The following is a 52,658-nucleotide window of genomic DNA, read 5'->3' as shown; positions in this document are numbered from 1 at the left end:
CAGCGTTCGTCCTGAGCCAGGATCAAACTCTCCATAATAGTTAAGTTTAAATCTTGTATTGCTCAAAAAACTAATAATTGACGTTTTACTTCATGTTTTGTTTAGTTTTCAAAGTTCACTTTGTCGCTTCAGAAGCGACTTAAACATCATAACATTTTCTTTCAAATGTTGTCAACGTTTTTTTATATTTATTTATTTGTCATCGACATCGTTTTAATGTGACAACGTTTAATAATATAACACCAAAAAACTATAAACACAATACCTAAATTTAAATTCTTTTAATTCAGAATCCATATTTTATTAAACATATAAAATACATTTTAAATTAGCTTTTTAAGATTAGCCTGATAACAATGTTTAATAGACAATCACAATTAAAAAAGCTGACTAAACAAATGTTTAGTCAGCCATGTTCTATATTATTTATGTCTCATAAGTGGGAATAATAGTACGTCACGAATTGAAGGTGAATTAGTTAATAGCATCACTAGTCTGTCGATACCAATACCTAATCCTCCAGTTGGTGGCATACCATGTTCTAATGCTTCGATATAATCGTCATCCATCATATGCGCTTCATCATTTCCAAGCTCACGTTCTTTCAATTGTGCTTCAAAGCGTTGTTTTTGATCAATTGGATCATTTAACTCTGTAAAAGCATTCGCATGCTCACGAGCCACGATAAATAATTCAAAACGATCCGTAAAACGAGGATCATCTGCATTCTTTTTCGCTAATGGTGAAATTTCAACCGGATGACCATAAATAAATGTAGGTTGAATTAATGTTTCTTCTACTTTTTGTTCAAAGAATTCATTAATGATATGTCCAACAGACATATTGTTATTAATCTCTACTTTATGCTCTTTAGCAAATTCTCTTGCTTGTTCTACTGACATTTCAGGCCAGAAATCTACTCCGCATGCTTCTTTAATTGCATCAACCATATGAAGTCTTGTCCATTTTGGCTCTAGGTTTACTGTATACTCACCATAAGGAATTGTTGTTGTACCTAAAACTTCTTTAGCGATATGAGCGATTAAGTTCTCAGTCAGTTCCATGATGTCTTGATAATCTGCATAAGCTTCATATAATTCAATCATCGTAAACTCTGGGTTATGACGTGTTGAAATACCTTCGTTACGGAATACTCGACCGATTTCATAAACTTTTTCTAGTCCACCTACGATTAATCGTTTTAAGTGTAACTCAATAGCGATACGCATATATAATTCCATATCAAGAGCGTTATGGTGTGTGATAAACGGTCTAGCTGAAGCTCCACCTGCGATTGCATGCAACATAGGCGTTTCAACTTCTAAATAACCTTGGCTATCAAGATAACGTCTCATTGATTGAATGATTTTACTACGAGAAATAAACGTTTGACGACTTTCCATGTTCATTAAATCTAAGTAACGTTGGCGATAACGTTGTTCCACATCTTGTAAACCATGGAATTTATCTGGAAGTGGTAATAATGCTTTCGATAGGAAAGTATATTCCTTTACCTTAATAGATAATTCTCCAACATTTGTTTTAAACACTTCACCTTTAACACCTACAATGTCACCTAAGTCAGTAATGTCAAAGATTTCGTAGCTCTCTTCACCCACAGCATCTTTACGAACATAGATTTGAACTTGTCCATTTAAATCTTGTACGTGAGCAAATCCAGCTTTCCCTTTACCACGTTTCGTCATTACACGGCCTGCGAATGAAACAATAATTGCTTTTTCTTCTAATTCTTCTTTAGAAAATTGATCAAACTGTGCTAAAAGTTCACTTGAAGAGTGTGAACGGATAAATTTTTTACCGAAAGGATCGATTCCTTTTTCTTCAAGAGTTTTCAATTTTTCCCTACGAATCAGGGCTTGGTCATTTAATTCTTCGTGACTCATCTTCTCATCTCCACGTTTTTATTCAATAAGTATATAAATACAATATGATTTTAATAGAAAAACTGCCAGGTATCTATCTGGCAGTTTTGTTTACTATATCATATTATATTTTGTCAAGGGAAACCTGTCAAACTTACAAAGCTCCAATAGCATCCATTTTTGCTTCTACTTCATTAACATACGCCGTTAATAGATTAACCATCTCTTCACGAGTATTCACTTCGTTGATTTGGTTACGAACTGTTGTAGTACCTTTCATGCCTTTTAAATACCATGCAGCATGTTTTCTCATTTCCAATAAAGCAACATGTTCATTTTTCAATTCAATTAATCGGTCCATATGCAATAGACATACATCAATCTTTTCACGTGGTGTTGGCTCTGGCATTAAAATACCTGATTCTAGATAATTAACCGTACGATAGATCATCCAAGGATTCCCTAGTGCCGCTCGACCAATCATAACGCCATCACAGCCAGTTTCATCTAACATACGCTTAGCATCTTGAGGTGTTTCTACGTCACCATTTCCTATTACTGGAATTGAAACCTGATTTTTAACTTCTTTAATCCAGCTCCAGTCAGATTTACCCTCATACATTTGATAGCGTGTACGACCATGAATTGTAACAGCCTTTCCGCCAGCTGCTTCAACAGCTTTTGCATTTTCCACTACATATATATGATCGTCATCCCAACCAAGTCGCATTTTAACAGTTACAGGTTTACTTACATTTTGAGATACTGCATAAACCATTTCATGAATTTTATTAGGATCTAATAACCATTTGGCACCCGCATCAACTTTTGTTATTTTTGGCACAGGGCAACCCATATTAATATCGATAATATCTGCATTAGTATTTTCATCTACGTACTTAGCAGCTTCTACTAATGAAGATTTTTCTCCACCAAATATTTGTAAACTTAATGGTTTTTCACGTTCATCCATATAAAGCATTTCTAATGTTCTTTTGTTATTGTTAAGAATCGCTTTATCACTTACCATTTCAGCACAAACTAATCCTGCTCCAAATTCTTTTACCGTTAATCGAAAAGCCGAGTTACACACCCCGGCCATAGGTGCTAGTACGACGGGATTTTTCATCTCGATGTCACCAATTTTCAGCACATCCCATCCCCCTTCCATTTCGCTTCAAAACCTAAAATCTATATTGAGAGTTCCTCTACACTTACTTTTAATTGTTTTGCACAGTCATGCAAAAACTGTTCTGACGGCATACGGTTTCCACGTTCTACTTCTCCTAGAACAGAAACGGATACGCCTAGATTTTTCGCAAAACCTTCTTGGGTATAGCCTTTTAACTTTCTAAAAGCCCTAATTCTTCTCCCCCATTTTTCTGCTTCCATAATCGTACCCCTTTGTCTTCTAACAATTTATTTTCAACCTTAAGCGATGGGTTAATTTCTTTTAAAGGTATTAATACAAAGCTTCTTTCAAACATTCTAGGGTGAGGTATTCTTAGGTGCTCAACTTCTATATTTTCTTGATTATAGAGTAAAATGTCAAGGTCTATTGTTCTTGGACCCCAACGTAATTCTCTTTTTCTACCAAGGTTATTTTCTATACTCTGCGTTACTTCAAGCAGTTGTAGTGGCGTTAAATCGGTAGAAATTTTAATGACTAAATTTAAAAATGGATCTTGATCTAAATAACCGACTGGGTCTGTTTCATAAATTGATGAAATCTGTTCAACACTTATATCTTCATGTTGTCTAATTTCTTGTATTGCTTTTGTAAGAAAACCTTCTCGGTCTCCTATATTTGTACCTAAACTTATGTATGATTGATTATTCATAACGACCCCTTGTTATTTCAACTGCTACGTAATCATAGTGACCTGGTATCGGCGGATCTGGTTTAATTACTTTCACTGTACACTGTTGAATTAAATCATAAGTATGTAATATTTGTGAAGCAACCTCTTCAGCTACTGCCTCAACTAAATCATACGATTTACCTTGAACGACTTCTTCACATGTCTTGTATAAATCTGCGTAACTTACTGAATACGCCAAATCATCGGTTTTTCCTGCTTTTTTTGTATCTAATTCGACAATTAAATCCACATTAAATCGTTGACCAAGTGTTTTCTCTTCTTTGTAAACACCGTGGTACCCATAAAATTTCATCCCTGTTACATAAATCTTATCCATTATTGATCTCCTATCTGTAACATTGCATCCATCATTTTAGCCATACGAGAAATCGGTAAGACATCATGTACTCGAACGATTTCACAACCCTTGGTTATACCAAGACAAACAGTCGCTCCCGTCCCTTCCATCCGCTCATCAACTTCAGTTCCAAGGACTTGTCCGATAAATCTTTTTCTCGAAGTACCAAGCAGGACTGGATAATCTAATGATTTAATTTGCTCTAATTGATTCATCACTTCTAAATTTTGTTTAGCTGTCTTTGCAAATCCGATACCCGGATCAAGAATAATCATCTCATCTTTTACACCAGCACTCTTTGCAATTTGAATACTTTCAACTAAATCGCATATCAAATCACTCATTAAACTATAATAATCTTCGTTTGTTCGGTTATGCATTAAACAAATGGGCACTTGGTAAGATGCCGCAACTTCTGCGATACGAGGATCTTTTTTTGCTCCCCAAACATCATTAATGATTGTTGCGCCAGCTTCAACTGCTTGTTTTGCTACCTCAGATTTGTATGTATCAATTGAAATTGGAACGTCTATTTCATTAGACAGAGCTTTTATAATTGGAATAACCCTTTTAATTTCTTCTTCCTCATCAACCTTTGCCGCTCCAGGTCTTGTAGATTCTCCACCTACATCTATAATTTTCGCTCCATCAGCAATTAGTTTCTTCGCATGTTTAATCGCCAGTTCTACCTCGTTATACTTGCCACCGTCGGAAAATGAGTCTGGAGTGGCATTTAAAATCCCCATAATAATTGTTTCATTTTGAATTGGTAATGAATAATTCCCGCAAAGCAAAGGTGTTTTTGCTCTTCTCATGATTATTCACTCCTTTCTATTTCATACCTGCTAAATAAATGTGTTGTGTAGCTACGATAATCTTTTTGAAGTTTATAAATAAGACTGTCTTCATGTAATGTATAGATATGTTGATCAATTGTCGTAATCGGAATCATTTCTTGAATAGAGTTCGTGATAAAAATCTCATCACTATCAATTAACTCTTCTTCTGAATAAAAACCTTCTTCATACGTAATGCCATTTATATTTGACCAATGAAGTACAAATTGTCTTGTAATCCCATTTAATATTCCAGTATCGATGTGAGGAGTATACATTTTACCCTTCTTAATAAAAAATATATTTGAAACGATCCCCTCAGAAATGTAACCTTCCTTCGTAAGAAAAATCCCTTCCAAACTAGGAGAGTTTCCAATTTCTTTTTTTCCAATAATATTATTTAGATAATGATGCGACTTTAATCTTTCTCTACCTTCAGGAGAATTTCTTGGCGTGCGTAGAATGACCCCTTCCTTTTCGGTAATATTTGAAAGGGGCATTGGTTTTACAAATATAATTGTATTTGGTTTTTGATACATACCTGTATATAGACCAATCTCTCCATCGCCTGCAGAAACATTTAAACGAATATACGCATCCTTTAAATTGTTCATCTCAACTAATTGTATTAAAATATCTTGTATTTCCTCGTTTGGCATGTTCCACTCAATATTTAATTCATTTAAAGAATGTCTTAATCGATTTAGATGATCAAATAATAGGAATGGGTGTCCATCATAGATTCTAAATGTCTCAAATACACCTATCCCATATAAAAAGCCATGATCAAATGGAGAGATTTTCACTTCAAAATCATTCAAGTATTCTCCATTGAAATAAATCTTCATATTTTACTCCTAGATGGTTTATATAACTCTAAAAAGTTTTTAAGCATCTCTTTTCCAAACTGAGACATAATTGATTCAGGATGAAATTGAACGCCTTCAATCGGCAATGTTTTATGTTTTAAGGCCATTATTTCTCCATCACTTGTCCAAGCTGTAACTTGTAATTGATCTGGGAAGCTATTTTCGTCAACAATTAAAGAGTGATATCTCGTCACATCAATAGGTGATGGTAAATCGCTAAATAACCCCAAACCTTCGTGTGTAATAGAAGACGTCTTTCCATGCATAAGTGTTTTTGCACGGATTACTTCACCACCGAAAACTTGAGCAATCGCCTGATGTCCTAAACACACACCTAAAATAGGCATTTTACCTGCGAAGTATTCTATGGCTTTTAAACTAATACCGGCTTCATTTGGTGTACATGGTCCGGGTGAAATCATCAAATAAGTAGGGGCCATTGCTTCTATTTCTTCTAAAGTGATTTCATCATTTCTTTTTACAACTAGTTCTTCACCTAGTTCACCTAAATATTGTACAAGGTTGTAAGTAAAAGAATCGTAGTTATCAATCATTAAAATCATGCTTGTATACCACCTAACTTAGCTTTTTGTTCACTTACCTGCTTAGCTGTCCATAATGCTTGAGCTTTCTTTAAGCTTTCCAAGTACTCGTGCTTAGGATTCGAATCAATTACGATACCTGCACCTGCTTGTACATACGCTTGTTGATCCTTCGTAATCATTGTACGGATTGTGATATTTAACTCCATATCACCTGTAAAACTGATCCATCCAACTGAACCTGTATAAATTCCTCGTTTAGTTGGCTCTAGCTCCTCAATTATCTCCATTGTACGAATTTTAGGCGCACCAGTAATTGTTCCCCCGGGAAATACTGCTTTTAGCAAATCGAATGAATCTTTGTCCTCTTTTAATTCTCCTCGCACATTTGACACCAAATGCATAACGTGTGAGTACTTCTCAATAACCAATAACTCATCAACTTCGACTGAACCATATTTACATACTCGTCCTAAATCATTTCGTTCTAAATCAACCAACATTATATGTTCAGCCTGTTCTTTTTCATTTGAACGTAGTTCTTCCATTAATTGAGCTTCTTCCTCAGGTGTGTTACCACGGGACCTTGTACCAGCAATTGGTCTTGTCCAAACTTCTTGATCTCTCTTTGCTACAAGTAGCTCTGGCGAACAACTTACAATTTGAAATTCATCAAATTCTAAAAATGACATATATGGAGAAGGATTGATTTCTCTTAATTGCTCGTAAATATGAATCGGGTCTGTTACCAATGTTTCTGATTGAAGAACCGATAAATTCACTTGAAATACATCACCAGCACCAATGTAATCCTTTACCTTTCCTACAGCCTCAGTAAAGGTTTCCTCAGACATATAAACTGTTTTTTGAAGTTGTTCAGGACTTTTCGTATCTATGTTTACTTTTTCCACTTCTTTTACAAAGAATGCTTCCAATGATTCTAGCTTTTCTAACGCAATTTCTTTATTTTCAATTTCATCAATTGCAATTAAATACAATAACTGGTCTTGATGGTCGAAAATGATAACCTCATGAAATACGAGTAAATATACATCAGGTATGTTATAAACATCTTCTGCAAGGTTTGGAATGTCTTCTATATAACGGTTGCAGTCATATGTGAAATACCCAACCGCTCCACCTTGAAATGGAGGTAAATCATCACGCTTGTTTACTGTGTATTTTGTTAAATACTTTTTCGCAAGATCAATCGGATTACCGTTCTCTTCTGTTTTTCCTAAATGATCTTCTATTGTTAATGTATTATATTTACCATAAATTTTTGCAACGGGATTTGATGCCATAATTGAATATCTTCCATCACGTCCACTTTCAAGTAGTACAGCATTCTTTTTGTCTTTAGCCATCTCTACAAAGTGATAGAAGAAAGATTTGTTAAAATTTAATACTTTTGAAAATATTTCATACTTCATATGAAATCCCCCTCTGTTTGCTTCCTTTTTTCATTTTACACAAAAATAAGGAACTATACATCAAAGCATTTCATTAGATAACAAAAAATCCCTCCGCCTTGAAGCAAAGGGATTGTTTAAATTTAAATTTTATTCGAATTGATATAAAGCTGTACTTAAGTAACGCTCACCATTACTTGGAATAATAGCTAGTACTTTCTTACCTTTTCCTAGCTTTTTAGCAACTTGTTGAGCTGCATAAATAGCTGCTCCAGAAGAAATACCAACTAAGATTCCTTCTTCTTTAGCTACTTTTCTTGCAGTTTCCATTGCTACATCATTTTTAATTTGAATAACTTCATCATAAATGTCAGTATTTAATATGTCAGGAATAAATCCAGCACCTATTCCCTGAATTTTATGTGGTCCTGGTTTACCACCTGATAAAACAGGTGAATCTTCTGGCTCAACCGCTACAATTTTAATACCTGGATAAGCTTCTTTTAATACTGATCCTGCTCCAGAAATTGTACCACCTGTACCAACACCTGAAACAAAAGCATCTAATTGCTCGCCCATTTGATCAACTATCTCAGGACCCGTTGTTAAACGATGTACTTCAGGATTAGATAAATTCTTGAATTGCTGTGGAATAAAGTATCCATTTTCTTTTGCAAGCTCATCTGCTTTACGAATTGCTCCACCCATACCTTCTGGACCTGGTGTTAATACTAATTCTGCTCCATAAGCACGTAGAAGATTGCGTCTTTCAATACTCATCGTTTCTGGCATTACTAATATTGTTTTATAACCTTTTGCTGCAGCAACCATCGCTAGTCCAATTCCCGTGTTTCCACTTGTTGGTTCGATAATTGTGTCGCCTTGTTTTAATAAGCCTTTTTTCTCTGAATCCTCAATCATTGCTAAAGCAATACGATCCTTTACACTACTACCTGGATTCATAAATTCCAGTTTTAAGTAAATTTCCGCACTGTCTTCATCTACTAATCTGTTTAGCTTCACTATTGGAGTTTGACCGATTAATTCATAAACCGAATTTGCAACCTTCATTTCCCTTCACTCCTAATCCCAAGTATATTGACCTGTTTAATATACATTATTATAAAAAGAAAAGAATCTGTCAAACAATTTATACTATTCATAAACTTGTATGTCTACATAACAAATTATGAATAGTATATCTGACAAATTCCTAAATTTTTTGCTTACATTTGGCTAATTAACTCTTTTAGTTGCTCTTCTGAAAAATGGTAAGCTTCATTACAGAAATGACATTTAACTTCTGCCTCACCATCTTCTTCTAAAATTAGCTGTAATTCCTGTTTACCTATACTAACTAATGCTCCTTCGATTCTTTCTCTAGAACATTGGCATTGGAATTTCACATCCATTGTTTCTAAGATTCGTACTTCTTCTTTCCCTAATACTTCATATAGAAGTTCTTCCGGAGTAAGTCCTTCTTCAATTAACTTAGAAACTGGTTTAATTGTTTTTAGGCGATTTTCAATTTTTGTAATACACTCGTCGTTTGCACCAGGCAGGATTTGAATAATAAATCCTCCACTAGCCAAAATCGTATGATCAGGGTTTACTAGTACACCTACACCTACAGATGAAGGAGTTTGCTCTGATACAGCAAAATAGTATGTGAAATCTTCTCCTAGCTCGCCAGATACAATTGGCACTTGACCAGTAAATGGTTCTTTCATACCGATATCTTTTACTACTGAAACTGTACCTATTGTACCAACTGCTTTTGCTACATCAATTTTTCCAAATTGATTCAGTTCAGTTTGCACATGCGGATTCGCAACATAGCCACGTACCTCGCCTTTTGCATTACTATCGACTAAAATATGTCCAAGTGGACCATTACCTTCAATCTTAAGTGTTAATTTTTCCTCACCTTTAAGCATAGCACCCATCATTGCTCCAGCTGTTAACGTACGACCTAAAGCAGCAGATGCATTTGACCATGTATCATGTCGTTCTTGCGCTTCCCTTACGATGTTTGTTGATCTAATACTATATGCACGTACCTCACCATTAAAAGCTAATGCTTTTACTAAATAATCCTTCATGATGAACTCCTTTTTATGAATTTCGTTTATAAATTAAATGTAGTCCTTTTAGCGTTAAATATGGATCCATCACATCAATAATATCCGACTCTTTAGATATTAGAGAAGCAAGACCACCAGTTGCTATTACTGTAGGTTCTACCTTTGCTTGTTCTTTCATTCGTTTCACAATACCTTCCACTTGCCCAACATAACCATAGAGAATTCCAACCTGCATCGCCTCAACTGTTGTTCGGCCAACAATATTAGAAGGTCTAGTTAGCTCAATTCGTGGTAACTTAGAAGCTTTTGTATAAAGTGCTTCTGTAGAAATATTAATTCCTGGAGCAATCGCTCCACCTATATAATTTTTGTTTTCATCAATATAACAATATGTAGTAGCTGTTCCAAAATCTACAATAATTAGAGGACTACCGTATTGCGCAATTCCAGCTACAGCATTTACAATACGATCCGCACCGACTTCTTTCGGATTATCATATTTAATGTTTAAGCCTGTCTTAATTCCAGGACCAACTATTAATGGTTTTTGTTTAAAATATTTCGTCGCCATTCTTTCTAACGAAAACATGATAGGTGGTACAACTGATGAGATAATCACCGCGTGGAACTCATCAAATTGTATACCAGCATATTGTAATAATGAACCAATCACCATGCCATATTCATCTTCTGTTTTATATCGATTTGTTTCAATTCTCCAATGATGTATTAATTCATCTTCTTGATAAACACCAAGAACAGTATTTGTATTTCCAACATCTATTACAAATAACATAATATCCACCGACTCTCCATTTCAGAAATAAAACCGATCATTTTTTATATTTTTCGTTTCAAACTTCATTTTTATCACTATAAAAAATATGATAACACAAGTTATTATTAGATTAAAAATAGTTGCTTTGAGAACAAAAAAGAAAGAGTGTCTAGATAGACACTCTCTATTTTTATTCTGTAATTTTTGGTTCAGTTGGTTCATCGTCCTTTTTAGGAGCAATGTTCACTTTAACCTCATCAGTAGAAGCAGTTGATGTAGGAAGTGTGCCTTGTTCCCAAAGACTCTTAATTCCTTTTGCATCTAACGTTTCTACTTCTAATAAAGTGTTAGCAAGTAAGTCTAATTTATCACGGTGCTTTGTGATAATATCAGTAGCTTTTGCGTAACAATCTTTAATAATTGTTTGAATTTCCACGTCAATTTCATAAGCAATCTTATCACTATAATTTTGCTCATTATTAAAGTCTCTTCCAAGGAATACATTACCACCTTGAGATTGACCAAACTGAAGCGGACCCAATTTATCACTCATACCAAATTCAGTAACCATACGACGAGCGATACCTGTTGCACGTTGGAAGTCATTATGAGCTCCAGTACTTACTTCACCAAATACTACTTCTTCAGCTACACGCCCACCGAGTAGACCTGTAATTTTATCTAGTAATTCTGGTTTCGTCATAAAGTATCGATCTTCTTTTGGTAACATAACTGCATAACCACCAGCTTGACCACGAGGTACGATTGTTACTTTGTGTACCATTTCAGCTTCATCAAGCACTTGGCCGATTACTGTATGACCAGCTTCGTGGAACGCAACAATTTTACGTTCTTTTTCAGATATAACTTTATTTTTCTTTGCAGGACCAGCAATTACTCGGTCAGTTGCTTCGTCAATATCAAGCATATCAATTTTCTTTTTATCACGACGAGCCGCCACTAAAGCTGCTTCGTTTAATAAGTTTTCTAAGTCAGCACCAGAAAATCCAGGAGTTCTTTGCGCGATCGCTTTTAAATCTACTTCAGGATCTAATGGTTTGTTTCTTGAATGAACCTTTAATACTGCCTCACGTCCCACAACATCTGGACGATCAACTGTAATTTGTCTATCAAAACGACCTGGACGTAATAACGCTGGGTCTAATACATCAGCACGGTTTGTTGCAGCAATGATAATAATTCCTTCGTTTGCACCGAAACCATCCATTTCTACAAGCAATTGGTTAAGTGTTTGTTCACGCTCATCGTGACCTCCACCTAATCCGGCACCACGTTGACGACCTACTGCATCAATCTCATCAATGAAAATGATACATGGCGCATTTTTCTTCGCGTTTTCAAATAAATCACGAACTCGAGAAGCACCTACCCCGACAAACATTTCAACGAAATCAGAACCACTGATTGAGAAGAATGGCACGCCAGCTTCTCCAGCTACAGCTCTCGCTAATAATGTTTTACCAGTACCTGGAGGTCCTACTAAAAGTACCCCTTTAGGTATTCTTGCACCAAGTTCCGAGAATTTACGTGGATCTTTTAAGAATTCAACAACTTCGACAAGCTCTTGTTTCTCTTCATCTGCACCTGCAACATCTTTAAAACGCACTTTTTTCTTTTCATCGTTATAAAGACGTGCTTTGCTCTTCCCAAAGTTCATTACTCGGCTTCCGCCACCTTGAGCTTGATTCATCAAGAAGAAGAACAGAATGAAAATAATAACAAACGGAATTAGCGAAGTAAGTATTTGAACCCATGCACTTGTTGTTTCAGCTTGCTTAACGTCTACAACTGTATCTTTTTCTGCGATTGCAGCATTTATGATTTTAGTTGTTTCATCGCTAATAGGTACTTGTGTTTGGAATTGTTCTCCTTTTTTCGCACCTTCAAATTGCCCTCTAACTATGTATACTCCATTTTTAGGTTGGTACTCGAATTTAGTAACTTCACCTTGCTGTAACGCATTATAAAATTTATCGTAACTTACTTTCTTTACTTGAGATTCGGACCCATTGAAATATGTAACAACGCCGATCACAACTAAGAAGATTAATATGTAAAAGACTGTATTACGGAAAATTCGATTCATTCCAAACCTCCTCTCTTTCGATTTGATTACTTTATATAGTAGCATAGTTATACTATGTAAACAAACGAATAAAACTTGACTTATTTCGTATAAACTTCAGGCTTTAAAACGCCAACATACGGCAGATTTCGGTAACGTTCGATATAATCTAAACCATATCCAACTACGAATGCATCAGGTACTTCAAAACCTACAAGATCTGCTTCAATGTTTGCTTTACGACCGCTTGGCTTATCTAATAAAGTTACAATCTTTACTGTATTCGCTTTACGGTGTTTAAATAATTCAACTAAATAGTTTAATGTAAGACCACTATCAATAATATCTTCTAGAATAACGACATCTCTTCCTTCGACAGAAGTGTTTAAATCTTTGACGATTTTTACCTCACCAGAAGAAACTGTACTATGTCCATAGCTTGAAACGTCCATAAAATCGATTTCAATATATGTATCGATATGTTTAATTAAATCAGACATGAAAGGAAGAGCACCTTTTAGAACACCCACTACAAGTGGAAAGCGATCTTTGTATTCTTCTGTTAGGGCTTTACCTAATTCTTTCACTTTTTCTTGAATTGCCTCTTCACTAACTAATACTTGTTGAATGTCTTGTTTCATTTTTTCCTCCTAGAAACTCTTTGAAACGACCTGTATAGCAATAAGTGGTTCGTCAACCGAAAAATTTCTTTCAAAAGCAGATTTTTTAATTAATGGAATCCAAAGTATCTGATCCTGACTATCGGTAATAATCGGCCATTCATTGCGTAATGATTGTTTCATTTTTTCATCAATAAATATATCTTTTATCTTTTTTGACCCATTCATACCCTTTAATGACATTCGGTCACCATTCTTTCTATTTCGAACGATGAGAGGAAAAGATACATCCTTAACTGAGCATATAAACATATCATTTTTTGAGTCATGATATTCGCTTATGTATTCAACTTTCAACGTAAAACCGTTTGGTGTTTCATAGATACCTGGCTCTTCGATTGAAATAGTATAATATTTCACATTCACATGCGTAAACGCAAATGAACATTCATCATAAGAGCGTGTTACGATTAAATCTTCAGGTAAATGCTGTTCCCAAGCAGTTTTTCCGTTCTTCAACAAAGTCAGAATCGAATTTATATGACCTTGTGTCAAGCCATTAGGGATATGTAGGTAAACATATTCTAATATTAGTTGAATACATCTTCTTTGTAAAGATATAGGCATTTTTAATAACAGTTGTATATCTATAGTAACTGCTTGTTTTTGTTTATTTTTTATAACTGTATTCAAAGCTTCTACAGATAATTCCATTAAATACTGCTCATCTTCAAGAAGTTGTCTGCTAAAATTTTGAAATCGTTTATGAGCTACTGGATTCTCCTCAAAAACAAATGGAAGTACTTGATGCCTAAAGCGGTTTCTCGTATAAACATTTTTAGCGTTGCTTGGGTCTTGACGAGGAGTTATTTGATGATCTTGACAATAATCAATTAATTCGTGCTTTCTTAGCTCCAAAAATGGACGTATAATCTCACCGGTACTAAATGGACGCCTTTCCCTTATACCAGCATAACCTATTGTCGAGCTACCTCTAACTAGTCTCATTAATATCGTTTCAATCTGATCTTCTCCATGATGGCCAAGCGCTAAATAATTTGCATGATATTTCGTCATTATTTTATCAAAAAATTGATAACGACATTCTCTAGCAGCTTGCTGAGAACTTAAACCAGATTCTTCTATAAATTGATTAACATGTATACTTTCACCTTCAAATACAACATTGTTTAGGAGACACCATTTTTTTACATACTCTAAATCGTCTAATGACTCTTGTCCCCTAAACATATGATCGACATGTGCGACGACGAGTGAGAAATCATACTCATCCCTTACGGACAAAAATGAATGAGCTAAAGCCATTGAATCTGGTCCGCCGGAAACACCAATCACAATACAACTATTTGATGGAATTCTATTTTGTTTGATAAAATCCTTCAATTGATTAATAACCATTCTTCCTACTCCTAATGAAAAGCAAAATTATATATATATGTTATCATTACTACACTTGGAGTACTATGATTAAAGCTGATAATAAAAATACAAGGCATAAGCTAAGCCTAATAATAAAACAATTGTTGATGTTTCAAACCAATGACTTCTTTTTTTCTTTTGCATCACTTTAACTTGAGTTCTTGTTGCTGTTTGACTAGATCTAGTTACATTCGGATTTTTTGCATTAGAAGATTTAGATACTTTATTCATTTGGTGATTTCTTTTCGTAATCTTCTGTTCATGCATAAGTAAGTCCTGCTTCATTTGATTAGCACTTGAATACTTACCTTCTAATCCCTTTAATAAAAAATCTTTATAAGGTTTTAGTGAAGAAGTCTGATGAATAACCTGCTCAATTTGTTTAATACCTTGTCCATTTTTCAAGAATTGCTTTTTAGAATGTAAATGAATAAAAATCATTGACACAGAAAATAAATCATAGGAGATTTCTGCTTTCCTTGAGCCTAATCCCCAGTATCCACGATCGAAAAACTCAGTAAATTCTTTTACTGCTCGTCCCATCTGGGTTACGCCACCAAAATCAATCCATTGAACTTTATATGGTTCTTTTGTTACTAGTAAATTGTCGGTCTTTAAATCTCCAAAAATATATCCCTTATCATGTAGATTTGATAATAATGATAAAAGTTGAATGATAAATATGCTACTCCATTCCATTCCATTACGTTCAATGAATTGAGGCAAGCTAACCCCGTTAACATATTCCATCACATAAAAATAGTAGCTTTCTTTTGTATATGGATCAATATAGTCATCCACATCTATAAAAGAAGGCCCGAGGAATGAACCTTGGACCTTTGTAATTTTTTTCAGAACATTTACTTCATTCGTTATGTTTGTAGAGTCCTTACTCAACTTCAGTGCAATTTCTCCGTTTTTAGATAAAGCCAGATAGACGGTTCCATTCGCTCCGTTTCCTAATAGACTCTTAATTTTATATTGATTTTTATTCCACTTACCAGTAATAACAGTACCTGCCGCTAAATTAATCTGCCCATTCGATTGATTGTTCATCATCACCATCGTATTTACCCCTACTATAGCTTTGGTCATTAAAATAATTTAGAGCTTCTCGTAAAGCTGGACCAGTCGGTGTAAGACCACCCATTGTTAACTTAGGAAAAATAGTATTTAACTTTTCAAGCTTAGGTGTCCAGTCGAGTATTTTATCAACATCATTATGTTTCCCTGGAAATATAAATAATGAAAATGCATTATCACCAGTACGTGAATTTAAGCTGATTTGTAGATCAAATAAAGATTCTTTTACAGTTTCTAACTTATCTTTCATACTAGCACTTGTATCTACTAAAATAATAACTTCTAAACTAACAGTTTCTCCAATATCTTCAACTACCTCATATACCTCTTCACGCTTTGAAGGTGGAAGTGATTCAATTGAATTACTTGAACCTAATATTTGTTTTAATTCCTTATTAACAAAACCTTGGATTGTCTGTGTCATCGCTTTTCTAGTAACCATTTGAACTGTTTGAGAGAGTTGTTTTGAATAAACAATTTGACTTATCCCTCCACCAGCAACTGCAATATCTTCTATTTCTTTTAAACCATCCCCGCTTTTAGATTTTTCATCTAAAATACCAATAACATTTACTGTAATGCCATATTCTTTTGCTAAGCTTGCTACCGCTAATGGATCTTCTCCGTGATTTGAATAGCCATCCGTAATTAATAAGATTTGTTTTAATTTTCCCTTATACATACTTAATCCCCTCCGCATAAAAGTTGTTACCATTTTGTCCAAATATGGGAGGGGATAAACCTTATTTAATTTTATTTACTATGCCATCGCACTATATGATGCAATAGACGACCATTTTGGCATATTTCGTTTAACGACTGCAACTACTACAGTCATATCATCATTGATATCTCCAGTATTAGATCGAATAACCTCCTCTAGTAATAGTTCAGCCACTGCTTGAGGATCATCTGTTTCTAATTCACTTACTTTACGTTTCATCCACATTTCATAATTTTCTACATGTCTAGGACCTTCAAAAATTCCATCGCTCATCATGATTAACAAGTCACCAGCTTTTAATTGCTCGCTCACAACTTCCACATCAAAGTCATCAATAATACCAATTGGAAGATTACTTCCTTCTATTTTGATAACTTGTTTACCTCGCTTAACAAAGCTCGGTGATGAACCGATTTTTAAGAACTTTGCAGATGCATCATGTAAATCAACCATCGCTAAATCTAATGTAGCAAATACCTCCTCCGTTGTACGTAAGGATAATATTGAGTTAATTGATTTAATCGCAACAGTTTCTTCAATGCCTGAGTTTAATATTTTTTGTAATAGCTTTAATGTTTCATTGCTTTCAATATGAGCACGTTCACCATTACCCATTCCATCACTGATTGCAATTGCATGTTTCCCTGCTCCTACATCCATGATTTTAAAAGCATCTCCGGAAATGAATCCACCACCTTTTGCAGCAGTAGCTACCCCTGTTTCGATGACATATGCTTTGTCAGATCCAAATGTAACTAAGTAATGTCCACTATTCGGAATTGCTGCCGATTCTTCTTTTAACACGACAATCGTCTCTTTTAAAATATCTGATAAAATAGGTCCAATTAATTTTTGACATTCACCATACTCATTCTCAAAAGGTATGAGAATATCAATATCTATATTCCCTTGCTCTAAATTGTAAATTTCAACTTGGCTTACATCGATTCCAAAGTTTAGTAAAGCTTGAAGGATTTGATCTTCCTGCAATTGATGATTTTCTTTTTCACGTTGGATTTCTTGTGCAAAATCAACCATTACTTTTGAAACGCCCTTTAATTGTTCCGCTACAAGTCTTCTACTTTCCTGCACTTGCTTCTTTAGTCGTTGATTAGCTCGGAAATAAAACACTTCTTGCTTCATCAAATCAGCCATTTTTGAAGAACGCTGACAGTACTTTTCCCACTCTCTCATAAATTGACCATTTTTAATGAGCTTGTCCTTTTCAACAAGATCCATCATATTTGCCATGTATTGATATGTTCGATCGCCATTATTTGACCAACAATGGTCTTTCTTTAAACAACTATTACAGCATTTGTTTGATATACTGCATACAAACAACTCTTCATCCGTTAATTCATCTTCAATTTTAGAAAATTGACTTGGTTGAGAAAAACTTGCTGATAACGCTTCGAATACATTCGAAAACTGATTGATTCGGTTAGCAGTTAAATCACGAATCTTACGAAGATATTGCTGTTGATCTGTAGAATGTTCTTCTGTACCGGGTACTAACTTCGCTAATTGTTTTAACAAAATTGTAGGCGTTAAAATAAATAACAAGATCGCTATCACTGATTCTATAATTGAGAAAATGATATCAGATTGCTTTTCAGCATAGAAACTAATTAAGCAAGTACCAATTAGTAGGCCCGCTGATGCACCTAAGCGCTTTCCTTCTTTTAACAATCCTCCTAATAAGCCCGAAAAAGCTAACAAGCTCATTTGATATAAACTTGAAACACTTGCAAGGCTTAAAATCAACCCAGTTACAACACCAACAGTACATCCAACCGTTCCGCCTGCAACAAACGCAAAAACCAAAACGATATATCTCGTAACGATATGCTGAATTGAAAGGTCTTGAATATACCAGTCAGTTGTCCCCGTCACAACTGAAGCCAATAAAATTACTAGACAGACAATTTCCTCAACACCTAATAGTTGTTTTCTTTTTGGAATGGCAAGTAACGGTACACTTTGGAAAAATATCATTGTTAAAATAAAGCTAAGGCCAGCTTCAACCGATGCCATTAAGACATCATACATTAATACTTCTTGCTGGAAAGCATATGAAATAAGTAGGTGACTTAAAAATACTGATAAAAATACTTGAAATGGAACAAGTCCGACATAATGACGTTTAATTCTTGAAAAGAAAATATTGAGGATAAAGAATAATATGACTGTGGAAAACGCATAGCTAGCTGTTTCAAGCGAAACAGTTGCTGCTCCTGCCATTAATGCGATAAAGGCTACACCTGTGCGTTCGCGTTTCATCATATAAACAGAGGCAAAGAACGGTAAAACGAAAGGGAGAATATTTGATAAAATCAACGCACGTCCTAATAGAAAACCAGTTATAAAGATTAATAGCCCCCAATCAAAAAGTGCTCTTTCTAATTTAGGCTTTATCGACTTAGAGGACTGCCGAAAAATAGATTGAAATCCGTTCATAGGGATCAAGCTTGGTGAAGTATTAGAAGATCCTCTTTGTAATTTAGACATATTCCCACCCCATCCGATTTAGTTTATGTCCATATTTTAACTTGTCCCATTGCAAGAATATGTCAAAATGACAAAGGATAATAAAAGTTTCCTTCGACGCAAAAAGCTTTAACCTACAACTGTTTTACAAATTATGAGAAAACCTAGCATCAGAATTACTCTAATCAAGTAAAAGAAGCGCATTTCATAAATAATATGTCTATAAAAAAATAGAATAGGAAATTAAAAATAGGGATATACGGATACGAATATTTGGTGGAGTAAATGAAATAAATAGATTTCATTGGCGAGCATCGATAAACTCTTCGATCAGTAATTAAGATATCATTTCTTAGTACAGGTGTATTACCCAAAACTATGAATAAAAAAAACGTCTAGCCCCTATAAGAGTCTAGACGTTTTTTCTAGAAGATATGACCCGTACGGGATTCGAACCCGTGTTACCGCCGTGAAAGGGCGGTGTCTTAACCACTTGACCAACGGGCCGTAAAAATAAAATGGTAGCGGCGGAGGGAGTCGAACCCACGACCTCACGGGTATGAACCGTACGCTCTAGCCAGCTGAGCTACACCGCCATATTATTTAAACGACAAGTTTTATAATAGCATGGGTAAATATACCCGTCAACATATTTTTTTCATAGATTACATGTTTTTTAACAACTGTTTTCTTACATACAAAAAACGCACTCAATTACTGAGTGCGTGTTCTATATAATCATTTATGTCCTGACAAGGTAGCAAATTAACCTCGACGAGCTCCACGACCACCGCGCTTAGATTCTGTATTGCGTTTTAAAGAAGCTAGGCGATCTTCACTGTCTTTTAAAAATTTACTCATTTTTTGATCAAATGTTTCTTTAACTGGACGTTGATCTGAACGATTTTGGTTTTTACCACGGTTTCCACCGCCACCGCCACCATATGCCGGTCTGCTTGTGCGAGGTCTTTGCTCACGCTCTCCCTCTTTTACTGGTGGACGTTCTTTTGCTTTTTTAATTGAAAGTCCAATTTTACCGTCCTTTTCAACATTGATAACTTTTACTTCGACTTCATCGCCAACTTTTAAATGTTCATTAATATCTTTAACATAGTTGTCAGCTACTTCACTAATGTGAACAAGTCCAGTTACTCCTTCTGGTAACTCTACGAAAGCACCAAAATTTGTAATTCCTGTAACTTTCCCACTTACTTTGCTGCCTACCTCAATTGACATAAAAAAAATGCTCCTCCTTAAGTTGTTTAACTGGATTTACTATATTATATAAAATAATAAAAACAAGTGTCAATGAAACGATAATTACTTAATATTGGGAAAGATGATTTCTCCCTCTTTTGAAAAAAATAAATTTTTTCGTGCCATTTCAATAATAAACTCATCATCCCTCAATTGATTAATTAAATGATTGGACTCCTCAATTTCACTTTTTGTATCTTTTAACTCTACTGATGCTTGTTGTAACTGATTCATTTTTGAAGAATAAAGTAGCTGTTGTGATTCAAAATGTGATTGTAATAATAAGCATATAGGTACAGCAAACATAAAGAAACATGAAACACGCATTAAAAATTTCTTTATACTCCTTTTTTTAGGAATATCGAATTGCTCCTCAACTAAAACAATTTTCTGTTTAACATAATCTTGTCTAGTTACATCCAACTTCCTAGCATGCTCCACTTATTTCTTCCTCCTATCTAAAAGGTTCTTTGCTTTTTTAATAGTAGTAAGGAAGATATTCTTTGATTTTTCTAAAATCCCTTTAAATCGTCTTAAATAGTTTTTGACTCGTTTTGGCACAAAAAACCAACATACTCTGACGAAAAACATTAAAATTGATAGGACAACGTTGTAAAGTAAATGGATTAGTCGAATAAGGACACCATAAATAAATAAAAGAATGACAATCAAAAGCTGAATTAGCCACTTAATTGGGACCACAATCAATGCATTAATAATCTTTACGAGAATACGGTAGATACTAATCACAAGCTGTATCGTAAACTCAAGAATTTTTTTATAAATAGATTTTAGTAGGCTTTGATATGCAGCAAATCCACATAATATCGCTAACAGTAAATAAAAACGCAATGCTCCCTCATTCACTAAATATAGTACATAAAAAACTAGTAATGACTGAAAGATCCAAAACAAGATATCCGTACCAAATACAATATATTTATTACTTCTACCTCGATATAAAAAACGATGGTATGTATCTAGCGCCATACCAAGGTAAGCACCCATACCGACCATCGCCACCATAGAGTAAAACTGAACGTTTAAGCTCATTTAAATAGCTTGCTAAAGATCCCTTTAGCTTTCCCCGAATTATATTCATCGATATAACATAATTCATTTATTTTCCCTTTTATTGCCACATGCCCTTTTTCTACATCGAGGTTTTTCATTTGTAGATTATGGCCTTTAATATGCAAAAAACCCAATGTTGTTTCTAGTAAAAATTCTTCGCTATCGAAGCTTTCTACTTGTTTTACACCAGTAATTTCTAAATATCTTCTACTCTTTAGCGATAAATCCTGTTCAATTAATTGACTTGTATTTTTCGCATTCAACTCATACGGATTATTATTCATAACGTCCCTCCATATAATTCAATACAGCTTTATTTGTACAAGTATATGAAGGGACAACTATTTTAGAACAAGCTATCAGTTAGTTTTTCTTCACTAATAATTGAATACATCGCATCTGCTTCTTCTTTGCGTACTATTTCTTTTAATAAGTTAATTTTTGCCGTAACAATTTTTTGGCCAAAGCGAATCTTCAACTCATCGCCAACTTTTACTTCAGTAGAAGCTTTTGCAACAGTACCATTTATCGTAATTCTTCCTTGATCGGCTACTTCTTTTGCAAGTGTACGTCGCTTAATAATTCTCGACACTTTTAAAAATTTATCAAGTCTCATCTTTCTCTCTCCTTACATTTTAATTTACTCTAGCTCTTTTGCTTCATTCCAGAATTCATCCATTTCCTCAAGAGATACATCTGAAAATGTTTTATTTATTTCATTCAGTTTTGATTCGATAAACTGAAAACGTTTTGTGAATTTCATATTGGTTTTTAGTATTGCTTGCTCGGGATTTACTTCAATAAATCTAGCCAAATTTACGATGCTAAATAGTAAGTCACCTAATTCAGACTCAATTTTAGATTGCTCATTTAGCTCAATTGCTGCAAGTACTTCGGCTAACTCTTCTTTGATCTTATCTACAACTGGCGGTAGCTCTTTCCAATCAAATCCTACTTTTGCAGCTTTGCTTTGTAGCTTCTCTGCCTTTAGTAGACCAGATAATTCTTTTGGAATACCTGATAGAATCGTTGTAACAGCTTCACCTTTTTCAGCTTGCTTTAATTCCTGCCAATTTTTTAATACTTCTTCTTCATCTTCTACATTCACATCTGAAAATACATGTGGATGACGGTAAATTAACTTACTCACCAAGCCTTTAATGACATCTTGGATGGAGAAATAACCTTCATCCTCTCCAATTTGAGCATGTAACATCACTTGAAGTAATACATCTCCAAGCTCTTCGATGATATGATCATCATCTTCCTCATCAATTGCTTCAAGTAATTCGTATGACTCTTCTAATAAATATTTCTTTAAAGATTCATGTGTTTGCTTTTGATCCCACGGACATCCTTCAGGGCCCCTTAATGTTGCAATAACAGAACGAAGTGTTTCAAATTGATGATATAAATCTGCTTCGCGCTTTACAGGCGGTACATATACGCTCGTTAAGTTATTGATTGATGTATCTCGATCTAATTCGAATAAAGGAACTGTTCTTATTTGCTCAGCTTCACTACCAGCTGCGGTTACAATCGTTACTTCATAATCATCAGGAAGTTGCTCCATTAGTTTTAATTTTGCATGCGAAGCGGTCATTTGATCATAAACCTGACAAATAATTAAATGCTGTCTAAACGTTATGTATTCTTGCTCTAAATCAGTGGCATCAACGAATTGAAAGCCTTCTATTGGATCAATTTTCAAGCTAGTAAACATCGCATCTAAAAAGCTTTGTCCACCTTTAATATCTATTTCTACTTTCCCTTGATTAGCTAATTCAATTAACAATTGAACTGTTTTCTCTGCTACAAGAGGGTGTCCAGGAACTGCATAAGTAATTGACTTCTCCTTAGATTCTGATACTAACGTGTTCACAATTTCCTGATATACTTCCTCAAACTGATCGTGCTTTTCATATATAGCATCATAAGACTGGTATGTTAGTCCCTCTGCCTCTAATTCTTGAATAACAGGATGGTCTTTTGTTCGTAAAAATAGATTGTCAGTCTTTTGTAGTATTTTATAAATCCCTAATGGAAGCTGATTTAAATCACCTGCTCCTAGACCTAAAACTGTAATCTTGTTCATTTTGCTCCTCCTGTTCTTTTAAGAGAGCCATTTTTGTAATTTTTTACTTTTAATTAACGAGCTCAGCTCTTCAACTGTAAATAGTTTTATTTTGATTAAGACAACTGTAAAAACAATGGCTCCAACGCCTGCTGAAGATAATGCTTCAACTAACATACGTAAACGAAGCGGATTGATAAATAATGAATATTTCTCATATACATATTCATATCCAAGTACACTGTAATACATAATCACCAGGGAAATGAATAGCTTCACAATAAACATTAAGCCAAAGAATTTTACTTTTGAGAGTTTATAAATATAAGCTAAATTTAAGATTGTCACAATTATTAAAGCAATAACTGTTGAGTATGCCGCTCCTTTAGAACCAATTTGCTCCATTAAAATAACATTTCCAATGAATTTCACGCATCCACCTGTGATTACATTTAATGCAGGAATTAAACTTTTCCCTAGACCTTGGGCTATGGACGAAGTTGTAATTGAAATACCTGCAAAAAAGATTGAAATACATAAAATCGAAAGGACATCTGTACCTAAATCATTTCGATAAAGCATAATATTTGTAGGATGAATGATGGAAATTAGCCCAATTGTTGCAGCAGCCCCAACTACAATACTCACTCGAATCGCAGCTGATATTCGGTTATTGATAGAATGATGTTCTTTTCTAACTAACTCCCTTGATAAATACGGTATTAAAGCTAACGAGAATGAAGATGCAATGACGGCACCTAGTTGAATTAACGGAAATCCTCGATCATAAATACCTTTAACTAACTTAGCTCCTTCCACATGGTAACCGTATTGCACTAAAAGTGGATAAAAGGAGATCGAATCGATAAATTGTATAAATACGAGAACTAGGCTACTTAAACTAAGCAGTATACCTTGATATAAGATTGTTTTTAGTTCAAAACGATATTTTTTTACTAAACTGAAAGATGGGATCGTTAAACCAGAACCCTTAAATGATACCCAATAAAAGAAGTACAATATTGCAGCGATACTTCCCAATATTGAACCTGAAACTGCTCCTGCTCCTACAACATAAAGATTATCAGTAGTTTGCATTAAATAAATTGATAATACTAAAATCGTTACGACACGAATTAATTGTTCAATCACTTGACTGACAGAAGTAGGTCCCATATCCCCTAAACCCTGATAATAGCCTCGGAAGGCAGATGTAATTGGGACAAATAAGAAACCAACACTGACAACACGAATCAGCATAGCAAGATGATCATCACGCATAAACTGCGCTATACTATTACTTCCTATGTAAAGAGTCAAAAAACACAAGGTACCAATTAATAAAAGCATCATAAAAGTCGCATACACTAGCTCTTTGGCACCCTTTTCATCTTTTTTAGCTATTCGTTCAGCTACATAAGATGATAAAACTAAAGGAAAACCATATGTGGAAAAAGCTAAAGCAATTGCATAAACAGGATACACCTGTTGGTAAATATAGTAACCTAAATCACCAGCAATGTTTTGATATGGAATTTTATAAAATGCACTTAATACCTTTGATAATAAAGATGCAATTGTAATAAATAAAGCTCCTTGTAAGGCTGCTTTTTGCTTAGCTTTTTGCAAAAGGATAACAACTCCTTTGATAGATGGTTCACCCTTTAATGTATTACATTATTGGGGTTTATGTAAAGAGTTGCCAAAAGAAAAACCATTCCTGTGCCAAATCTGGCAAAAGAATGGTTTACTTTTTTGGTTTTTGTGGTGAAACGCCATGCCCTGGACGTCATAAGTTAAATTTCTTTGCCTTATGCTTGTCGGGGCAGAGCGAGGCGCTTCCACTTTTCTTTTTTACTGCTCCATTTGTCTTGCTAAGAAGTTTGTTGCTGTGTCGATTGCTTTTTTCTCGACGTCTGTGATCGTTTTGTCTTTGGAGAAGATAACGACTGCTCCGATCGGGTCACCACTTGCGATGACAGCTCCTACTGCGTAAGACTGATATTTTTCAATGACACTTTCGATAAAAGAAGCTTCACCAGGCTCACTTATTACTTTTGAGTTTCGTTCTGCCATGATTTTTTCAATAATATCACCAATATTTTTGTTTAAGTATTCTTTCTTAGAAGCACCTGCAACTGCAACTACTGAATCGCGGTCACTAATGATAACAGTGTGACCAAGTGTATCGTATAATGCATCTGCATACTCCTTAGCGAAATCACTTAATTCACTAATAGGTGAATATTTCTTTAAAATAACTTCTCCATCTCGGTCTACAAATATTTCTAATGGATCACCTTCACGGATTCGTAAAGTTCTCCTGATTTCCTTGGGTATTACTACTCGACCTAAGTCGTCAATACGTCGTACAATTCCTGTTGCCTTCATACTTGTAAAGCGCCTCCTCACTTACTTGCTTGTCTACGTTTATGAAAGAGAGTGACAATGAGGTAAGGTCACCCTTAATTAATGATAGTATCCTTCACAACTTCCGTTCTATACAAAATAAGTGAGATTTTTTGACACCTTTACTAAATTTATAGTAGTTTAAGCACATTTTGGTAACTTTTCTATGTTTCGTTAAGCATTTACACTTTCTTTTTTAACATTTTTAAGACCAGTTATTAATCCTTCGAGTGTTGTTAACCAGTCAGCTGGTTTTTTCCCTTTAACATCGAGTGTAATTTTTAATTTTGTACCTTCCATGCCAAGTCCAATTCCTCTTCCATAAGAATTGCAGAGCTTGAATAGTTTTCCGCCATCAATGTTTGCACTTGCTGCTTCTGAGAAGTAAATACTAACCTCTGATTTGACTTGCTTGATCAGTTCGATTTTCTCTGCATTTGCTAATAACTTGATATGTGCAACCTGACATAAGTAGCCAACTTCTACAGGGAATTCTCCAAAGCGGTCCATCAGCTCATCTTGAACATCATTTAGTTCATCAAAAGTCTCAACTCTTCTAAATTGCTTATACATTTCGATTTTTTGTTTACTGTCTTGAATATAAGTATCAGGTAAATAAGCGTCTACTTCGATATCAATTTCAACAGTAATTAAATCTTCCTTCTTAACGCCTCTACGTTGCTCAATTGCATCCTTCAGCATTTGTGAGTATAAGTCAAATCCGACAGAGTCGATAAATCCGTGTTGTTGGGCCCCAAGTAAATTACCTGCTCCACGTATTGATAAGTCTCGCATTGCAATCTTAAATCCTGAACCAAGCTCAGTGAATTCTTTAATTGCTTGTAGACGTTTTTCAGCAACTTCAGTTAAAACTTTGTCTTGTTTGTATGTAAAATACGCGTATGCCACACGGTTTGAACGTCCTACTCGACCTCTTAATTGGTAAAGTGTCGATAACCCCATTCGGTCAGCATCGTATACGATTAACGTATTTACATTTGGTATATCTACACCAGTTTCAATAATCGTTGTACTTACTAGAACATCGTATTGCCCATCTAAAAAGGCATACATAACTGATTCCAGTTCCCCTTCGTTCATTCGACCATGTGCCACAGCTACTTTCGCATCAGGAACTAGCATTGAAATTTGTTCTGCCATACGTTCAATATCTTCTACACGGTTATATAAGAAGTAAATTTGCCCGTCTCGAGATAATTCTCGTTCAATAGCTTCCCTTACTAATGCTGCATTGTACTCAACAACATAAGTTTGAACCGGGAAACGATTTTCTGGCGGTGTTTCAATGACAGATAAATCCCTAACACCTAGCATAGACATATGTAGTGTACGTGGAATCGGTGTTGCTGTTAACGTTAATACGTCAATATTTGCTTTTAACTGCTTAATTTTTTCTTTATGTGAAACACCAAATCGTTGCTCTTCATCAATGATTAATAAACCTAAATCCTTGTATATTATATCTTTTGATAATAATCGATGCGTTCCAACTACAATATCAACAGAGCCTTCTTTTAGCCCCTTCATTGTTTCAAGTTGCTGCTTACGGGAACGAAAACGATTTAGTAAACCAATATTAATTGGGAAATCTTGAAACCTTTCACGCAATGTTTCAAAGTGCTGTTGTGCCAATATAGTAGTTGGCACTAAGAATGCTACTTGCTTTCCTTCTACTATCGCTTTAAAAGCAGCACGAATTGCCACTTCAGTTTTCCCGTAACCTACGTCACCACATAATAGGCGATCCATTGGACGTTCTCTTTCCATGTCCTTCTTAATCTCATTAATAGAGCGAATTTGATCGTCTGTCTCTTGATATGGGAACGAAGATTCAAACTCTTGTTGCTCTAGTCCATCTGGAGAGAAAGCATATCCTCTTGATGCTTCTCTTTCTGCATATAATTTAATTAAATCGTCGGCTATATCTTGAACAGAGCCTTCAACTTTCTTCTTGACCTTTTTCCAATCTGACCCACCAAGCTTGTAAATCTTTGGCTCCTTACCTTCAGAGCCTACATATTTTTGCACTTGATCAATTTGCTCTATTGGAACAAATAATTTGTCCTCACCATGGTACCTTACATGTAAATAGTCTTTATGAATGCCATTTATCTCAAGTGTTTCAATTCCTAAAAACTTACCTATACCATGATTTACGTGAACGACATAATCCCCGACTTTAAGCTCAGAGTAATTTTTAATTCGTTCGGCATTTGATAGTTTTGTATTAATTCTTTTTTGCTTTTTCGCTTTCTTTGTAAAAAGCTCTCTTTCAGTAATTAGGACGAATTTCTCTAATGGTAGCTCGAAACCTGAAAGGAGTTCACCTTTCATAATGTATACTTCACCGCTTTTAATCTGATCGATAGAAGATACAATTTTGCCTTCCATTTTATAATCTTCTAAAATATTTTCTATTTTAAAAGTTCTTTCATCACTTTCACCTAGCATAACAATTGTATATTTGTTTTTCTTCCAACGATCTAATTCACTCTTTAACAAATTCATTTGTCCATGAAACTCTTGCATCGACTTACATTGAATCGAGACAACTTGTTCAGGATGCGTATGATGAACTCTTCTAGGAAATAGACTAGTATGTATTTGCTGGCGTTTTCTTGATTGAAGCAATTGGAAAAAATCATGAGAGAACGTGACACCTTGTAGTGCATTCCCTTCAGCTAATAACGATGTATACCATTCAGCCTCATCTTTCTTCATTTGTTCCACTACTTCATGAACTCTTGATATCTCATCAACAATCACGATTGAGTCATTTGGAATATAATCTAGTAAACTAAATTGTTTTTCATAGATTAAGCCAAAATACTTATAAATTTGGTCAATTAATTGTCCTTGTTTTAACTGCTCAATATCATATGTCACTTTTTCAACAAGTGTCTCTTTTAATTGTTGATCAGTCGTTTTTGAAAGTGTTGATTTAAACGCATCTTCAATCCGCTGAACGCCTAATTGCAAGTCAGCTTTTGGAATAATTCTCTCCGTTGCAGGTCCAATCTGCACATTTTCGTACTTATTGATTGACCTTTGGTTATCTGGAGAAAATGAACGAATCGAATCTATTTCGGTATCAAATAATTCTATTCTAATAGGATCCTCGTATGTTAATGGATAAATATCTAAAATTCCTCCACGTACACTGAACTCACCTTTACTTTCTACCATTCCAACTCTCACATATCCCATTTGAACAAACTGAGACACTAATGCAGTTAAATCTATCTCCTCACCTAATTCAAAATGAAGCTGGTAGCTTGCCCATAGCTCCGGAGATGGTAAATAACCTACTAAGCCCGCAACAGGCGTAACGATGACCGATGCTTTATTAGCCATCAAACTATTTAATGCTATTAATCTTTGTGATCTTAATTCGGGACTCGATACTGCAATTTCTGAAGCAATCAGTTCATTTGCTGGATATAAGAATACTTGCTCTTCTCCCAGTATAGACTTTATATCTTCGAACACTTTTTGAGCTTGCAGAAGATTATTCGTTACGATTAATTGAGTCTTTTTTGTTTCCTTATAAACTGCTCCAGCTAATAAGGTTTTTGCAGATCCAGTTAAATTGGTAACTAATTGTTCTCTTAGTCCGTTTTTTAGACCGCTTATTATTTTTTTTATATCATTATACCGGTTAAATTGTTCAATTAAACCAATCACGAAGTCAATCTCCCCTAACAGTCAATCTAAGTCTATTACAAAAAAGCATACCTAGTTAAAACATATTTGTCATTATTCAAAACAAAAAACAGAAAAACGCCTTAGGTAGGTACCAAAGGCAATTTAATGTATGAAATTTTTATATTCATGGTAATGTGGGTATTCTGAAAGTGTCATTTCACAATCCTCGCATACAATTTGAAAAACTTGGTTTGGAGATTGAATAAATTTTACAAAGTCACTTAATTCCGCTTCAAATGAATGGCAATAATAGGACGTTATTTGTAGTAAATGATGCTTTTCTAATCTACCTATTACCGTATTACAGTATCTACACTGACATTCTAATAATTCCAAAACGCGATGCCTCCATACGACAAAAAAATTCATATATACAGTATGGATTGTACTTACTATACTTATTCAATACCGAGGCGCAAATTCCTGTTTTTTATTTTTTATTAAATTGATTCATCACTTCAACGAATGGATGCTTTATAAAGTATTCACATGCATCAGCAGCTCGCTTTACACCATCAACCACATCTGCTACTTCTTCTTCATAAAAATTGGAAAGTACGTGGTTTACAACGCTCATCCCATTACTTGGACGATCGACGCCGATACGAATTCTTTGAAATTCCTGAGTACCTAAGTGTTGGATTAATGATTTAATTCCGTTATGACCACCAGCGCTACCTTTTCCACGTAAACGAAGCTTTCCAGTTGGGATATCCATTTCATCATAAAGTACGACTAAGTCTTCGATATCAATATCAAAGTAGTCCATAAAAGGTCTAACACACTCTCCAGATAAATTCATATATGTTAATGGTTTTAGAAGAAATACTTTTTCACCATTTATCATTCCTGATCCATAAATACCGTTAAATTTTTGTTGATTTAGCGGCAACCCATGACGATGAGCTAATTCATCTATCGCAATAAAGCCAATGTTGTGTCTCGTTCTTTCATACTCTCTTCCTGGGTTTCCTAGCCCTACAAAAAGTTTCATCTTTATACCTCCATCCTAAAAACAAACTGTACTGATATTACGAAAAGACGTAACCACTTCAGGCTACGTCCTCTTATACTTTTAGACAACATGCAAGTTATTAATCAAATAATGTACTTACAGATTGCTCCTCATATACACGAATGATTGCTTCACCAAGTAGGCCAGCAACAGATAATTCAACAAGTTTTCCTGCCTTTTTCTCTTCAGCAAGACAAATTGAATTTGTTACAACTAATTCTTTAATGCAAGAGTTTTCAATACGATCAATTGCCGGTCCAGACAATACAGGGTGTGTACAACAAGCATATACTTCTTTCGCTCCATGCTCTACTAAAGCATTGGCAGCAAGTGTAATCGTACCAGCTGTATCAATGATATCATCGATTAAGATTGCAGTTTTGCCTTCAATGTTACCAATAATATTCATAACTTCAGCAACATTTGGTCTTGGTCGACGTTTGTCAATGATAGCAATCGGCGCTTTAAGACGATCAGCCATTTTACGCGCTCTTGTTACTCCACCATGATCTGGAGAAACGATTACGATATCATCAAGCTGTTTTTTTCTAAAATAGTCAGAAAGGATAGGTACACCTAATAAATGATCAATAGGAATATCGAAGAAACCTTGAATTTGTGGAGCATGTAAATCAAGCGTAATTACGCGAGTTGATCCAGCTGTTTCAAGTAGGTTTGCAACTAATTTAGATGTAATTGGCTCACGTGAACGAGCTTTACGATCTTGACGAGCATAACCATAATATGGAATTACAAGGTTAATTGTTTTTGCAGATGCACGTTTTAACGCATCTATCATAATTAATAATTCCATGATGCTCTCATTTACTGGGAAGCTAGTTGATTGAATGATAAAAACATCACAACCACGAATACTTTCCTCTATATTAATTTGCACTTCTCCATCACTAAAACGAGAAACAGAGCATTTACCAAGCTCTACGCCAATGTGTTTTGCGATTTCTTCTGCTAATTTAGGATTCGAATTAAGAGTAAATACTTTTAAATGCTTGTCTGGATAATGATTAGGCATGTTTCGTGTACCCTCCGCTTTTTTTCTTTTTATCTATAATTAATTTTTATAGTATCCTTCTTTGTTCACTTGCCTTGCTCTTGCGATTGCAAGAGAATCTTCTGGAACCTCATCTGTAATGGTAGATCCAGCCGCAATATATGAACCTTTTTTCACAGTTACCGGTGCAATTAAGTTAGAGTTACAACCAACAAAGACATTATCTTCAATAATTGTTTTAAACTTATTTTTCCCATCGTAATTTACAGTGATTGAGCCACAACCAATATTTACGCCTTGGCCAACTTCTGCATCACCAATATAGCTTAAGTGAGATGCTTTACTGCCATTACCAAATGTAACTTTTTTCGTTTCTACGAAGTTGCCGATACGAACTTCATTACCTAATGTTGTAGCTGGACGAATATGAGCAAATGGTCCAACGGTTGTTGAGTCACCAATTTTACTTTCGTGTACAACTGATTGTTTAATACTTGTTTCATTACCGATTTCACTATCGATAATCTCACTATTTGGCCCGATTACACAATCAGTACCAATTATACTATTTCCATAAATCATTGTGCCAGGATAAATAATTGTATCTTCTCCAATTACTGTATCCGCAGAAATGTAAGTACTTGCAGGGTCAATGATTGTTACACCATTTAACATATGTTTTTTGTTAATCACTTTACGCATTAACGTTTCAGCCATTGATAATGCATATCTATCATTTACACCTAAAGTTTCATCGAAGTTTGGTGTTTTGTATGCAGCTACAATTTCATTTTGCTCTTTTAATATTTCAATAACGTCTGGTAAATAGTATTCACCTTGTGAGTTATCGTTATTAACTTCGTTCAATGCTTCAAATAGTGCCTTATTATCAAAGCAATATGTTCCAGTATTAATTTCTTGAACAGTTAATTCTTCAGGAGTTGCATCCTTATGTTCAACAATTTTTTGTACTGATCCGTCATTGCTCCTAATTATTCTACCATAACCTGTCGAATCCTCAAGATGAGCTGTTAAAATGGTAGCTTTTGCCTGTAATCTTTCATGTTCTTCGAAAAGTGCTTGTATTGTTTCTGGTGTAATAAGTGGCGTATCTCCACAAATTACTAAAGTTGTTCCTTCTTTATCCTTTAAAAGCGGAGCCGCTTGAATAACTGCATGTGCAGTTCCTAATTGATCAGCCTGTAGAGCGTATTCACTATTTTCACCTAATTGTGTTTTCACTAATTCCGCACCGTGACCAACTACAGTTACAACATTTTGTACGCCTACTGATTTTACATGATCTACAACATGCTGAACCATTGGTTTGCCACATACAGGATGAAGTACTTTATATAATTTTGATTTCATTCTAGTACCTTTACCTGCAGCTAGAACAATCGCATATTTATTTGACATTGTCATCCTCCATCAATCTATATCCATAACTTAAAATGTAATTATTAACATTTTTTAACGATATACATTCATGTTATTATACCATAAAAAAAGAACCCATTATACATTAACGGGTTCTTTTTAGTCATATTTTTAAGAAGCACCTGCTTCTTCAAAGTCTTCTTCTAACTCACCTACACGGTGATATTCAGCTAATACAGAATCTTGTATTTTGCTACGAGTTGAAGAGTTGATCGGATGAGCGATATCACGGAATTCTCCATCTGGAGTACGTTTACTTGGCATCGCTACAAATAAACCATTGTTACCATCAATAACTCGAATATCATGAACGACAAATTCATGATCTAGTGTGATTGATGCGATTGCTCTCATACGACCTTCCGTATTTACGCGGCGTAGTCTTACGTCTGTCACTTCCATCTTGTTCACCACCTTTATCATCTTTAAGCAATACTAGTTAGTTTCAACAATTATCAAAAATTTCCTTCTTTTGGGAAAATTTTTTATGTAATTAATTTTTAGATTTTTTAAAAATATTTGTTAAATAAGAGGCCTCAAGTAATTTATCGGAATTTTTTATGTAAAATTTAGGAATTTAGAAAAAAATATAAAAAAAAACCTGAAAAAGTTTCAGGTTTTACACAATTGCTATACATTCGATCTCAACAAGCACATCTTTTGGTAATTTTGCTACCTCTACACAACTTCTTGCAGGCTTATGTTCATTAAAGAATTCTTCATATACACCATTAAAATCTGTAAAAGTCGATAAGTCTTTTAAAAATACAGTAGTTTTTACTACTTTTGATAAATCAGTACCAGCTTCTTCAAGTACCGCCTTTAAATTCGCAAAAACTTGTTTTGTTTGTTCTTCAATTCCGCCATCAACAATTGTCCCATCTACACGTAATGGAATTTGTCCAGAAGTGTATAACAAACCATTAGCTATTAAAGCTTGTGAATATGGTCCAATCGCTTTTGGAGCGTGATCAGTATGAATAATTTGCATGTTCTCTCTTCCCTTCTAAAATTATGACAAATAGCTCGATTGCTCGAAATACTATTCTGTTTTCATAAATGATTCTTCAAGGAAATTACCTTTTTCAACGCGTATTAGTTGTTCTCTTTCATTCACTTCCGATAATTTCACAAGTGATATGTAATCTTCAACCAATCTCTCTTCAATATTAACCGCTTCAACTAAAACGCCAATCCCAGCAACATTAGCTTGGAATTCCTTCAATAAATTTCTCATTCCAGTAATTGTGCCGCCAGCTTTCATAAAATCATCAATGATTAATACATTTGCACCGGCTTCAATACTACGTTTCGCCAAAGTCATCGTTTGGATACGTTTTGTAGAACCTGATACATAGTTGATACTAACCGTTGAACCTTCAGTTACTTTATTGTCGTGACGTACAATAACTACTGGTACATTTAAGTAATTAGCAACTGCATATGCTAAAGGAATACCTTTTGTTGCAACTGTCATAACTAAATCTACTTTTTTCTCACCAAATATTGAAGCAAACATACGGCCAACACTATTTACATAGTTTGGGTTACTCAGTATATCTGTCATATATAGGTATCCGCCAGGTAACAATCTGTCCGGGGTTTGGATTAAGCTACATAGTTCTGCTATTGTCGTATTCACTTCTTGAATACTAATACTAGGAATATATTTAACTCCACCAGCCGCACCTGGAACTGTCACAAGCGTTCCAATTCCTTGCTGTTCAAACGTTTGCTTTATAATACCCAAGTCTTCACTGACAGAAGATTTAGCAGACGCATATAGTTCAGCAAAAAATGTCAATGATACTAACTGCTGTGGGTGATGTAATAAGTAGTGGGTCATACCTACAAGACGAGAGCTTCTTCTAATTTTCATGGAGCACCTCAAATCACGAATATTTTATAAAAATTTTATAATAATATTCGTATTTAATCAAGTTTTTCACGTTCTCCTAACATACGAACTGCATAAACCTGGTCACAAAATCCTTTTAATCCATTGTAAACTCGATTCATTCTTGAATCATGTCTTACCAATCCGAATACAGTTGGTCCACTACCGCTCATTAGGACTGCATCTGCACCGAACCTTTTCATTTGTTCTTTAATCATTGCTACTTCAGGATGTAATTGTAATGTAACTGTTTCTAATACATTTCCTAAAGAATCACAAATTTCGTCATAATCTTTTTCAGAGATAGCTTGGATCATTTTATCTACGTCTGGATGCTTTACATCTTCTAGCTTAAGCTTTTGATATACAGTTGCGGTAGACACGCCTTGTGTTGGCTTCGCTAAAATCACCCAACAAGGCGGCGGCGTGTCGATGTGTTGAATCTTTTCTCCACGTCCAGTTGCAATCGCTGTTCCGCCATATACACAAAAAGAAACATCCGAACCAATCTTTGAACCGATTTCGGCTAATTCATCTAAAGAGCAATTAAGATTCCATAGCTTATTCAATCCCCTTAAAACTGCTGCAGCATCAGAGCTTCCTCCAGCTAATCCAGCAGCAACAGGAATATTCTTTGTAATAAAAATATGAGCTCCTTGCTTTATTCCGAACATATCTTTCAGTAACACTGCTGCCTGGTATGCTAAGTTACGTTGATCATCAGGCACATAACGATTATGTGATGTAACTACAATTTTATCTTCTTGAAGTAGCTCTAACTCGATTCGATCAGCTAAATCAATTGTCGTCATAATCATTTTCACATCATGATATCCATCGTCTCTTTTACCTACGACATCTAATGAAAGGTTTATTTTCGCTGGAGCCTTTACCATTAACTTCATTATTTTCACCTTCTTATGAACACTACTTTTTTGCTATTGTATCATAATTAACTCATAAGAAAAATCTACCATTATGAAAGTGCAATTTAACCCTTCCTTTTCTGCTCCGAAAGGTCACAAAAAACCGAAGCAAAAAGCCTCGGTTTTATCGAAGTGAATATTCATTACTGTTGCTTATTTGATAATTGTAACTCAGCTAATTGGATTGCTCTTTTAACCATGTTGCCGGCATCCTTCGCTCGGATGCCTCCCCAGCCTTCTTTTTGAACAACGTCATAGAACCCTAAATCTTTAGCAAGCTCTTCTTTAAACTTCTCTGACATAATTCCTCTTCTTCTTCTTCTTCCCAAAAAAAGCAACCCCCTTTTCAACTTCGACAGGGTTAGTATATGTAAATTTTTTTATTTCATTAGTCATAAAAAGAAAAGAGACAGTAGATAGTCTACTGTCCGTTCGCCATTAGTCCACTTGTATGGTCATCACAGAAAAACAATTCAACTGTTTCTGTTAAAATATCTGCATAACTAAAAGATAAGCGTTCAAATGCGTTCTCTTCTTGATCTAGTTGTACTACAAATATGGATGGATATGTTTCTGCTAATACACCGGATCTTTCTACAGTTTTTCTGCGTCCGCTGTTTGCCTTTAATGTAAGTCGTTGTCCAACATGACTATCTAAAGTATCCTTTATTTCAGATAATTTTTTTGCCATTTCATACCACCTCACTCTGACAAGTATACCATCTTATGTAAAATAAGTCAACAAAACATAAAATTATACCAACGAGACAGGATACATGTCAATAAAAAATTTTCATCACCACCATATTATTTGTTTGAATCCGCAATTTTATGTATGGAAATAAAAAAAGATTTTCTACAAACGAAATGTTTCGTTCAAGTAGAAAATCCTTCTTCTCATTCTTCCATTGTTTGAAAAGGTAAACCCGTTCTTAAAATTCCTTTTGTCTCTATACCACCAAGTCCTTTTTCACCTGTGATCGTATTTCGAACAACTTCATATACATTCACTCGGTCCATAAATGAAGTAAAGCTAATTTTCCCTACCACATATACTGGATCTAAAGCATGAATATTGACCCTTGTAGGTGAACTAGCGAAATTTGCCCCAGCTCTTATAATTGCTTCAAAGTGAGACTGACACGCTCCAGCAAAAATGACCAGGTGATCCAATGAAGGAACCTTCTTTCTTGCTTCTTTCACAGCTTCGACAAAAAATTTCGAATGTCGATATGCCTCTAAATCCGTCACAAGACCTTTTGCTTTTGTATAAGCATCGTGACCTGTAATAACCAATATATCAGGACGATAATGATCCAAATAATAACCAATTTTAGAAGGTAACTCTCTTTCCTTACAATAGATTCCTTCTACAGGTACACCCATTTTATTGTACATCTCAATACATTTCTTTAAGTAAAGTGGATCTCCATCAATGTGTAGTACACGACCAGGTATTTGAAATAAATTTACTTCTGTACGAAATCCATTTGTAGCTTCAAATTTTCGTTTCTCTTTTTGTTCTAATGCCTCTCTTTTGAATAACTTATAGTTTTCATCTATTTGAAGAGACGATCTTCTACCTTTTTCGCGATATTCGGACTCAATGATTACTCGCAGGTCGGTTAAAGGCGCATCAGCAATTAAACGAAAATCGTCACCATATAAAATAGCAGTTACTTCATCTCCGTCTTGTTTAATCTCCACTACTCGAAAAAGTAAGTCATATTTATAAGATGCTCGCTCAACAATATCTCCTACATTAATATTCATGCCTTCCCCTCCAAAATGACTTAAATACACACCACGAGTTGGCTCTCTTTTTTTAGATTATGTGTCCACCTAGAAAAGGGTGATAAGTGGTTTTAAAAAGGGTTAGAAGCTTATGGGCTGATATGCTCTAAAATCATTTCAGAGCTTGGCATAAGAGGATAGACATAAAAAAGAACAGTAAACAATGAATGCATTGCCCCTGTCCTCTTATACGCTTTATTTTAAGCTTTTATATAAACTATTACTTAACGTTGCAAATTCTTGAATACTTAGCGTTTCGCCTCGTCTTGTTCCTTCAATTCCAGCTTCCTCTAAACAGGCTTCAAGTTTAGTTTTGTCCTTTTTCAGTATAGGAAGGTTATTTAATAAATTATTATTTAACGTTTTTCTTCGCTGCGCAAAACTAGCTCTAACTACTTCAAAGAAGAAGGTTTCATCTATTACTTCCGCTGCAGGTTGATCTCTTTTTATCAGTTTAATAACTGCTGAATCTACATTTGGTTGTGGCATGAAAACGGTTCTAGGAACTGTCATGACCGTGGAAGCATGCGTATAGAATTGAATGGCAATCGAAAGTGAACCATAATCCTTCGTTCCTGGTTTTGCAGAAATTCGATCTGCTACTTCTTTTTGAAGCATACAAACGATTCCTCGAATAGGTAATCCTTCCGTTAATAGTTTCATGATGATTGGCGTTGTTACATAATAAGGTAGATTTGCAACTACCATAATATCCTTTTCATTTGGCAAATATTCTTCAATAGCTTTTTCTACATCTGCCTTTAATACATCCTCATTAATGATTTGAATATTATCATAAGGAGATAATGTATCCTTTAATATTGGAATTAATCGATTATCAATCTCGAACGCCAATACTTTTTTTGCACGTTTTGCAATTTGTTCTGTTAGGGCCCCTATCCCAGGACCAATTTCAATTGCACAACTTTCTTCTGTTAAGTCTGCATAACTTACAATATTCTCAAGTATATTTGTATCAATTAAGAAGTTTTGACCGTAATTTTTTTTAAAGAAAAAATCGTACTTAGCCAATATTTCTTTTGTACGACTAGGCGTAGCAATATCCTTCATCACTTTTCCTCCATTAAAACTGTTTTTACTGCTTGTCCAAATTCTTCTTTGGAGATTTGAAACATTTGCAGTCTTTTCTCTAACTGCTTACCATTTGTATAACCAATATTCAGAAGCTTTCCTAGTTTATCTCGTCTTTCGCTCGATTTTGGATGCCCAATAAAACCTGCATCTACTAAGTCTTCCTTCGTAATTTCAGAAACCACTTCTACAAATTCTTGCTTTACATGAAGCAATGCATTTCGAATTGATTCGCGTGTTGCATGTTCAATTCCTAATCCTTTTTTACCGGAACGAACTGCTTCTTCTTTTGGTAAGAATGCATGCTTACAGCCAGGTATATTTTCTTTAATGATTGAACGAATTCGTTGTCCTGGATAATCAGGATCTGTAAATACAATAACCCCTCTTGTTTCTTGTGCATGTTTAATTAATTTCAATGTTTCTTTATTGATTGCTGAGCCACTTGTTTCTATTGTATCTGCGTCTACAGCTCTCTTTATTGCCGCTGTATCATCTTTACCTTCGACAACAATGATTTCTTTAATCTTCATTTGTTCCTCCATACAGTTCAAGTATATGTAATCATACCATAAGGAAAAGAAAACTTCATATCATGTTAAATTTAGTATAAAAAAAAGCAGAAGGACTTATCCTTCTACTTTTCTAATCATTCATATTTATTTTAAAAATTGTTGATTTCTAAACTAGGAATTGAGCACCTATAGTATTCATCAACCTATTTTATTAATTTGTTTGCCTAGAAATCCTAATAATAGTCTTTTCATTGAAAACTATCGAAACTCTATGACTAATATGAACCTATCAAATCAAAATCAATCAAGAATACGAATTTTAACCGTACGACGACCGAAATCAAAACACTCGTCCTTCGTAGGCATTAAAATATCAATTCGACGTCCATCAATTGCACCACCAGTATCACCAGCAATAGCAACGCCATAGCCTTCAACCCATACTTTTGATCCTAATGGAATAACGTTAGGGTCAACTGCAATTAACTTGGTATTTGGATTTTTACGGATATTAATACCAGTAGCCGTAATACCACTCATACCAGCGTCATAAGGAGAATATGCTGTCGCTTCAACATACATCTCTTTAACCTTACCTTTTACTTTTGGCGCGCTAGATTTCACCAATGCACTTGAAGCTGGTACAGATTTTGTACCTACAGCAACTACTCGGTCAACAGGTTCTTTTAAAATTTCTTCATCGATAATCGTTTTAGAAACTACCTTACCATTTTCTTTAATGATTTCGAAGTTACGTTTTACAAGACCTTTAACACCTTCAGTAATAACTGCTGATTCATCTTTAAACATTGAAGAATCATTTTTTTCTTTTTCCTGATAATCTAACTCTTCTTCAACTACATCGTTGACCTTTTCAACGCGTATTACTCTAACTGTATCGTTTTGTTCAACCGTTTCTTCGATCGCTGGTTCAACTCGATCATATTCATTTAAAGTAATGTTTTGTTTATCTAAAAAGTCAGCGACAGTAGTCGAAGTTGAAAATACTTTTTTCGGTTTTCCACCATCATTAAGTACTAAAGGAAAAGCTTTTTCATAAGTAATTTCTTCATTTTCTTCTAATGGTGTTGTTAATGCAGGCATAATTACATCATCTTGATGTACCTTAATTTTTTGTTCGCTTAATAATTCTTGGACAGTTTGAGCAGTTGTCATAATCACTTTTTCTTGCCCATTAATTGTTAGCTTTACAGGTTTTGCATGTTGAATGATGATGTCCATATCATCTGTTATTTTTGAATTAGCAGATGGATACATTTCATCCTGATTCGTAATTGTTACATTTTGTTCTTTTAATAATTCAGCCACAGTATTTGCATGTGTTTGAATAACCTGTTCTTTCCCGTCTACCTCAAGAGTTACCTGTTCTTTAAGTCCCTCATATGCTCCTGTACCTACTGATCCAGTGAAAACTAAAGCTCCTGCAAGTTGTACTGCTAGTTTTTTACTACTCCCAAGTCTAGAAAGTAACCTATTCGCGTCTATCACGATTTTACTCCTCCTTTACTATGAGAAAAAAGATTGACTAGCTCCAAACCTATTAACTAGCTTCTACTCTACTGAATGTATGTTTACTAGATTTAGAAGTAGAAGAGTTTTTTTTCGACAAATCCTTCAACTCTTCATACGTGAACTGTGACGAATGATATCTATTCGTTAAAGTTCATAACATCATTTGTTAATCTGAAAAACTTTACACGCATTTTCAAACGTTCTCTTTTGAACTTCTTCAACTGGAATGTCTTTTAAACGTGCAATTTCTTCAGCAACAAGTGATATATAGCTAGGTTCGTTTCTTTTTCCTCTAAACGGGTGTGGGGTTAAGTATGGACAGTCCGTTTCGATTAATAAATTTTCTAACGGAATCTCAGTCGCTACTTCTTTTGGTTTTTTTGCATTTTTGAATGTAACGGGTCCTCCTAATGAAATATAGAAGTTCATGTTGATACATTCTTTTGCAGTCTCCACACTACCGCCGAAGCAGTGCATTATGCCGCCTACTTCTGATGCATTTTCTTCTTTTAAAATTGTAACAATATCTTCAGTTGCGTCTCGATTGTGTATTACAATGGGTAATTTAAGTTCTTTCGCTAGTCGAATTTGTTTACGAAAGACTTCTTGTTGAATTTCTTTTGGTGACTTATCCCAGTAATAATCTAAACCTGTTTCACCTATTGCTACTACTTTTGGATGTTTAGATAATTCTTTAATCCATTCAAAATCTTCTTCAGTTGCATCAATAGCATCAACCGGATGCCAGCCAATAGCTGCGTAAAGAAAATCATATTCCTCTACTAACTCCATAGCTTTTGTAATTGTCGGTCTATCAAATCCAACAACTACTTGATGAACAACTCCAGCTTCCAGAGATCGTTTAATTACTTCCTCAAGGTCTTCCTTGTATTGATCTGCATTTAAATGTACATGTGTATCGAAAAGCATTGTATGTCTCCTTCGCTTATGAAATTTAGTCTAACATGCTATAAAATTTCTTACCTAACGCACAGTTAACAATTCCGTTACAAAAAGAAATGTCTTAAATTAACGATTTTCTAATCCTTTTTTAATAGGTCTTTTAAGCTAATCCTATGAAATAGAAGGACTTTTCTAGTGCGCTATTCAAAATAAGACATTATTTTTAAATTCATGATTGTAATCTACCTGTAACATTTTCCTCATATAATGACACATTCTAACAATCCGTCTACTGATTACTTCCAAAAACCAACAAAATATTAGATTATTCTAAGTATCTTTATTTTTTAGGCAAAATTCTACATCGTTTAACAATTATTTTAGGAAAATAAACTCAAATAGAAAAAGTGTTTCATGTATAGTTTTACACGAAACACCTTTCTTAGTAACACTATTTAATAATCGTACCGTTTGGTAGAGATTGATCAATTGTTGCAAGAGAAAGCTTTCCTTCTATACTGCCTGCTAGGATCATACCTTCAGATAATTCCCCTCTTAGCTTAGCCGGTTTTAAATTCGTTACACAAATAACTTTTCTACCAACTAAATCTGCTGGCTCATAGTGTTCTGCTATCCCTGAGATTACTTGTCTTGATTCATTTCCTAAATCTAATTGAAGTTTAAGAAGTTTTTTCGCACCTTTTACAGCACTTGCTTCTTTTACTTCTGCAACTTTTAATTGAACTTTAAAGAATTCATCAATTGTAATTTCAGGAGTATCATCTTCTACTTCTATTTTTTCCTCTACTGGTTTAACAGTTCCTTGCATTTGCTCCTTAATATAAGCAACTTCTGGCTCAGTTTCTAAACGAGGGAATATTGGGTCTGCTTTTTGCACTTTTGTTCCTTCATTTATTGCACCAAATTCGCTCAGACTATCCCAAGTTAAAATGCTTTCGTTAGTTAATCCTAATTGAGCAAATATTTTCGCTGGAGTTTGTGTTAAAAACGGCTTTAATAAAATACCTACTTGGCGTAATGATTCTGCTAAGTGTGCCATAACAGAAGCTAATTCTTCATTTCTGCTCTCATCTTTTGCAAGAACCCAAGGCTGAGTCTCATCAATATATTTGTTCGTACGACTAACATATTGCCAAATATGTGTTAATGCAACTGAAAACTCCATATTCTCCATTGCTTCTTCTACCGATGTTTTAGTATTTTTAGCTACTTGTTGAAGGTTTTCATCAAATTCTGTAACTGTTTCTTTCACAGAAGGGATGTTTCCATTGAAATATTTTTCGATCATTGCAATTGTACGATTTAATAAATTTCCTAAGTCGTTTGCTAGATCAAAATTAATTCGGTCAACAAAACCTTCAGGCGTAAATATTCCATCTGAACCAAATGGTACTTCACGCAATAAATAGTAGCGTAGTGCATCTAATCCATAACGATCTATTAAAGTAACTGGATCGACAACATTTCCTTTTGATTTACTCATTTTACCGTCTTTCATTAATAACCAGCCATGGGCAAACACTTTCTTAGGAAGTGGTAAATCTAAAGCCATTAACATAATTGGCCAATAAATTGTATGGAAACGTACAATTTCCTTACCTACTAAATGTACATTTGCAGGCCAATACTTTTTATAAAGCTCTTCGTTGTCAGTACCATAGCCTAGTGCAGTAATATAGTTAGATAAAGCATCAATCCAAACATAAATAACATGTTTTGCATTTCCTGGAACTTTTACACCCCAATCGAATGAGGTTCTAGAAACAGCTAAGTCTTCTAAGCCTGGCTTAATAAAGTTATTTATCATTTCATTTTTACGTGATTCTGGTTGTATAAACTCTGGATTTTCTTCATAGTATTTTAACAGTCGATCGGCATATTTACTCATCTTAAAGAAATAAGACTCTTCTTTAACTAGTTCAACTGGGTGACCGCTGTCAGGACTTTTTCCACCGACTACTTTTCCGTCAGCATCATGAATTGGATCGACAAGTTGTGTTTCAGTGTAATATGTTTCATCTGGTACTGAATACCAACCTTCATATTCATCTAAATAAATATCACCTTGATCAAGTAATTGTTTAAAGATTTTCTCAACAATATCTTTATGTCTTGTTTCTGTTGTACGAATAAAATCATCATAAGAGATATCTAACTTCTTCCAAAGGTCCTTAATTCCAACAACAATATCATCTAAATATTTTTGAGGTGAGACATTTAACTCTTCGGCTTTACGTTGAATTTTTTGACCATGCTCATCCGTCCCCGTTAAATAAAACACATCAAATCCTTGCAGTCTTTTATATCTAGCCATTGCATCCCCAGCAACAGTTGTATATGCATGTCCTATATGTAATTTTCCACTCGGATAATAAATTGGAGTAGTAATATAAAAAGTTTTTTTACTCATTCCTAAAATCTCCTCCTTCAATAAATTCTAAATATTGACACTAAAATATTCGCATGATTTTGCATTTCATTATAAAATGAAGATTGAGTTGTCTGCATATTCCATCTTTTCACAAATCATACTTATTTTTCTAAGTTAAATTTTACACAATAGTAACATCTATTTCTATTATTTCTCATAAATATACATATTTTTTTATGCTTCAATATTCTATATTTAGTCATATTTAATCATTATGTAACCATAAGCACTAAATTCCCTTATACCGTTACATTTTTTGATATATTACATTTTATATTATTTTAGGAGGGTTAATCATGAAATCAACAGGCATTGTTCGAAAAGTAGACGAATTAGGTCGTGTAGTAATACCAATCGAACTTCGTAGAACACTTAACATCACAGAAAGAGATACTCTTGAAATATTTGTGGAAGAGGATCGTATTGTCCTAAAAAAATACCAACCAAATATGACTTGCTTGATGACTGGAGAAATCTCTAATCACAATCTTGAAATAGCTGAAGGTAAAATTGTATTAAGTAAAAAAGGTGCAGAATTACTGAAATTTGAAATTGAACAGTTTTTATCCGAAATAAAAAATTAACTTTGAAGAGGCTGCCTGATTTAATTGCATTCTCCTCTACAAATCAATCATCTCAAATGATTCATTCGTATAAATGATCAGAGAATTTACATTTAAATTAAGACAGCCTAACTTCATTTTACGCAATAATTATAAACCATGGTATTCTGCATAAACATCTCTTTTATGTAAAGCACGATCTTTCGCAACTAGTTTAATTGCTTCCTTGCTTGATTCCTCTTTTTCATTGATATACCAATCGACATGTTCATTGATGGACAGAGCTTCCCACCATGATTCTCCTTGATGATTGGCAACCTCTTCTTCAGATGCACCTTCTAATACGACGACAAATTCACCACGTATCTCTTCATTAACCGCCCATTCAATTGCATCACTTACTGAACCACGTAAAAACTCCTCGAACTTTTTAGTTAATTCTCTACATAATACAATGTTTCGATCACCTAATACTTCAGAAATAGATTGTAATGTTTCCTTCAATCTGTGAGGTGATTCATAAAGTAAAACTGTACTACGTTGACCTTTTAGTAGCTCTAATTGTTTTTTCTTGTCCTTTTTTTGACGCGGTAAGAAGCCTATGTATAAGAATGAATCAGTCGGTAAACCCGAAGAAATTAATGATGTTAATGCAGCATTTGCACCTGGTAATGGTACAACTGTGATTCCCTCTTCTAAGCAAAGATTAACTAGCTCATAGCCTGGATCTGAGATACAAGGCATTCCAGCGTCACTAATTAACCCTACCTTCATACCTTTCTTTAAATCCTCAACAATTTTTGAACCAACCTTTTCTTTATTATGTTCATGGTAACTTATTAATGGTGTCGTTATTTCAAAGTGGTTGCAAAGCTTTTTAGAATTGCGAGTATCTTCAGCAGCTATGTAATTTACTTCCTTTAAGATACGAATCGCTCTAAAAGTCATATCTTCTAGATTTCCAATAGGTGTTGGTATTAAATATAAGCACCCTATCTCTTCATTTAAAAAGCTCTTCTGGCTTTTTATCATTGTTTTTTCCTTCTCTCATATATCGTTCTTTATTCATTCTTGATAATTGCTTAAAAGCATATTCGGCTTGCATTGCTTCTCTTTTCGTTTTGTATTCTTCCTGATAAATACATTTTACTGGAACTCTACCTCGAGTATATTTTGCACCTTTTCCTTCATTGTGCTGCTTAACTCGACGATCTAGGTCTGTTGTATACCCTGCGTATAAAGTAGAATCGTTACATTCTAATACGTACAAAAAATGCTTACTGTTGTCCATATAACATGTCCTTCATATTTGCAGTGTACTCATTATTTTCTTCGTATACATAAATTGGCGGCAGTATCTTTAAGTCTGCTTTCCCACCTTTTATTCCTTCAATTAATAAAGTATTTGCTTCCTTCCCCATTTTTGGGTAAACAAACTGTACTCTTTTTGGCTCAATTCCATGATTTCTCATTGTAGTAACAATATCTAACAGCCGGCCCGGACGATGAACCATTGCCAGTTTCCCGCCATGTTTTAATAAAAGTTTGCTAGCATATATTACTTCTTCAAGATTTGTTTTAATTTCATGTCTTGCAATTGCATAATGCTCATTGGAATTTTGTTCAGATGTTGGTACATCCTGAAAATATGGTGGATTACATGTAACAACGTCTACAAACTCCTTACCAATTACGCTTGGTGCATGTTTTAAATCATCATGTATCATTGTAATTTTTTGCTCTAATTTGTTATATTCTATACTTCTCTTTGCCATATCATATAAGCGTTCTTGAATTTCCACCCCAATAATATTTGCATGAGACCTTCTATGTAACATTAATGGTATTACGCCATTTCCCGAACACAAATCGACAATTGTACCTTTTTGAATTGGCACATATGTAAAGTTTGATAAAAGAACAGCGTCTAAGGAGAATGAAAATACAGAAGGACTTTGAATAATCCTCAAATCATCTTTTAATAAATAATCTAGTCGTTCGTCACCTTTAAGCATTTTTAGTTCCTTTCAAAAATCACACAAAAGTTTATTTTAATATGATTTCCTTAATTTATATAAATAAGTAGAAAACAAATAAAAAAGAGGCTATTCCGCGTGAGATTTCGTCAAATCACCATAGTAATCTTTCTTATGTCTAAACATAAGAAATGTACATTATATATGGTAATCCTTCGCTTCTACTGGAATAGCCTACTATTACTTTTTGTCAAAGAAAGATAAACAAAACAGACAGTCTTCATCGTGACGTACACTCCCATAATGAAGATTACATATATGAAAGCCTTCCTGGTAAAGTCTAGCTAAATTATCGTAGCCTTCACCGACATCTTTGTCTTTTTGTACTTTTTTCTTCTTTGAATCTTTAACTTGTTCTTTATTTTCTACACGTTGGTCTAAACCTAATCGATGACGCAAATGGTCATTCTCGATTTTAGTGTAGTGGTTTTCTTCTAGAAGCTCAGCAATATACTGTTTTAACTCACTAAGCTGTTTTGATAAATCTTGAATTTGTTCTTCCATATTGGATAGAGATAAGAATATATTCTTCTTGTCCAATCTTACCACCTCTTAATCTGTGGTTTGTATTGAAACGACTCCCTCGTGAATTAAATCATCTAGGGTATACTCCACAACGCGTTCTTTTTTAATCAATTCTACTTGAATAACTCGTTCTAAGATGTTTAATCCTACTACTTTTCCAGGGCCTTCTAAAGTTTCAATGATATCTTCTAAATCTGGTAGCTGTTCTTTTGCTGCCTCATACTCATCATTTTCATACTTTAAGCAACACATTAATCGACCGCATAGTCCTGAAATTTTTGCCGGGTTAAGAGATAGGTTTTGGTCTTTAGCCATCTTAATAGAAACTGGCTCAAAATCGCCTAAAAACGTAGAACAACATAGCATTCTTCCACATGGGCCAATTCCACCAAGCATTTTAGCTTCATCCCGAACACCAATTTGTCTTAATTCAATTCGTGTACGGAATACAGCTGCCAAATCCTTTACTAACTCTCTAAAGTCAATTCTACCATCTGCTGTAAAATAAAAGATGACTTTATTTCGGTCAAATGTATATTCTACATCAACTAGTTTCATATCTAGTTCATGTTGCATAACTTTACTAGAACAAACCTCATAAGCTTCTTTAGCTGATTGTTTATTCTCTTCAACTATCATACGATCGTGCTCATCAGCTAATCGCATAACTTTTTTTAATGGAAGGACTACGTCATTTTCTCCGACCTTTTTATTTGAAACAACTACTTTTCCAAATTCAATCCCTCTCACCGTTTCTACGATGACAAAAGTATCTTTAGGGATTGCTAATCCATTTGGGTCGAAATAATAGATTTTACCTGCTTTTTTAAACCGTACCCCAACTACTTCGTACACAACCTACAATCCCTCCTGTAGCTCTATAATCATTTGCTCTAAAACTAACACCATATTTGCGTTTGATGTTAATCGTTTTTTAGCATCAAGAATCTTTTCTAAACAAGTTGTAATCTTTTCTAATGAATAGCGATTTAATGCTTGTCTCATTAAGGCCTCTTCAGAGCGAAAAACTACATTACTATCTTGTTCAGCATATATATATAACATGTCTTTAAAGGCTAATACAAGCATATCTAGCATTAATTGTACTTGTTCTTTCGAATCAAAATGTTTAGAAACATTTTGTTGAATAACTAAAAGACTATCTTTTTTAGTTGTTACTAATGCTTCATATAATTCTATCACTAAAGCTCTTGCTTGTGCAAACCATTCTTCTTGTGCGATTTCAACAGCAACTTGTTCACTATTTGTAATTCTTGCTAGTAAAGGGATTAGAGCTGGTTGTAAATTTTTTTGATGTAAATGCTCTTCAAAAAATCTCACTGGTAATGGATTAAAGTGTATTGATTGGCATCGTGACTGGATCGTTGGTAAGATTTGTTGTACCTGTTCTGTTAATAAAAATGCCGTTGTAATTGATATTGGTTCTTCTAAAAATTTTAATAAAGAGTTTGCAGCATTAGTGGTCATTTTGTCAGAATGGTCGATTATATATATTTTTCGATTAGATTCGACTGCCGTTTTTGCGAATTCTTCTTGAAGTTGTTGAATTTGATGCTTCTTAATAGAAGTTTCTTCTGGTTCAATTATATAAACGTTCGGATGATTACCAGAATCAACACGCTTACAATTTCTACAATTACCGCATGGATTCGCATCGATTACATTTTCACATAATAATACTTTTGTATAATACAAAGCAAGTTCTCTTTTCCCAGTTCCTCTTGGGCCCTCGAATAAATAAGCGTGAGCCACTCTGTCTTTTAATACTGTATTTTTCAACATTTTAGTGGCAACTGGTTGTCGCTCGCTTAATTCCTCCCAAGACGTCTTCATCTTTACACCTACTCATGTATATAAATTAATTAATAGTCCCTTTATTTCTCCAATTGTATTCAATAAATGGATACTATCACTTTCGTTTTTCATCATATCGTTCGTTAATTCAATTAACTTTTCATCGATTAATTTTACAATTTGTAGCGATGACATAGAACCTCCTGCACCCCAACTAATTTGCTCAGATACTTCCATGCCGTAATCTACTGATTCTTTTAAGAAACGTTTCACTAATTGTTTAAATCGAGCTAAATCTCTTAAGTTTTTTCCTTTTGCTAAACGTTCTCCTTGAACCTCAATCTCTCCGATTAAACGATTCAGTTGCTCTATCTGGAGTTTTGATTCATTCTTTTTAACTAATGTATGAAAATTAACAGAACTAGATTGAATTTGTTTTTGATCTTTTCTTTCATTATTTAATTTTGCTACTAAGTTTTGATCAATTTTCACTTAAGAACCTCCATTTAGTTTACAAAACTTATTTCTACTCTATTATACCAGTTCGATATATTTATGTTCATGTAATGGATTAACAAATTTATTTATTTTTATGACCAATTTTTTCTAAGATAGCATGTAAAGTAGCTTCATAAACTTCTTCGATTGATTTAGAAGCATCTATTACTTTGAAACGATTGGGTTCTCTTTTTATGATCTCAGAATATCCACTTTGTACTTTTAAATGAAAATCTAGTTCTTCTAAATCTAATCTATTGATTTCTCGTTCATCAGCTTGATGTACTCTTTGTAAACCTACCTTTGGGTCTAATTCGAAGTAGATTGTTAAATGTGGCATTAGACCATTAATTGCAAAATCATTAATCTTGTATATTTCGTCTATACCAATTCCTCGACCAACACCCTGATACGCAAGAGAGCTATCAATAAATCGATCGCAAAGTACAATCTTTCCTTCTTCTAAAGCAGGTAAGACTTTTTCTGCAAGATGTTGTCTCCGAGCAGCTGCATACAAAAGAGCCTCAGTACGTTTATCCATCTCTGTATTTTCTGGATTTAAGATAATATTTCTTATACTTTCAGCGATACGGATTCCGCCTGGCTCACGTGTAGAGATAAAGTTTAGACCCAATTTTAAAAACTCTTCAGTAACCATATTTATAATAGTCGTTTTCCCAGCACCTTCAGGGCCCTCAAACGTAATAAATAAAGATTCCAACCTATTTCCCCCTAAATATAAACTTCAATTTGTAATTCTTCTTTTTCGATTAGATTATGTATGGTTAATCCATATTGATGAATTTCTACGATATAATCAATATGCTCTTTAGTAATTGTTTCGCCTTGTAATAAGATAGGGACACCAGGTGGATATGGCACGATATTCTCTGCAGATATTTTACCTGTTGCATCTATTAAATTAATAGCTGTTTTTTGCTTTCTTTTTAATGAGGCATAACTAAGTGAAACAGTACTATTAAAGTTTGGAACAGCTGTAAGTAAATGTTTTTGATCAATCTTTGTTAATCTATTAGATATATTTTTGATGCGTTTAAAGTGTTCTGTATAATTCCATTTTTCATCTAATGGTAAGATCAATAGGACATGTGCCCAATCTGACAGTTCAACATATACGCCCTCTTCCTCAAAGATGGCTTGGAGTTGTTTTCCAGTATGTCCTTCAGTACTCTTCAATATCAGTTTTAACAAATCTTGCTTGTATAATAAGTTATTGGTTTCTACTATTTGTAAAGTTGGTAGCTCTTGGATCAGATTCATAAAAGAATGAATCTGATTCTTTAGTTCACTAATCTTCTCACTTGTAAAACTCTCTACAAAACCTCTTGAATAATCAAGTGATGCCATGATCGGATACGAAGGGCTACTGCTTTGAAGCATTCTAAGCATTTCCTTAATTTTTTCAGAACTAATAATAGATGATTTAATATGTAAATATGAGCCCATTGTCATTGCAGGAAGTGTTTTATGTGCCGATTGAATGACAATATCAGCCCCCATAGATAATGCATCCTTAGGAAATGGTAAGCCTATCGTAAAATGGGCACCATGTGCTTCGTCAATCATAACAGGTATATCCATAGTATGAGCTAAATTAATGAATCCATCTAATTCTTGAGACATCCCATAATAATTTGGATTGGTTAAAATAACGGCCTTCGCATTTGGATATTTTTTAATAATTTCAATTGATTGATCTAGATTGACTCCTAGAGGTTGGCCTAACTCTTGATCTATATCTAACGGTAAAAAAATTGGTTTTGCACCCGCAAGTAAGAGAGCATGAAAAACTGATTTATGACAATTTCGTTGAACGATAACTTCATCATTTTCAGTACATAATGCTAGTATCGAAGCCAAATTTCCGACTGTTGATCCATTTACTAAAAAGTAGCTTTCATCAGACCCATAAGCAGTTGATAAGAGTTCTTCGGCTTCTTTAATCACTTCGGTAGGATAATGTAAATCATCTAAGCCATTTAATTCAGTTACATCAAAATGTAATACATTCGGCATCCCTAATTCGTGTATAAATGAATGTTTTCCATTTTTATGTCCCGGGACATGAAATGATATTGGTTCCTTTTTTACAAATTGTTGTAGTGCATTCACAAGTGGCATTTCTTTCATCTTTAACGCTTCCTTTATACGATTCAGTAACATACTTTTATTTACTATTAGTTTTCATAAAATGTAGGATGACTCGACCCCTTACATATTTATCTTTTACTTTCAAATTCGATTTAACAATTTCTAAGCAAATAAAAAACCGATTTACTATACTTGTACTCTCCAATTCCTGAAATAAGATCTAATCGTACAATCTTCTTCTTCAGTAATATAATATGGTAGAGGTACCTTGTATTTTGTAATCGGTCCTTCATCTTGTATTCTTATTTTAACTTACTACTCCTGCTTAGACTACTATTAATCGTTAACCTCAGGTTATCAGATATATTTATAATTGACCCCACTTACAATTCTACTAGTTAACAATTTCTTCAATCCTTGTATTAATACTTTTTAGTTTTTCAACGAACGTATTATAAGTTGGAGCATTCGTTTCTGTCGTGACGATTTCTTTTTCACATTGTTCACAAATAAAAGCGTGAATGACTTGAATACCATTTTCTTTTTTCTCTTCACATATTACGCACTTTAAAAGCGTACTCATCTTTATTCCTCCTTAAAAAGTTTTTTCCGAAATAGTCATATTGATTAAACAATTTTGTCTATTACTTAGTTTTGCAAATTTAAAACTTTTTATACAATTAGAGGCCCATTTTGCTGTAATATATGAAAATTCTTTTGAATTGGTGCTTTTTTATTCTAATGTTCTTTAATTTACTATGATAAAAAGCAGTCATTTACAATGATTATGGCAATTAACACAAAAAAACATCAGCTTAATAGCTGATGTTTTAGTTACCAGGCGACGTTCTACTCTCACAGGGGGAAACCCCCAACTACCATCGACGCTGAAGAGCTTAACTGCCGTGTTCGGTATGGGAACG

54 protein-coding genes, 2 tRNA genes and 1 rRNA gene are annotated in these 52,658 nt (G+C 34.3%); 1 reads left to right on the top strand and 56 read right to left on the bottom strand.

The annotated features are described in order from the left end of the window. Positions 1 to 422: 422 nt before the first annotated feature. The 45 genes from lysS to metG all read right to left on the bottom strand — a co-directional run bounded on the left by lysS (position 423) and on the right by metG (position 44,165). On the bottom strand, positions 423 to 1,904 hold the full coding sequence (lysS, locus tag ACX6U0_RS20775) for a lysine--tRNA ligase (RefSeq protein WP_464961725.1): 1,482 nt from the start codon (positions 1,902 to 1,904) through the stop codon (positions 423 to 425). 133 nt (positions 1,905 to 2,037) lie between these two features. Continuing rightward, complete coding sequence (dusB, locus tag ACX6U0_RS20770) at positions 2,038 to 3,036, bottom strand: tRNA dihydrouridine synthase DusB (RefSeq protein ID WP_464961724.1); 999 nt, start codon at positions 3,034 to 3,036, stop codon at positions 2,038 to 2,040. Between the two features lie 38 nt (positions 3,037 to 3,074). Beyond that, positions 3,075 to 3,275, bottom strand: a complete 201-nt coding sequence (locus ACX6U0_RS20765; protein WP_088067061.1) for a helix-turn-helix domain-containing protein — start codon at positions 3,273 to 3,275, stop codon at positions 3,075 to 3,077. After that, on the bottom strand, positions 3,227 to 3,724 hold the full coding sequence (gene folK / locus ACX6U0_RS20760; protein WP_464961723.1) for a 2-amino-4-hydroxy-6-hydroxymethyldihydropteridine diphosphokinase: 498 nt from the start codon (positions 3,722 to 3,724) through the stop codon (positions 3,227 to 3,229). Before folK ends, ACX6U0_RS20765 begins: the two co-directional genes overlap by 49 nt. After that, positions 3,717 to 4,082, bottom strand: coding sequence for a dihydroneopterin aldolase (gene folB, locus ACX6U0_RS20755; protein WP_464961722.1), 366 nt, complete (start codon positions 4,080 to 4,082; stop codon positions 3,717 to 3,719). The genes folK and folB overlap by 8 nt, the downstream gene beginning before the upstream one ends. Further along, positions 4,082 to 4,918 (bottom strand): dihydropteroate synthase, encoded by an 837-nt coding sequence (gene folP, locus ACX6U0_RS20750; protein WP_464961721.1) that lies wholly within the window; start codon positions 4,916 to 4,918, stop codon positions 4,082 to 4,084. Before folP ends, folB begins: the two co-directional genes overlap by 1 nt. 2 nt (positions 4,919 to 4,920) lie before the next feature. Continuing rightward, positions 4,921 to 5,787, bottom strand: coding sequence for an aminodeoxychorismate lyase (gene pabC, locus ACX6U0_RS20745; RefSeq protein ID WP_464961720.1), 867 nt, complete (start codon positions 5,785 to 5,787; stop codon positions 4,921 to 4,923). After that, positions 5,784 to 6,371 (bottom strand): aminodeoxychorismate/anthranilate synthase component II, encoded by a 588-nt coding sequence (gene pabA, locus ACX6U0_RS20740; protein ID WP_464961719.1) that lies wholly within the window; start codon positions 6,369 to 6,371, stop codon positions 5,784 to 5,786. The genes pabC and pabA overlap by 4 nt, the downstream gene beginning before the upstream one ends. Continuing rightward, entirely contained in the window at positions 6,368 to 7,783 is a 1,416-nt protein-coding gene (gene pabB / locus ACX6U0_RS20735) for an aminodeoxychorismate synthase, component I (RefSeq protein WP_464961718.1), read from the bottom strand. The genes pabA and pabB overlap by 4 nt, the downstream gene beginning before the upstream one ends. Positions 7,784 to 7,912: 129 nt before the next feature. Then, a complete protein-coding gene (gene cysK, locus ACX6U0_RS20730; RefSeq protein WP_464961717.1) occupies positions 7,913 to 8,833 on the bottom strand; it encodes a cysteine synthase A in 921 nt (306 codons plus the stop codon). A 155-nt stretch (positions 8,834 to 8,988) separates the two neighbouring features. Continuing rightward, positions 8,989 to 9,864 carry an Hsp33 family molecular chaperone HslO gene (hslO, locus tag ACX6U0_RS20725; RefSeq protein ID WP_464961716.1) on the bottom strand — a complete coding sequence of 292 codons (876 nt, stop codon included), beginning with the start codon at positions 9,862 to 9,864 and terminating at the stop codon, positions 8,989 to 8,991. A gap of 13 nt (positions 9,865 to 9,877) precedes the next feature. Next, positions 9,878 to 10,642 carry a type III pantothenate kinase gene (locus tag ACX6U0_RS20720; RefSeq protein ID WP_464961728.1) on the bottom strand — a complete coding sequence of 255 codons (765 nt, stop codon included), beginning with the start codon at positions 10,640 to 10,642 and terminating at the stop codon, positions 9,878 to 9,880. 172 nt (positions 10,643 to 10,814) lie between these two features. Next, positions 10,815 to 12,731 (bottom strand): ATP-dependent zinc metalloprotease FtsH, encoded by a 1,917-nt coding sequence (gene ftsH, locus ACX6U0_RS20715; RefSeq protein ID WP_464961715.1) that lies wholly within the window; start codon positions 12,729 to 12,731, stop codon positions 10,815 to 10,817. Between the two features lie 80 nt (positions 12,732 to 12,811). After that, on the bottom strand, positions 12,812 to 13,351 hold the full coding sequence (gene hpt / locus ACX6U0_RS20710; protein WP_464961714.1) for a hypoxanthine phosphoribosyltransferase: 540 nt from the start codon (positions 13,349 to 13,351) through the stop codon (positions 12,812 to 12,814). A gap of 9 nt (positions 13,352 to 13,360) precedes the next feature. Continuing rightward, positions 13,361 to 14,749: a tRNA lysidine(34) synthetase TilS gene (tilS, locus tag ACX6U0_RS20705; RefSeq protein ID WP_464961713.1), complete on the bottom strand. Its 1,389-nt coding sequence runs from the start codon at positions 14,747 to 14,749 to the stop codon at positions 13,361 to 13,363. Positions 14,750 to 14,818: 69 nt separating this feature from the next. Continuing rightward, complete coding sequence (locus tag ACX6U0_RS20700) at positions 14,819 to 15,835, bottom strand: protein kinase domain-containing protein (protein ID WP_464961712.1); 1,017 nt, start codon at positions 15,833 to 15,835, stop codon at positions 14,819 to 14,821. Then, positions 15,798 to 16,535 carry a VWA domain-containing protein gene (locus ACX6U0_RS20695; protein WP_464961711.1) on the bottom strand — a complete coding sequence of 246 codons (738 nt, stop codon included), beginning with the start codon at positions 16,533 to 16,535 and terminating at the stop codon, positions 15,798 to 15,800. The genes ACX6U0_RS20700 and ACX6U0_RS20695 overlap by 38 nt, the downstream gene beginning before the upstream one ends. Before the next feature lie 78 nt (positions 16,536 to 16,613). Beyond that, on the bottom strand, positions 16,614 to 19,088 hold the full coding sequence (spoIIE, locus tag ACX6U0_RS20690; protein WP_464961710.1) for a stage II sporulation protein E: 2,475 nt from the start codon (positions 19,086 to 19,088) through the stop codon (positions 16,614 to 16,616). Positions 19,089 to 19,502: 414 nt separating this feature from the next. Continuing rightward, positions 19,503 to 19,574: transfer RNA gene (locus ACX6U0_RS20685), tRNA-Glu, on the bottom strand. Between the two features lie 12 nt (positions 19,575 to 19,586). Further along, positions 19,587 to 19,663, bottom strand: a tRNA-Met gene (locus tag ACX6U0_RS20680). 169 nt (positions 19,664 to 19,832) lie between these two features. Continuing rightward, positions 19,833 to 20,303: a S1 domain-containing RNA-binding protein gene (locus ACX6U0_RS20675; RefSeq protein ID WP_088004059.1), complete on the bottom strand. Its 471-nt coding sequence runs from the start codon at positions 20,301 to 20,303 to the stop codon at positions 19,833 to 19,835. Positions 20,304 to 20,387: 84 nt separating this feature from the next. After that, positions 20,388 to 20,765 (bottom strand): FtsB family cell division protein, encoded by a 378-nt coding sequence (locus ACX6U0_RS20670; protein WP_464961709.1) that lies wholly within the window; start codon positions 20,763 to 20,765, stop codon positions 20,388 to 20,390. Then, complete coding sequence (gene yabQ, locus ACX6U0_RS20665; RefSeq protein ID WP_464961708.1) at positions 20,766 to 21,377, bottom strand: spore cortex biosynthesis protein YabQ; 612 nt, start codon at positions 21,375 to 21,377, stop codon at positions 20,766 to 20,768. Next, positions 21,374 to 21,682 (bottom strand): sporulation protein YabP, encoded by a 309-nt coding sequence (gene yabP, locus ACX6U0_RS20660; protein ID WP_464961707.1) that lies wholly within the window; start codon positions 21,680 to 21,682, stop codon positions 21,374 to 21,376. The genes yabQ and yabP overlap by 4 nt, the downstream gene beginning before the upstream one ends. A gap of 62 nt (positions 21,683 to 21,744) precedes the next feature. Continuing rightward, positions 21,745 to 22,014 carry an RNA-binding S4 domain-containing protein gene (locus ACX6U0_RS20655; RefSeq protein WP_464961706.1) on the bottom strand — a complete coding sequence of 90 codons (270 nt, stop codon included), beginning with the start codon at positions 22,012 to 22,014 and terminating at the stop codon, positions 21,745 to 21,747. A 24-nt stretch (positions 22,015 to 22,038) separates the two neighbouring features. Beyond that, on the bottom strand, positions 22,039 to 23,493 hold the full coding sequence (gene yabN, locus ACX6U0_RS20650; RefSeq protein WP_464961705.1) for a bifunctional methyltransferase/pyrophosphohydrolase YabN: 1,455 nt from the start codon (positions 23,491 to 23,493) through the stop codon (positions 22,039 to 22,041). An 18-nt stretch (positions 23,494 to 23,511) separates the two neighbouring features. Beyond that, positions 23,512 to 25,101: a putative polysaccharide biosynthesis protein gene (locus tag ACX6U0_RS20645; protein WP_464961704.1), complete on the bottom strand. Its 1,590-nt coding sequence runs from the start codon at positions 25,099 to 25,101 to the stop codon at positions 23,512 to 23,514. Positions 25,102 to 25,326: 225 nt separating this feature from the next. Then, a complete protein-coding gene (gene spoVT / locus ACX6U0_RS20640) occupies positions 25,327 to 25,863 on the bottom strand; it encodes a stage V sporulation protein T (RefSeq protein ID WP_088004044.1) in 537 nt (178 codons plus the stop codon). A gap of 192 nt (positions 25,864 to 26,055) precedes the next feature. Further along, positions 26,056 to 29,586 carry a transcription-repair coupling factor gene (gene mfd, locus ACX6U0_RS20635; RefSeq protein WP_464961703.1) on the bottom strand — a complete coding sequence of 1,177 codons (3,531 nt, stop codon included), beginning with the start codon at positions 29,584 to 29,586 and terminating at the stop codon, positions 26,056 to 26,058. 123 nt (positions 29,587 to 29,709) lie between these two features. Beyond that, a complete protein-coding gene (locus ACX6U0_RS20630; protein ID WP_464961702.1) occupies positions 29,710 to 29,943 on the bottom strand; it encodes an anti-sigma-F factor Fin in 234 nt (77 codons plus the stop codon). A 94-nt stretch (positions 29,944 to 30,037) separates the two neighbouring features. Next, the gene (gene pth, locus ACX6U0_RS20625; protein ID WP_464961701.1) at positions 30,038 to 30,601 is read right to left on the bottom strand and encodes an aminoacyl-tRNA hydrolase; all 564 of its coding nucleotides are present in this window, start codon (positions 30,599 to 30,601) and stop codon (positions 30,038 to 30,040) included. A gap of 100 nt (positions 30,602 to 30,701) precedes the next feature. Then, positions 30,702 to 31,655 (bottom strand): ribose-phosphate diphosphokinase, encoded by a 954-nt coding sequence (locus ACX6U0_RS20620; RefSeq protein ID WP_088004035.1) that lies wholly within the window; start codon positions 31,653 to 31,655, stop codon positions 30,702 to 30,704. A gap of 39 nt (positions 31,656 to 31,694) precedes the next feature. Beyond that, on the bottom strand, positions 31,695 to 33,053 hold the full coding sequence (gene glmU, locus ACX6U0_RS20615; RefSeq protein ID WP_464961700.1) for a bifunctional UDP-N-acetylglucosamine diphosphorylase/glucosamine-1-phosphate N-acetyltransferase GlmU: 1,359 nt from the start codon (positions 33,051 to 33,053) through the stop codon (positions 31,695 to 31,697). Positions 33,054 to 33,185: 132 nt separating this feature from the next. Beyond that, positions 33,186 to 33,476 carry a septation regulator SpoVG gene (gene spoVG, locus ACX6U0_RS20610; protein ID WP_056474486.1) on the bottom strand — a complete coding sequence of 97 codons (291 nt, stop codon included), beginning with the start codon at positions 33,474 to 33,476 and terminating at the stop codon, positions 33,186 to 33,188. A gap of 217 nt (positions 33,477 to 33,693) precedes the next feature. Next, a complete protein-coding gene (locus ACX6U0_RS20605) occupies positions 33,694 to 34,065 on the bottom strand; it encodes a RidA family protein (RefSeq protein WP_464961699.1) in 372 nt (123 codons plus the stop codon). Between the two features lie 51 nt (positions 34,066 to 34,116). Next, positions 34,117 to 34,953 carry a pur operon repressor gene (gene purR / locus ACX6U0_RS20600; protein ID WP_464961698.1) on the bottom strand — a complete coding sequence of 279 codons (837 nt, stop codon included), beginning with the start codon at positions 34,951 to 34,953 and terminating at the stop codon, positions 34,117 to 34,119. A 53-nt stretch (positions 34,954 to 35,006) separates the two neighbouring features. After that, positions 35,007 to 35,876 carry a 4-(cytidine 5'-diphospho)-2-C-methyl-D-erythritol kinase gene (gene ispE / locus ACX6U0_RS20595; RefSeq protein ID WP_464961697.1) on the bottom strand — a complete coding sequence of 290 codons (870 nt, stop codon included), beginning with the start codon at positions 35,874 to 35,876 and terminating at the stop codon, positions 35,007 to 35,009. 164 nt (positions 35,877 to 36,040) lie between these two features. Beyond that, entirely contained in the window at positions 36,041 to 36,199 is a 159-nt protein-coding gene (locus ACX6U0_RS20590) for a small, acid-soluble spore protein, alpha/beta type (protein WP_464961727.1), read from the bottom strand. A gap of 119 nt (positions 36,200 to 36,318) precedes the next feature. Further along, positions 36,319 to 36,588: a biofilm formation stimulator Veg gene (gene veg, locus ACX6U0_RS20585; RefSeq protein ID WP_069033953.1), complete on the bottom strand. Its 270-nt coding sequence runs from the start codon at positions 36,586 to 36,588 to the stop codon at positions 36,319 to 36,321. Between the two features lie 206 nt (positions 36,589 to 36,794). Beyond that, complete coding sequence (yabG, locus tag ACX6U0_RS20580; RefSeq protein ID WP_464961696.1) at positions 36,795 to 37,670, bottom strand: sporulation peptidase YabG; 876 nt, start codon at positions 37,668 to 37,670, stop codon at positions 36,795 to 36,797. Positions 37,671 to 37,886: 216 nt separating this feature from the next. Then, a complete protein-coding gene (gene rsmA, locus ACX6U0_RS20575; RefSeq protein WP_464961695.1) occupies positions 37,887 to 38,762 on the bottom strand; it encodes a 16S rRNA (adenine(1518)-N(6)/adenine(1519)-N(6))-dimethyltransferase RsmA in 876 nt (291 codons plus the stop codon). Beyond that, entirely contained in the window at positions 38,762 to 39,316 is a 555-nt protein-coding gene (rnmV, locus tag ACX6U0_RS20570) for a ribonuclease M5 (RefSeq protein WP_464961694.1), read from the bottom strand. The genes rsmA and rnmV overlap by 1 nt, the downstream gene beginning before the upstream one ends. A 282-nt stretch (positions 39,317 to 39,598) precedes the next feature. Beyond that, positions 39,599 to 40,807, bottom strand: coding sequence for a ubiquitin-like domain-containing protein (locus tag ACX6U0_RS20565; RefSeq protein ID WP_464961693.1), 1,209 nt, complete (start codon positions 40,805 to 40,807; stop codon positions 39,599 to 39,601). Positions 40,808 to 40,990: 183 nt separating this feature from the next. Then, entirely contained in the window at positions 40,991 to 41,761 is a 771-nt protein-coding gene (locus ACX6U0_RS20560) for a TatD family hydrolase (protein WP_464961692.1), read from the bottom strand. Between the two features lie 424 nt (positions 41,762 to 42,185). Then, positions 42,186 to 44,165 (bottom strand): methionine--tRNA ligase, encoded by a 1,980-nt coding sequence (gene metG / locus ACX6U0_RS20555; RefSeq protein WP_464961691.1) that lies wholly within the window; start codon positions 44,163 to 44,165, stop codon positions 42,186 to 42,188. Positions 44,166 to 44,482: 317 nt separating this feature from the next. On the opposite strand from metG, the gene ACX6U0_RS20550 reads away from it, so the two are divergent. After that, positions 44,483 to 44,770: an AbrB/MazE/SpoVT family DNA-binding domain-containing protein gene (locus tag ACX6U0_RS20550; protein ID WP_464961690.1), complete on the top strand. Its 288-nt coding sequence runs from the start codon at positions 44,483 to 44,485 to the stop codon at positions 44,768 to 44,770. A gap of 129 nt (positions 44,771 to 44,899) precedes the next feature. On the opposite strand, the gene rsmI is transcribed toward ACX6U0_RS20550, so the two are convergent. From rsmI to rrf, 11 genes are all read right to left on the bottom strand, one after another. Further along, positions 44,900 to 45,778, bottom strand: coding sequence for a 16S rRNA (cytidine(1402)-2'-O)-methyltransferase (rsmI, locus tag ACX6U0_RS20545; RefSeq protein WP_464961726.1), 879 nt, complete (start codon positions 45,776 to 45,778; stop codon positions 44,900 to 44,902). Continuing rightward, a complete protein-coding gene (locus ACX6U0_RS20540; RefSeq protein ID WP_464961689.1) occupies positions 45,750 to 46,040 on the bottom strand; it encodes a GIY-YIG nuclease family protein in 291 nt (96 codons plus the stop codon). Before ACX6U0_RS20540 ends, rsmI begins: the two co-directional genes overlap by 29 nt. Continuing rightward, on the bottom strand, positions 46,027 to 46,764 hold the full coding sequence (locus ACX6U0_RS20535) for a tRNA1(Val) (adenine(37)-N6)-methyltransferase (protein ID WP_464961688.1): 738 nt from the start codon (positions 46,762 to 46,764) through the stop codon (positions 46,027 to 46,029). The genes ACX6U0_RS20540 and ACX6U0_RS20535 overlap by 14 nt, the downstream gene beginning before the upstream one ends. A gap of 201 nt (positions 46,765 to 46,965) precedes the next feature. After that, entirely contained in the window at positions 46,966 to 47,325 is a 360-nt protein-coding gene (gene yabA, locus ACX6U0_RS20530) for a DNA replication initiation control protein YabA (RefSeq protein WP_464961687.1), read from the bottom strand. 12 nt (positions 47,326 to 47,337) lie between these two features. Next, complete coding sequence (locus ACX6U0_RS20525; protein ID WP_088004002.1) at positions 47,338 to 48,165, bottom strand: PSP1 domain-containing protein; 828 nt, start codon at positions 48,163 to 48,165, stop codon at positions 47,338 to 47,340. Positions 48,166 to 48,168: 3 nt separating this feature from the next. Then, positions 48,169 to 49,164, bottom strand: a complete 996-nt coding sequence (gene holB, locus ACX6U0_RS20520) for a DNA polymerase III subunit delta' (RefSeq protein ID WP_464961686.1) — start codon at positions 49,162 to 49,164, stop codon at positions 48,169 to 48,171. A 12-nt stretch (positions 49,165 to 49,176) separates the two neighbouring features. Next, positions 49,177 to 49,617 carry a YaaR family protein gene (locus ACX6U0_RS20515; RefSeq protein ID WP_464961685.1) on the bottom strand — a complete coding sequence of 147 codons (441 nt, stop codon included), beginning with the start codon at positions 49,615 to 49,617 and terminating at the stop codon, positions 49,177 to 49,179. Positions 49,618 to 49,705: 88 nt separating this feature from the next. Beyond that, positions 49,706 to 50,344, bottom strand: coding sequence for a dTMP kinase (tmk, locus tag ACX6U0_RS20510; protein ID WP_464961684.1), 639 nt, complete (start codon positions 50,342 to 50,344; stop codon positions 49,706 to 49,708). An 11-nt stretch (positions 50,345 to 50,355) separates the two neighbouring features. Further along, entirely contained in the window at positions 50,356 to 51,774 is a 1,419-nt protein-coding gene (locus tag ACX6U0_RS20505) for an aminotransferase class I/II-fold pyridoxal phosphate-dependent enzyme (protein WP_464961683.1), read from the bottom strand. Between the two features lie 355 nt (positions 51,775 to 52,129). After that, complete coding sequence (locus tag ACX6U0_RS20500) at positions 52,130 to 52,318, bottom strand: sigma factor G inhibitor Gin (protein ID WP_464961682.1); 189 nt, start codon at positions 52,316 to 52,318, stop codon at positions 52,130 to 52,132. Positions 52,319 to 52,571: 253 nt separating this feature from the next. Continuing rightward, positions 52,572 to 52,658: ribosomal RNA gene (rrf, locus tag ACX6U0_RS20495) — 5S ribosomal RNA — on the bottom strand; the annotation flags it as partial.

Source organism: Gottfriedia sp. ABJ_BB2_2 (genome assembly GCF_055484705.1).
The sequence above is the reverse complement of the archived record's forward strand: the minus strand, read 5'-3'. Positions and strand labels throughout refer to the sequence as shown.

What these genes read in the sequence shown, in the direction of transcription:
- lysS (WP_464961725.1), bottom strand. Translation starts at nt 1,904, where the DNA reads ATGAGTCACGAAGAATTAAATGACCAAGCCCTGATTCGTAGGGAAAAA.
- ACX6U0_RS20765 (WP_088067061.1), bottom strand. Translation starts at nt 3,275, where the DNA reads ATGGAAGCAGAAAAATGGGGGAGAAGAATTAGGGCTTTTAGAAAGTTA.
- folK (WP_464961723.1), bottom strand. Translation starts at nt 3,724, where the DNA reads ATGAATAATCAATCATACATAAGTTTAGGTACAAATATAGGAGACCGA.
- folB (WP_464961722.1), bottom strand. Translation starts at nt 4,082, where the DNA reads ATGGATAAGATTTATGTAACAGGGATGAAATTTTATGGGTACCACGGT.
- folP (WP_464961721.1), bottom strand. Translation starts at nt 4,918, where the DNA reads ATGAGAAGAGCAAAAACACCTTTGCTTTGCGGGAATTATTCATTACCA.
- pabC (WP_464961720.1), bottom strand. Translation starts at nt 5,787, where the DNA reads ATGAAGATTTATTTCAATGGAGAATACTTGAATGATTTTGAAGTGAAA.
- pabA (WP_464961719.1), bottom strand. Translation starts at nt 6,371, where the DNA reads ATGATTTTAATGATTGATAACTACGATTCTTTTACTTACAACCTTGTA.
- pabB (WP_464961718.1), bottom strand. Translation starts at nt 7,783, where the DNA reads ATGAAGTATGAAATATTTTCAAAAGTATTAAATTTTAACAAATCTTTC.
- cysK (WP_464961717.1), bottom strand. Translation starts at nt 8,833, where the DNA reads ATGAAGGTTGCAAATTCGGTTTATGAATTAATCGGTCAAACTCCAATA.
- hslO (WP_464961716.1), bottom strand. Translation starts at nt 9,864, where the DNA reads ATGAAGGATTATTTAGTAAAAGCATTAGCTTTTAATGGTGAGGTACGT.
- ACX6U0_RS20720 (WP_464961728.1), bottom strand. Translation starts at nt 10,642, where the DNA reads ATGTTATTTGTAATAGATGTTGGAAATACAAATACTGTTCTTGGTGTT.
- ftsH (WP_464961715.1), bottom strand. Translation starts at nt 12,731, where the DNA reads ATGAATCGAATTTTCCGTAATACAGTCTTTTACATATTAATCTTCTTA.
- hpt (WP_464961714.1), bottom strand. Translation starts at nt 13,351, where the DNA reads ATGAAACAAGACATTCAACAAGTATTAGTTAGTGAAGAGGCAATTCAA.
- tilS (WP_464961713.1), bottom strand. Translation starts at nt 14,749, where the DNA reads ATGGTTATTAATCAATTGAAGGATTTTATCAAACAAAATAGAATTCCA.
- ACX6U0_RS20700 (WP_464961712.1), bottom strand. Translation starts at nt 15,835, where the DNA reads ATGGTGATGATGAACAATCAATCGAATGGGCAGATTAATTTAGCGGCA.
- ACX6U0_RS20695 (WP_464961711.1), bottom strand. Translation starts at nt 16,535, where the DNA reads ATGTATAAGGGAAAATTAAAACAAATCTTATTAATTACGGATGGCTAT.
- spoIIE (WP_464961710.1), bottom strand. Translation starts at nt 19,088, where the DNA reads ATGTCTAAATTACAAAGAGGATCTTCTAATACTTCACCAAGCTTGATC.
- ACX6U0_RS20675 (WP_088004059.1), bottom strand. Translation starts at nt 20,303, where the DNA reads ATGTCAATTGAGGTAGGCAGCAAAGTAAGTGGGAAAGTTACAGGAATT.
- yabQ (WP_464961708.1), bottom strand. Translation starts at nt 21,377, where the DNA reads ATGAGCTTAAACGTTCAGTTTTACTCTATGGTGGCGATGGTCGGTATG.
- yabP (WP_464961707.1), bottom strand. Translation starts at nt 21,682, where the DNA reads ATGAATAATAATCCGTATGAGTTGAATGCGAAAAATACAAGTCAATTA.
- ACX6U0_RS20655 (WP_464961706.1), bottom strand. Translation starts at nt 22,014, where the DNA reads ATGAGACTTGATAAATTTTTAAAAGTGTCGAGAATTATTAAGCGACGT.
- yabN (WP_464961705.1), bottom strand. Translation starts at nt 23,493, where the DNA reads ATGAACAAGATTACAGTTTTAGGTCTAGGAGCAGGTGATTTAAATCAG.
- spoVT (WP_088004044.1), bottom strand. Translation starts at nt 25,863, where the DNA reads ATGAAGGCAACAGGAATTGTACGACGTATTGACGACTTAGGTCGAGTA.
- pth (WP_464961701.1), bottom strand. Translation starts at nt 30,601, where the DNA reads ATGAAACTTTTTGTAGGGCTAGGAAACCCAGGAAGAGAGTATGAAAGA.
- ACX6U0_RS20620 (WP_088004035.1), bottom strand. Translation starts at nt 31,655, where the DNA reads ATGCCTAATCATTATCCAGACAAGCATTTAAAAGTATTTACTCTTAAT.
- glmU (WP_464961700.1), bottom strand. Translation starts at nt 33,053, where the DNA reads ATGTCAAATAAATATGCGATTGTTCTAGCTGCAGGTAAAGGTACTAGA.
- spoVG (WP_056474486.1), bottom strand. Translation starts at nt 33,476, where the DNA reads ATGGAAGTGACAGACGTAAGACTACGCCGCGTAAATACGGAAGGTCGT.
- ACX6U0_RS20605 (WP_464961699.1), bottom strand. Translation starts at nt 34,065, where the DNA reads ATGCAAATTATTCATACTGATCACGCTCCAAAAGCGATTGGACCATAT.
- purR (WP_464961698.1), bottom strand. Translation starts at nt 34,953, where the DNA reads ATGAAAATTAGAAGAAGCTCTCGTCTTGTAGGTATGACCCACTACTTA.
- ispE (WP_464961697.1), bottom strand. Translation starts at nt 35,876, where the DNA reads ATGAAGTTAATGGTAAAGGCTCCAGCGAAAATAAACCTTTCATTAGAT.
- ACX6U0_RS20590 (WP_464961727.1), bottom strand. Translation starts at nt 36,199, where the DNA reads ATGTCAGAGAAGTTTAAAGAAGAGCTTGCTAAAGATTTAGGGTTCTAT.
- veg (WP_069033953.1), bottom strand. Translation starts at nt 36,588, where the DNA reads ATGGCAAAAAAATTATCTGAAATAAAGGATACTTTAGATAGTCATGTT.
- yabG (WP_464961696.1), bottom strand. Translation starts at nt 37,670, where the DNA reads ATGAATATTAATGTAGGAGATATTGTTGAGCGAGCATCTTATAAATAT.
- rsmA (WP_464961695.1), bottom strand. Translation starts at nt 38,762, where the DNA reads ATGAAGGATATTGCTACGCCTAGTCGTACAAAAGAAATATTGGCTAAG.
- rnmV (WP_464961694.1), bottom strand. Translation starts at nt 39,316, where the DNA reads ATGAAGATTAAAGAAATCATTGTTGTCGAAGGTAAAGATGATACAGCG.
- ACX6U0_RS20560 (WP_464961692.1), bottom strand. Translation starts at nt 41,761, where the DNA reads ATGCTTTTCGATACACATGTACATTTAAATGCAGATCAATACAAGGAA.
- metG (WP_464961691.1), bottom strand. Translation starts at nt 44,165, where the DNA reads ATGAGTAAAAAAACTTTTTATATTACTACTCCAATTTATTATCCGAGT.
- ACX6U0_RS20550 (WP_464961690.1), top strand. Translation starts at nt 44,483, where the DNA reads ATGAAATCAACAGGCATTGTTCGAAAAGTAGACGAATTAGGTCGTGTA.
- ACX6U0_RS20540 (WP_464961689.1), bottom strand. Translation starts at nt 46,040, where the DNA reads ATGGACAACAGTAAGCATTTTTTGTACGTATTAGAATGTAACGATTCT.
- ACX6U0_RS20535 (WP_464961688.1), bottom strand. Translation starts at nt 46,764, where the DNA reads ATGCTTAAAGGTGACGAACGACTAGATTATTTATTAAAAGATGATTTG.
- holB (WP_464961686.1), bottom strand. Translation starts at nt 49,164, where the DNA reads ATGAAGACGTCTTGGGAGGAATTAAGCGAGCGACAACCAGTTGCCACT.
- ACX6U0_RS20505 (WP_464961683.1), bottom strand. Translation starts at nt 51,774, where the DNA reads ATGAAAGAAATGCCACTTGTGAATGCACTACAACAATTTGTAAAAAAG.
- ACX6U0_RS20500 (WP_464961682.1), bottom strand. Translation starts at nt 52,318, where the DNA reads ATGAGTACGCTTTTAAAGTGCGTAATATGTGAAGAGAAAAAAGAAAAT.